At 65.3% G+C, this 55045-nt stretch carries 58 protein-coding genes, 1 tRNA gene, 1 other RNA gene and 1 pseudogene (2 of these 61 only partly in view); 32 read left to right on the top strand and 29 right to left on the bottom strand.

Going from position 1 to position 55045, the window contains the following annotated elements; translation table 11 throughout:
• From DES47_RS04800 to hslO, 3 genes are all read left to right on the top strand, one after another.
• A protein-coding gene (locus DES47_RS04800) for a ferritin-like domain-containing protein (RefSeq protein WP_133699486.1) crosses the window boundary here: on the top strand, positions 1-50 show its final stretch. 730 nt of this gene lie to the left of the window's left edge; the window shows 50 of its 780 coding nt (coding positions 731-780); the start codon falls outside the window, past its left edge; the stop codon is at positions 48-50.
• A gap of 82 nt (positions 51-132) precedes the next feature.
• Positions 133-657 (top strand): gamma carbonic anhydrase family protein, encoded by a 525-nt coding sequence (locus DES47_RS28935; protein WP_208114900.1) that lies wholly within the window; start codon positions 133-135, stop codon positions 655-657.
• Positions 658-660: 3 nt separating this feature from the next.
• Positions 661-1623 (top strand): Hsp33 family molecular chaperone HslO, encoded by a 963-nt coding sequence (gene hslO, locus DES47_RS28930; protein ID WP_208114899.1) that lies wholly within the window; start codon positions 661-663, stop codon positions 1621-1623.
• Between the two features lie 6 nt (positions 1624-1629).
• Here hslO and DES47_RS04790 read toward each other — a convergent pair whose 3' ends face one another.
• The 10 genes from DES47_RS04790 to DES47_RS04745 all read right to left on the bottom strand — a co-directional run bounded on the left by DES47_RS04790 (position 1630) and on the right by DES47_RS04745 (position 11962).
• Positions 1630-2307: an AAA family ATPase gene (locus DES47_RS04790; RefSeq protein WP_133699485.1), complete on the bottom strand. Its 678-nt coding sequence runs from the start codon at positions 2305-2307 to the stop codon at positions 1630-1632.
• On the bottom strand, positions 2297-2926 hold the full coding sequence (gene pnuC, locus DES47_RS04785) for a nicotinamide riboside transporter PnuC (RefSeq protein ID WP_208114898.1): 630 nt from the start codon (positions 2924-2926) through the stop codon (positions 2297-2299). The genes DES47_RS04790 and pnuC overlap by 11 nt, the downstream gene beginning before the upstream one ends.
• A gap of 10 nt (positions 2927-2936) precedes the next feature.
• Entirely contained in the window at positions 2937-3215 is a 279-nt protein-coding gene (gene ftsB, locus DES47_RS04780) for a cell division protein FtsB (RefSeq protein WP_133699483.1), read from the bottom strand.
• A 24-nt stretch (positions 3216-3239) separates the two neighbouring features.
• Positions 3240-4523: a phosphopyruvate hydratase gene (eno, locus tag DES47_RS04775; RefSeq protein ID WP_133699482.1), complete on the bottom strand. Its 1284-nt coding sequence runs from the start codon at positions 4521-4523 to the stop codon at positions 3240-3242.
• Between the two features lie 50 nt (positions 4524-4573).
• Complete coding sequence (locus DES47_RS04770) at positions 4574-4864, bottom strand: DUF1330 domain-containing protein (protein ID WP_133699481.1); 291 nt, start codon at positions 4862-4864, stop codon at positions 4574-4576.
• Between the two features lie 10 nt (positions 4865-4874).
• Complete coding sequence (kdsA, locus tag DES47_RS04765; RefSeq protein ID WP_133699480.1) at positions 4875-5732, bottom strand: 3-deoxy-8-phosphooctulonate synthase; 858 nt, start codon at positions 5730-5732, stop codon at positions 4875-4877.
• 11 nt (positions 5733-5743) lie between these two features.
• On the bottom strand, positions 5744-7408 hold the full coding sequence (locus DES47_RS04760) for a CTP synthase (protein ID WP_133699479.1): 1665 nt from the start codon (positions 7406-7408) through the stop codon (positions 5744-5746).
• A gap of 60 nt (positions 7409-7468) precedes the next feature.
• Entirely contained in the window at positions 7469-8308 is an 840-nt protein-coding gene (locus DES47_RS04755; protein WP_133699478.1) for an alpha/beta fold hydrolase, read from the bottom strand.
• A 7-nt stretch (positions 8309-8315) separates the two neighbouring features.
• Positions 8316-10922, bottom strand: a complete 2607-nt coding sequence (gene mutS, locus DES47_RS04750; protein WP_243748156.1) for a DNA mismatch repair protein MutS — start codon at positions 10920-10922, stop codon at positions 8316-8318.
• Between the two features lie 80 nt (positions 10923-11002).
• A complete protein-coding gene (locus DES47_RS04745; RefSeq protein WP_243748155.1) occupies positions 11003-11962 on the bottom strand; it encodes an AraC-like ligand-binding domain-containing protein in 960 nt (319 codons plus the stop codon).
• A 204-nt stretch (positions 11963-12166) separates the two neighbouring features.
• Here DES47_RS04745 and DES47_RS04740 point away from each other — a divergent pair, with 204 nt between their 5' ends.
• The 6 genes and pseudogenes from DES47_RS04740 (at position 12167) to DES47_RS04720 (ending at position 18130) form a co-directional block, all read left to right on the top strand.
• Positions 12167-13372, top strand: coding sequence for an amino acid ABC transporter substrate-binding protein (locus tag DES47_RS04740; protein WP_133699477.1), 1206 nt, complete (start codon positions 12167-12169; stop codon positions 13370-13372).
• Between the two features lie 6 nt (positions 13373-13378).
• Positions 13379-14266: a branched-chain amino acid ABC transporter permease gene (locus DES47_RS04735; protein WP_133699476.1), complete on the top strand. Its 888-nt coding sequence runs from the start codon at positions 13379-13381 to the stop codon at positions 14264-14266.
• A complete protein-coding gene (locus tag DES47_RS04730) occupies positions 14263-15177 on the top strand; it encodes a branched-chain amino acid ABC transporter permease (RefSeq protein ID WP_133699475.1) in 915 nt (304 codons plus the stop codon). Before DES47_RS04735 ends, DES47_RS04730 begins: the two co-directional genes overlap by 4 nt.
• The gene (locus tag DES47_RS04725) at positions 15174-15923 is read left to right on the top strand and encodes an ABC transporter ATP-binding protein (RefSeq protein WP_133699474.1); all 750 of its coding nucleotides are present in this window, start codon (positions 15174-15176) and stop codon (positions 15921-15923) included. The genes DES47_RS04730 and DES47_RS04725 overlap by 4 nt, the downstream gene beginning before the upstream one ends.
• Positions 15920-16405 (top strand): annotated as a pseudogene (locus DES47_RS29150) (ABC transporter ATP-binding protein); the annotation flags it as partial. The gene DES47_RS04725 and the pseudogene DES47_RS29150, both read left to right, overlap by 4 nt.
• 270 nt (positions 16406-16675) lie before the next feature.
• Positions 16676-18130: an aldehyde dehydrogenase gene (locus DES47_RS04720; protein WP_243748185.1), complete on the top strand. Its 1455-nt coding sequence runs from the start codon at positions 16676-16678 to the stop codon at positions 18128-18130.
• An 11-nt stretch (positions 18131-18141) separates the two neighbouring features.
• Here DES47_RS04720 and DES47_RS04715 read toward each other — a convergent pair whose 3' ends face one another.
• Positions 18142-19077: an inositol monophosphatase family protein gene (locus tag DES47_RS04715; RefSeq protein WP_133699472.1), complete on the bottom strand. Its 936-nt coding sequence runs from the start codon at positions 19075-19077 to the stop codon at positions 18142-18144.
• Positions 19078-19182: 105 nt separating this feature from the next.
• Between DES47_RS04715 and DES47_RS04710 the strand changes: the two genes are divergently transcribed.
• Both DES47_RS04710 and cysE read left to right on the top strand, forming a co-directional pair.
• Entirely contained in the window at positions 19183-19914 is a 732-nt protein-coding gene (locus DES47_RS04710; protein ID WP_133699471.1) for an RNA methyltransferase, read from the top strand.
• 85 nt (positions 19915-19999) lie between these two features.
• Positions 20000-20767: a serine O-acetyltransferase gene (gene cysE, locus DES47_RS04705; protein ID WP_133699470.1), complete on the top strand. Its 768-nt coding sequence runs from the start codon at positions 20000-20002 to the stop codon at positions 20765-20767.
• On the opposite strand, the gene mog is transcribed toward cysE, so the two are convergent.
• Together mog and yjgA are read right to left on the bottom strand one after the other, a co-directional pair.
• Positions 20760-21365 carry a molybdopterin adenylyltransferase gene (gene mog, locus DES47_RS04700; protein ID WP_133699469.1) on the bottom strand — a complete coding sequence of 202 codons (606 nt, stop codon included), beginning with the start codon at positions 21363-21365 and terminating at the stop codon, positions 20760-20762. The two genes, cysE and mog, sit on opposite strands and share 8 nt — an antisense overlap.
• On the bottom strand, positions 21358-21930 hold the full coding sequence (gene yjgA / locus DES47_RS04695) for a ribosome biogenesis factor YjgA (RefSeq protein ID WP_133699468.1): 573 nt from the start codon (positions 21928-21930) through the stop codon (positions 21358-21360). The genes mog and yjgA overlap by 8 nt, the downstream gene beginning before the upstream one ends.
• Positions 21931-22063: 133 nt before the next feature.
• On the opposite strand from yjgA, the gene pmbA reads away from it, so the two are divergent.
• Both pmbA and DES47_RS04685 read left to right on the top strand, forming a co-directional pair.
• Positions 22064-23464 carry a metalloprotease PmbA gene (pmbA, locus tag DES47_RS04690; RefSeq protein ID WP_243748154.1) on the top strand — a complete coding sequence of 467 codons (1401 nt, stop codon included), beginning with the start codon at positions 22064-22066 and terminating at the stop codon, positions 23462-23464.
• Between the two features lie 138 nt (positions 23465-23602).
• The gene (locus tag DES47_RS04685) at positions 23603-24685 is read left to right on the top strand and encodes a TRAP transporter substrate-binding protein (protein ID WP_133699724.1); all 1083 of its coding nucleotides are present in this window, start codon (positions 23603-23605) and stop codon (positions 24683-24685) included.
• Between the two features lie 153 nt (positions 24686-24838).
• Here the strand turns inward: DES47_RS04685 and DES47_RS04680 are convergent, their stop codons facing one another.
• From DES47_RS04680 to DES47_RS04655, 6 genes are all read right to left on the bottom strand, one after another.
• Positions 24839-26566, bottom strand: coding sequence for a TRAP transporter large permease (locus DES47_RS04680; RefSeq protein ID WP_133699466.1), 1728 nt, complete (start codon positions 26564-26566; stop codon positions 24839-24841).
• A 13-nt stretch (positions 26567-26579) separates the two neighbouring features.
• Positions 26580-27173 (bottom strand): TRAP transporter small permease subunit, encoded by a 594-nt coding sequence (locus DES47_RS04675; RefSeq protein ID WP_133699465.1) that lies wholly within the window; start codon positions 27171-27173, stop codon positions 26580-26582.
• Between the two features lie 161 nt (positions 27174-27334).
• Positions 27335-27676: a protein tyrosine phosphatase family protein gene (locus tag DES47_RS04670; protein ID WP_133699464.1), complete on the bottom strand. Its 342-nt coding sequence runs from the start codon at positions 27674-27676 to the stop codon at positions 27335-27337.
• Positions 27677-27692: 16 nt separating this feature from the next.
• A complete protein-coding gene (locus tag DES47_RS04665; RefSeq protein ID WP_133699463.1) occupies positions 27693-28139 on the bottom strand; it encodes a GatB/YqeY domain-containing protein in 447 nt (148 codons plus the stop codon).
• A gap of 97 nt (positions 28140-28236) precedes the next feature.
• On the bottom strand, positions 28237-28449 hold the full coding sequence (gene rpsU, locus DES47_RS04660; protein ID WP_104301834.1) for a 30S ribosomal protein S21: 213 nt from the start codon (positions 28447-28449) through the stop codon (positions 28237-28239).
• 176 nt (positions 28450-28625) lie between these two features.
• Complete coding sequence (locus DES47_RS04655) at positions 28626-29834, bottom strand: BaiN/RdsA family NAD(P)/FAD-dependent oxidoreductase (protein WP_133699462.1); 1209 nt, start codon at positions 29832-29834, stop codon at positions 28626-28628.
• Between the two features lie 395 nt (positions 29835-30229).
• On the opposite strand from DES47_RS04655, the gene DES47_RS04650 reads away from it, so the two are divergent.
• Positions 30230-31261, top strand: coding sequence for a GGDEF domain-containing protein (locus tag DES47_RS04650; protein ID WP_243748153.1), 1032 nt, complete (start codon positions 30230-30232; stop codon positions 31259-31261).
• Positions 31262-31276: 15 nt separating this feature from the next.
• Here DES47_RS04650 and DES47_RS04645 read toward each other — a convergent pair whose 3' ends face one another.
• From DES47_RS04645 to DES47_RS04610, 9 genes are all read right to left on the bottom strand, one after another.
• Positions 31277-32089: a sulfite exporter TauE/SafE family protein gene (locus tag DES47_RS04645; protein WP_133699461.1), complete on the bottom strand. Its 813-nt coding sequence runs from the start codon at positions 32087-32089 to the stop codon at positions 31277-31279.
• Positions 32086-32550, bottom strand: coding sequence for an EVE domain-containing protein (locus DES47_RS04640; RefSeq protein ID WP_133699460.1), 465 nt, complete (start codon positions 32548-32550; stop codon positions 32086-32088). Before DES47_RS04640 ends, DES47_RS04645 begins: the two co-directional genes overlap by 4 nt.
• 27 nt (positions 32551-32577) lie before the next feature.
• Positions 32578-32752: non-coding RNA, 6S RNA (gene ssrS / locus DES47_RS29705), on the bottom strand.
• 106 nt (positions 32753-32858) lie between these two features.
• On the bottom strand, positions 32859-33179 hold the full coding sequence (locus DES47_RS04635; RefSeq protein WP_133699459.1) for a cell division protein ZapA: 321 nt from the start codon (positions 33177-33179) through the stop codon (positions 32859-32861).
• Positions 33176-33394 (bottom strand): DUF904 domain-containing protein, encoded by a 219-nt coding sequence (locus DES47_RS04630; RefSeq protein ID WP_133699458.1) that lies wholly within the window; start codon positions 33392-33394, stop codon positions 33176-33178. The genes DES47_RS04635 and DES47_RS04630 overlap by 4 nt, the downstream gene beginning before the upstream one ends.
• A gap of 62 nt (positions 33395-33456) precedes the next feature.
• Entirely contained in the window at positions 33457-34092 is a 636-nt protein-coding gene (gene nth, locus DES47_RS04625; protein ID WP_133699457.1) for an endonuclease III, read from the bottom strand.
• Positions 34093-34103: 11 nt separating this feature from the next.
• Complete coding sequence (gene rsxB, locus DES47_RS04620) at positions 34104-34772, bottom strand: electron transport complex subunit RsxB (protein WP_133699456.1); 669 nt, start codon at positions 34770-34772, stop codon at positions 34104-34106.
• Complete coding sequence (locus DES47_RS04615) at positions 34772-36118, bottom strand: polyhydroxyalkanoate depolymerase (protein ID WP_133699455.1); 1347 nt, start codon at positions 36116-36118, stop codon at positions 34772-34774. The genes rsxB and DES47_RS04615 overlap by 1 nt, the downstream gene beginning before the upstream one ends.
• Positions 36119-36340: 222 nt before the next feature.
• Positions 36341-37543, bottom strand: a complete 1203-nt coding sequence (locus tag DES47_RS04610; RefSeq protein ID WP_133699454.1) for an amino acid aminotransferase — start codon at positions 37541-37543, stop codon at positions 36341-36343.
• 95 nt (positions 37544-37638) lie between these two features.
• Between DES47_RS04610 and uvrB the strand changes: the two genes are divergently transcribed.
• From uvrB to tsaD, 9 genes are all read left to right on the top strand, one after another.
• Complete coding sequence (gene uvrB, locus DES47_RS04605) at positions 37639-39747, top strand: excinuclease ABC subunit UvrB (RefSeq protein WP_133699453.1); 2109 nt, start codon at positions 37639-37641, stop codon at positions 39745-39747.
• A 196-nt stretch (positions 39748-39943) separates the two neighbouring features.
• The gene (iscR, locus tag DES47_RS04600; protein WP_133699452.1) at positions 39944-40477 is read left to right on the top strand and encodes a Fe-S cluster assembly transcriptional regulator IscR; all 534 of its coding nucleotides are present in this window, start codon (positions 39944-39946) and stop codon (positions 40475-40477) included.
• Positions 40478-40501: 24 nt separating this feature from the next.
• On the top strand, positions 40502-41722 hold the full coding sequence (locus DES47_RS04595; protein WP_133699451.1) for an IscS subfamily cysteine desulfurase: 1221 nt from the start codon (positions 40502-40504) through the stop codon (positions 41720-41722).
• A 24-nt stretch (positions 41723-41746) separates the two neighbouring features.
• On the top strand, positions 41747-42133 hold the full coding sequence (gene iscU / locus DES47_RS04590; protein WP_133699450.1) for a Fe-S cluster assembly scaffold IscU: 387 nt from the start codon (positions 41747-41749) through the stop codon (positions 42131-42133).
• Positions 42134-42147: 14 nt separating this feature from the next.
• A complete protein-coding gene (gene iscA, locus DES47_RS04585) occupies positions 42148-42471 on the top strand; it encodes an iron-sulfur cluster assembly protein IscA (protein WP_133699449.1) in 324 nt (107 codons plus the stop codon).
• A gap of 80 nt (positions 42472-42551) precedes the next feature.
• Entirely contained in the window at positions 42552-43070 is a 519-nt protein-coding gene (gene hscB / locus DES47_RS04580) for a Fe-S protein assembly co-chaperone HscB (protein ID WP_133699448.1), read from the top strand.
• Between the two features lie 7 nt (positions 43071-43077).
• Positions 43078-44934: a Fe-S protein assembly chaperone HscA gene (gene hscA, locus DES47_RS04575; protein ID WP_133699447.1), complete on the top strand. Its 1857-nt coding sequence runs from the start codon at positions 43078-43080 to the stop codon at positions 44932-44934.
• 21 nt (positions 44935-44955) lie between these two features.
• Positions 44956-45294 (top strand): ISC system 2Fe-2S type ferredoxin, encoded by a 339-nt coding sequence (fdx, locus tag DES47_RS04570; RefSeq protein WP_133699446.1) that lies wholly within the window; start codon positions 44956-44958, stop codon positions 45292-45294.
• Between the two features lie 7 nt (positions 45295-45301).
• On the top strand, positions 45302-46333 hold the full coding sequence (gene tsaD, locus DES47_RS04565) for a tRNA (adenosine(37)-N6)-threonylcarbamoyltransferase complex transferase subunit TsaD (protein WP_133699445.1): 1032 nt from the start codon (positions 45302-45304) through the stop codon (positions 46331-46333).
• On the opposite strand, the gene DES47_RS04560 is transcribed toward tsaD, so the two are convergent.
• Complete coding sequence (locus tag DES47_RS04560) at positions 46326-46772, bottom strand: Hsp20/alpha crystallin family protein (protein WP_133699444.1); 447 nt, start codon at positions 46770-46772, stop codon at positions 46326-46328. The two genes, tsaD and DES47_RS04560, sit on opposite strands and share 8 nt — an antisense overlap.
• 121 nt (positions 46773-46893) lie before the next feature.
• On the opposite strand from DES47_RS04560, the gene DES47_RS04555 reads away from it, so the two are divergent.
• The 9 genes from DES47_RS04555 to DES47_RS04515 form a co-directional block, all read left to right on the top strand.
• Positions 46894-48186 carry a branched-chain amino acid ABC transporter substrate-binding protein gene (locus DES47_RS04555; RefSeq protein ID WP_133699443.1) on the top strand — a complete coding sequence of 431 codons (1293 nt, stop codon included), beginning with the start codon at positions 46894-46896 and terminating at the stop codon, positions 48184-48186.
• An 11-nt stretch (positions 48187-48197) separates the two neighbouring features.
• Positions 48198-49349, top strand: a complete 1152-nt coding sequence (locus DES47_RS04550) for a pyridoxal phosphate-dependent aminotransferase (RefSeq protein ID WP_133699442.1) — start codon at positions 48198-48200, stop codon at positions 49347-49349.
• A 138-nt stretch (positions 49350-49487) separates the two neighbouring features.
• Complete coding sequence (rpsO, locus tag DES47_RS04545; protein ID WP_133699441.1) at positions 49488-49757, top strand: 30S ribosomal protein S15; 270 nt, start codon at positions 49488-49490, stop codon at positions 49755-49757.
• 214 nt (positions 49758-49971) lie between these two features.
• Positions 49972-52077, top strand: coding sequence for a polyribonucleotide nucleotidyltransferase (gene pnp, locus DES47_RS04540; RefSeq protein WP_133699440.1), 2106 nt, complete (start codon positions 49972-49974; stop codon positions 52075-52077).
• Between the two features lie 44 nt (positions 52078-52121).
• Positions 52122-53111 carry an NAD(P)H-quinone oxidoreductase gene (locus DES47_RS04535; RefSeq protein WP_133699439.1) on the top strand — a complete coding sequence of 330 codons (990 nt, stop codon included), beginning with the start codon at positions 52122-52124 and terminating at the stop codon, positions 53109-53111.
• Between the two features lie 19 nt (positions 53112-53130).
• A complete protein-coding gene (gene tpiA, locus DES47_RS04530; RefSeq protein ID WP_133699438.1) occupies positions 53131-53871 on the top strand; it encodes a triose-phosphate isomerase in 741 nt (246 codons plus the stop codon).
• A gap of 76 nt (positions 53872-53947) precedes the next feature.
• Positions 53948-54343 (top strand): preprotein translocase subunit SecG, encoded by a 396-nt coding sequence (secG, locus tag DES47_RS04525; RefSeq protein WP_133699437.1) that lies wholly within the window; start codon positions 53948-53950, stop codon positions 54341-54343.
• Positions 54344-54480: 137 nt separating this feature from the next.
• Positions 54481-54565 (top strand) — tRNA-Leu (locus DES47_RS04520).
• A gap of 250 nt (positions 54566-54815) precedes the next feature.
• Positions 54816-55045, top strand: partial view of an NADH-quinone oxidoreductase subunit A gene (locus DES47_RS04515; RefSeq protein WP_133699436.1) — the 5' portion only. The gene runs 130 nt beyond the window's last position; only the first 230 of its 360 coding nucleotides appear in the window; the start codon lies at positions 54816-54818; its stop codon lies off the right edge, out of view.

Genomic DNA, 55045 nt, shown 5'->3' with positions numbered 1-55045 from the left:
GCCGGGCGGCGGGCTTCGACGAGGCGGAGCTGCTGGCGCTGCAAAGCTAGCCATTCAGCTGGCAGGCAAGGCCTTCCGCGCCCGTGACCTGGCCGGCATCCGTAGAATTGCCGCTTTGCGCCGGGAACAAACATGACCATCTATGCCCTGGGTGACGTCGCCCCCCAGATCGACGATTCCGCCTGGGTGGCGGACAGTGCCGAGGTGATTGGCGATGTGCATCTGGGCGCCGAAGCCAGCATCTGGTTCAACTGCGTGGTGCGCGGCGACAACGAGACCATGCGGATCGGCCGCGGCACCAATATCCAGGACGGCTCGGTGCTGCACTCGGACCGCGGCTCGCCGCTGACTATTGGCGAGGACGTGACGGTGGGCCACCAGGTCATGCTGCATGGCTGCACTGTGGGCAATGGCAGCCTGATAGGCATCCAGTCGGTGGTCTTGAATGGCGCCAAGATAGGCCAATATTGTCTGGTCGGTGCCGGCTCGCTGGTCACCGAGGGCAAGGAGTTTCCGGATGGCTCGCTGATCATGGGCCGCCCCGCCAAGGTGGTGCGCGAGCTCACACCGGAGCAAATCGAAGGCCTGCGCCTCAGCGCGGCCGCTTATGTGGCCAATGCCCGCCGCTACAAGGCCGGGCTGAAGAAGAGTTCTTGACTGATGAGTGAATTGCACAAGTTTTTGTTTGAAGGTCTGCCGGTGCGCGGCATGCTGGTGCGGCTGACCGAAAGCTGGCGCGAGCTGCTGCAGCGACGGGTCGTCACCGGGCCCTATCCGGCCGAGGTGCGCGAGCTGCTGGGCGAGATGGTGGCCGCCGGCACGCTGATGCAATCGAACATCAAGTTCAATGGTTCGCTGACCCTGCAGGTGTTTGGCGACGGCCCGGTCAAGCTGGCCGTGGCCGAGGTGCAGCCCGACCTGACCTTCCGTGCCACCGCGAAGGTGGTGGGCGATGTGCCGGAGGGCGCGCGCCTGGAGGCGATGCTGAATCTGCATGGTCAGGGCCGCTGTGCCATCACCCTGACCCCGAATGATCCCCAGCCGGGCCAGCAGCCCTACCAGGGCGTGGTGCCTCTGCACGGTGACCAGCGCGAGCCGTTGCAGAAATTGTCCGAGGTGCTGGAGCACTATATGCTGCAGTCCGAGCAACTGGACACCAAGCTGATTCTTGCCGCCAACGACGATATGGCCGCCGGCCTGCTGATCCAGCGCCTGCCGATGCAGGGCGAGGGCAATCTGGGCGGGGCGCATGCCAGCAACGAGGACGAGATCGGCCTCAACGAGGGCTATAACCGCATCGCCCATCTGGCCGCCACGCTGACCCGCGAGGAGCTGCTGACCTTGGACGCCGACACCATACTGCGCCGCCTGTTCTGGGAGGAGTCGGTGGTGCAGTTCGAGCCGCTGCAGCCGCGCTTTGCCTGCAGCTGCTCGCGCGAACGGGTCACCAATATGCTGCGCGGCCTGGGTTCCGACGAGGTCAACGGCATCATCACCGAGCGCGGCGAGGTCGAGGTCGGCTGCGAGTTCTGCGGCCGCCAGTACCGCTTCGACGCGGTCGATGTGGGCGAGTTGTTCACCGCTGTGCACAAGCAGGCACCGGGCAGCAGCGCGGTGCAGTAGGCTGGCTCAGCGGGCAGGCGTCGGCATGAGCGAGGCATGCTCGCACTCGGGCACATCGCAGTCGCACAGCCAGCGCTGCTCAGGAAAGGAGGCCTGGCGCTCGTTGAGCCGTGTCAGCAGGCCGGCGCGGGGCGCCTGGCGCTTCAGCAGCAGGGGCGTGATCGCGTTCAGCGCCGCCTCGACGCGGGCCGGGCCGGTGCCAGCGACGACCGACCAGCCCAGGGCAGCATCGAGCAGGGCCTTGCGCACGGCGGCGTCCACCGGGCCGCGCACATGGGGACCATCGCGCTGCAGGCCGTCGGCCACCCAGGGGATGTCCAGTGCGGTCAAGAGGGTCAGGTCGCAACGCAGATGGAAGGCCTGGGCCAGCGCATGCAGCGAGCGGTCATGGAACAGCAGCTCGCTGTACACGGCCGTCATCAGCGGCGTGGTGTCGCACAGCACCACGTCGTGCGTTGCGGCGGCGCCATCGATCAGAGTGATCTGATGCTCGGCAATGGTGGCCTGCTCATGGTGCTCGGGAGTGCGCTGCTCGGTTTCGCACCAGGTGCGCAGGTACTCGGGCACGACAGCACAGCGCAGGCCGGTCGATTCGATCAGCGCCTGCTGCAGTGCCAGCGAGAGCTGCGTCTTGCCGGTGCTCTCGGCGCCGACGATGGCGATCAGCAGCGGCTTAGTGGCCATGGCCCATCCTTGCCCAGGCGCGCCAGCCGAATGCGGCCATCACGGTGAAGAGGGCGTAGAGCAGCACCGTCAGCCACAGGCCCTTGTAGGCAAACAGGGCCACGCCAACGGTGTTGACCGCTATCCAGGCAGGCCAGTTCTCTACGTATTTGCGGCCCAGCAACCATTGGCCGACCAGGCTGCCGGCGGTGGGGAAGGCGTCCCAGAAGGGTACGTCGGTGTCGGTGTAGCGACTCAGATAGAAGCCTATCGCCGGCCAGCTCAACGCGACCGCCACCAGGGCAATGAGCCGACCGCGCGGGGTCAAGTTGCGCACCTGCAAGGCCTGGCCGCTGGCGTCATGCCCGCGCAGCCATTGCCACCAGCCCCAGAAGGCGACGACGACAAAGACGATCTGCAGCGAGGCATCGCCATAGAGCCTGGCCGACCAGAACAGCAGGAAGTAAAGCAGCGAGCTGGCGATGGCCAAGGGCCAAGCCAGCGGATTGACCCGCATATTGCAGATCACCATCCAGATCGCCAGCGCAAAGGCGACGATCTCCAGCCAGGTGACCGGGCTGCCCCAGACGGTGAAGGCGGCAGTCATGATCGGCTGCAGGGCCTGCAGCAGCGCGTCCATCAGCGAGCGCTCATCGCTTGGCGTTCAGCACCTGGACGTAGATCTCGTCCGGCTTGACCATGCCCAGCTCCGAGCGGGCCTTTTCCTCGACCATCTCCTGGCCCTCGCGCAGATCGCGCAACTCGGCCTCGATCTGCTCGTTGCGGGCGCGGGCTTGCTTGTTGGCGGCCTGCTGCTTGGCCAGGTCGGACTCCAGCAGCACCACCCGGGTCACGCCCCCCTTGCCAAACCAGAGCTGACCCTGGATGGCGATGAGGAAGGCGGCGAGGATGACGCTGAGGATTTTCACGCGGGCGCGGGTCGCGAGTCGAAATTAACGCAGATTGTAGAAGGCGGCGCGGCCCGGGTAGCTGGCGACGTCGCCCAGGTCTTCTTCGATGCGCAAGAGCTGGTTGTACTTGGCCATGCGGTCCGAGCGGCTCAGCGAACCGGTCTTGATCTGGCCGGCATTGGTGCCCACCGCGATGTCGGCAATCGTCGAGTCCTCGGTCTCGCCCGAGCGGTGGCTGATGACGGCCGTGTAGCCGGCGCGCTTGGCCATCTCGATCGCGGCAAAGGTCTCGGTCAGGGTGCCGATCTGGTTGATCTTGATCAGGATCGAGTTGGCAATGCCCTTGTCGATGCCTTCCTTGAGGATCTTGGTGTTGGTGACGAACAGGTCGTCGCCGACGATCTGCACCGTCTTGCCCAGGCGGTCGGTGAGTATCTTCCAGCCTTCCCAGTCGCCCTCGGCCATGCCGTCCTCGATCGAGATGATGGGGTACTTGTCGACCCAGGTGGCCAGGATATTGGTCCACTCCTCGGACGTCAGGCTCAGGCCCTCGCCGGACAGCACGTACTTGCCGTCCTTGTAGAACTCGCTGGCGGCGCAGTCCAGGCCCAGGGCGATCTGCTCGCCGGCCACATAGCCGGCCTTGTCGATCGCATCGAGGATCAGCTGGATGGCGGCCTCATGGCTGGCCACGCTGGGGGCGAAGCCACCTTCGTCGCCTACCGCCGTGCTGATGCCCTTGTCATGCAGGATGGACTTCAGCGCATGGAAGACCTCGGCGCCGTAACGCACCGCTTCGCGGAAGGTCGGTGCGCCGACCGGGATGATCATGAACTCCTGCAGGTCCAGGCTGTTGTTGGCGTGGGCGCCGCCGTTGATCACGTTCATCATCGGCACTGGCAACTGCATGCCGCCCATGCCGCCGAAATAGCGGTACAGCGGCAGGCCGGACTCCTCGGCCGCGGCGCGGGCCACGGCCATGGACACGGCCAGCATCGCGTTGGCGCCCAGGCGCGACTTGTTGTCGGTGCCGTCCAGGTCGATCAGGGTCTTGTCCAGAAAGGCCTGCTCGGAAGCGTCCAGGCCCAGAATGGCTTCTGAGATCTCGGTGTTGATGTGCTCGACGGCCTTCAGCACGCCCTTGCCGAGGTAGCGCTTCTTGTCGCCATCGCGCAGCTCGATCGCCTCGCGCGAGCCGGTGGAGGCGCCCGAAGGCACGGCCGCGCGGCCCATGGTGCCGGACTCCAGCAGCACGTCGCATTCGACGGTGGGGTTGCCGCGGCTGTCCAGAATTTCGCGGGCGACGATGTCAACAATGGCGCTCATTCAAGTCTCTCCGGTTTCAAAGTTCAAATCTTGTGGTGGGGGAGGGCGCGTCAAACGCCTTCGATCAAAACCATTCGCATGATGGCCGCGCCCTGGCGTGCGGCGCGCGCCTTGCCGTACTCGGGGGAGTCGTTGAAGGTGCGGGCCGCTTCGAGGCTGGGAAACTTCAGCAGCACGACGCGCTCGGGCGTCCAGTCGCCCTCCAGCAGCTCGACCTTGCCGCCACGCACGCAGACTTCCGCGCCATAGGCCTGCATCGCGGCGCTGGAAAGCTTTTTGTACTCTTCGTACTGCTCTGGGTTGGTGACCTGGACGTTGGCAAGGATGTAGGCAGAGGGCATCGACGATCTCTCAGCAGCTGAAGTCATTTTCCAGCAGCGGCTGGGTCTTGATCACGCGGTCCAGCGCGACGAGCTGTTCCAGCAGCGCGCGCATATGCTTCAGCGGCACGGCGTTCGGTCCGTCGGACAGCGCATTGGCCGGGTCCGGATGGGTTTCCATGAACAGGCCGCTGATGCCCACGGCCACGGCCGCACGGGCCAGCACCGGCACGAACTCGCGCTGGCCGCCCGAGCTGGTGCCCTGACCACCCGGCAGCTGCACGCTGTGCGTGGCGTCGAACACCACCGGCGCACCGGTCTCGCGCATGATCGCCAGGCTGCGCATGTCCGATACAAGGTTGTTGTAGCCGAAGCTGACGCCGCGCTCGCAGGCCATGAACACATCATCGGGCAGGTTCGCTTCGCGCGCGGCGGCACGGGCCTTGTCGATGACGTTCTTCATGTCATGCGGGGCCAGGAATTGCCCCTTCTTGATGTTCACCGGCTTGCCGCTCTGGGCGACGGCGCGGATGAAGTCGGTCTGGCGGCTCAGGAAGGCGGGCGTCTGCAGCACATCGACCACCGAGGCCACGCGGGGCACCTCGGCCTCGGTGTGCACATCGGTGAGGATGGACACACCCAGCTGCTTCTTCACCTGGGCCAGGATCTCCAGGCCACGGTCCATGCCCGGGCCGCGAAACGAGGCGCCCGACGAGCGGTTGGCCTTGTCGTAGCTGGACTTGAAGATGAAGTTGATGCCCAAGGAGGCGCAGATTTCCTTCAAGTGGCCGGCCACGTCGATCTGCAGCTGCTCGGACTCGACCACGCAGGGGCCGGCGATCAGGAAGAAGGGCTGGTCCAGGCCGACATCGAAACCACAGAGCTTCATGGTCGTTCCTCTCAGGCCGCGGCGGGCACGGTGGCCGCCTGGTGGTGCTCCAGTGCCGCCTTGATGAAGCTGATGAACAGCGGATGGCCGCCCCAGGGCGTGGACTTGAATTCCGGGTGGAACTGCACGCCAACGAACCAGGGGTGGACGGCGCGCGGCAGCTCGACCATCTCGGTCAGCTTCTCGCGCTGCGTGATGGCCGAGATCACCAGACCCGCCTGCTGCAACTGGTCCAGATACTTCTCGTTGGCCTCGTAGCGGTGGCGGTGGCGCTCGGTCACGACCGGGCCGTAGATCTCATGGGCCAGGGTGCCGGGCTTGACGTCCGAGCTCTGCGCACCCAAACGCATCGTGCCACCCAGATCGGACTTCTCATCGCGCTTCTGAATCGTGCCGTCGGCCTCCTGCCATTCGTCGATCAGCGCGATCACCTTGTGCGGGGACTCGGGGTCGAACTCGGTCGAGTTGGCGCCTTCCAGACCGGCCATGTGACGCGCGTATTCGATCGTCGCGACCTGCATCCCGAGGCAGATGCCCAGGTAGGGGATCTTGTGCTCGCGCGCATATTGCGCGGCCAGGATCTTGCCTTCCACGCCGCGCTTGCCGAAGCCGCCCGGCACCAGGATGGCGTCGAACTTGGCCAACTGGTCGGCGCTGTCGGGTGTCAGGGTTTCGGAGTCGACGTACTCGATGTTGACGCGGGCATGGTTGTGGATGCCGGCGTGGCGCAGCGCCTCGTTCAGCGACTTGTACGAGTCCGACAGATCGGTGTACTTGCCGCACATCGCGATCGTGATCTCGCTGCCGGGGTGCTCGGTCTCGTGCACCAGCTTGTCCCAGCGGCTCAAATCGGCCGGCTTGGTGTTGAGCTGCAGCTTGGTGCAGATCAGCTGGTCCAGGCCCTGCTCATGCAGCATGCGCGGCACCATATAGATGCTCTTGGCGTCCCAGACCGAGATCACGCCGTACTCCGGCACATTGGTGAACAGCGAGATCTTCTCGCGCTCATCGTCGGGGATGCGACGGTCGGCACGGCACAGCAGCGCATCGGCCTGGATGCCGATCTCGCGCAGCTTCTGGGCCGTGTGTTGCGTCGGCTTGGTCTTCAGTTCGCCGGCGGCGGCAATCCAGGGCACATAGGTCAGGTGCACGAAGGCGGTGTTGTGCGGGCCCATCTTCAGGCTCATCTGACGCACCGCCTCGAGGAAGGGCAGCGATTCGATGTCGCCCACCGTGCCGCCGATCTCGACGATCGCCACGTCCACCGCTTCCGGTGTGCCCACGCCCGCGCCACGGCGGATGTAGTCCTGGATCTCGTTGGTCACATGGGGGATGACCTGGACGGTCTTGCCCAGATAGTCGCCGCGGCGCTCCTTCTCCAGCACCGACTTGTAGATCTGGCCGGTGGTGAAGTTGTTGCTGCGCTTCATGCGCGTGGTGATGAAGCGCTCGTAGTGGCCGAGGTCGAGGTCGGTTTCGGCCCCGTCGTCGGTGACGAACACCTCGCCATGCTGAAACGGCGACATCGTGCCCGGATCGACGTTGATGTACGGATCGAGTTTGATGAGGGTGACTTTGAGGCCACGCGATTCAAGAATCGCAGCCAAAGATGCCGACGAGATGCCCTTACCCAGCGAGGACACCACACCGCCGGTGACGAAGACGAACTTGGTCATGTCGTGCAGCGTTGGAGAACGCTGTGGTGGTAAAGCGTGATTATATCGATGCGCCCGCACTCAACCGGGCACACGCTGCAAATGTTCCATCAAGTCGAGCACCAGGGCCGCCGTGTCGTCGGGTCGCTCGAACGGGTAGAGGTGCGTGCCCTCGAACCAGACGAAGCGTTCCTTGGCCAGCGCCTTGGCCGCTTCCAGCCCGCCCTGGCGCGATTCGATCGACTGCGTGCCGGCGACAAACGCCACCGGGCACTGCGGCGGATGACGGCGCAGCATCGCGTCCAGGTTGTGGGGCAGGGTGTTGTAGATGCGGGTCTCGACCTCGCGGGTGAAACGCAGCACGGTCTTGCCGTCCTGCTCCTCGAAGCCGGCGTCTACATAGTCGGCCAGCACCCGCGGATCCCAGCGCTTGAAGACATGCTTGGCGGCGAAATGCTTGAGCACGGCCGCGCGGTCGGGCCATTCATGACGGCGCTGCTGGCTGATCTTGCCCGGCGACACGCGGGGCATCAGCCGGGTGGCCTTCATCACCTGCACACTGTGCGCCCGCCAGCCGCTGATGATGGGAGAGTCCAGCATCACCAGGCCCTGCACCAGGTCGGGCCGCTTGCAGGCGGTTTTCAGGCTGACCAGGCCGCCCAGCGAGTGGCCGACGAGCATGATCTTGGCCTTGGCTTTCTGGGCCTGTTGCTCGACCTCCTCGATCAGTTGGTCGCGCAGATGCGGCCAGTTGCTGCTGACCGGGAAGCGGGGGTCATGGCCGAAGCGGTCGATGGCATGAACGGTCCAGCCGGCACGTTGCCAGGAGTCGAACAATTGCCGATAGCAGCCGCCGGGGAAGCCGTTGCCGTGGGCGAACACGAGGTGTTTGGCGCCGTTGGGGAGAACCTTGGTCTTCATGCCGGATTTATGCACATGCCGCCGCTTTCAGTCTGTACAGGGCGTCCAGCGCTTCCTTCGGGCTCAGCGCGTCGGGATCGATATCGGCCAGGGCCAGTTCAAGCGAAGAAGGCCCCGCCTCCTCAGCCACCACCTCGGCCGGCGGCGCTGCGAACAGATCGATTTGCGCCTGCGACTCGCTGGCTCTCGCCTCCAAGGCCTCAAGGGTTGCCCGCGCCTGCCGCACCAGCCCTGCCGGCATGCCCGCCAGCCGCGCGACCTGCACGCCATAGCTGCGGCTGGCCGGCCCGGGCTGGATCTCGTGCAGGAAGACGATGCTGTCGCCACTCTCGGCGGCAGACACATGCATGTTCAGCGCCCGGTCGTGCTTGACCGGAAACTCGGTCAGCTCGAAATAATGGGTGGCGAATAGCGTGAACGCGCGGTTCTTGTCGTGCAGATGGCTGGCGATCGCGCCGGCCAGGGCCAGGCCGTCGAAGGTCGAGGTGCCGCGGCCGATCTCGTCCATCAGCACAAGTGACTGGTCGGTGGCGCTGTGCAGGATCGCGGCCGCCTCGGTCATCTCCAGCATGAAGGTCGATTGCGCGTTGGCCAGGTCGTCGGCAGCGCCGATGCGGGTGTGGATCGCGTCCATAGGTCCCAAGCGGCAGCTGCTGGCGGGAACGTAGGAGCCCATCGCGGCGAGCAGCGCCACCAGCGCCACCTGGCGCATGAAGGTGCTCTTGCCGCCCATATTCGGGCCGGTGATCATCAGCAGCTTGGTGCGGGCATCGAGCCGGCAGTCATTGGCCATGAACTCGCCGGCGCCGGTTTCCTGCAGCCGCATTTCGACCACCGGGTGGCGGCCGGCTTCCATCTCGATGCAGGGCTGGCTGACGAACTCCGGCCGGCACCATTGCAGGGTGGTGGCGCGCTCGGCAAGAGCTGCCAGCACATCGAGGCTGGACAGCGAGCGGCCCAGCAGGCTCAGCGGCGCCAGCTGCAGCTGCAAGGCGTCCAGCACCTGCTCGAACAGCAGCTTCTCGCGGGCCAAGGCGCGCTCCTGTGCCGACAGGGCCTTGTCCTCGAAGGCCTTCAGCTCGGGCGTGATGTAGCGCTCGGCGTTCTTCAGTGTCTGGCGGCGCTGGTAGTCGGCCGGCACCTTGTCCGCATGGCTTTGCGTGACCTCGATATAGAAGCCGTGCACGCGGTTGAACTGCACGCGCAGATTGGGAATGTTGGTGCGGGCGCGCTCGCGTGTTTCCAGCGCGATCAGGAAGTCGTCGCAGTTCTGGCTGATCGCCCTCAGCTCGTCGAGCTCGGCATCGAAACCGGTGGCGATCACGCCACCGTCGCGTAGCAGCACGGCCGGCTCCTCGGCAATCGCCTGGCGCAGCAGCTCCTCGATCTCGGCGGGTGGCGTCAGCCCGGCGGACATCAGCTGCAGCAGCGCACCGTTGCTCGCGTAGCTGGCGCGCAGCTCGGGCAGCACCTGCAGCGTGGCGCGCAGCCCAGTCAGCTCGCGCGGACGCACCTGGCGCAGCGCGATGCGAGCGGTTATGCGTTCGACATCGGAGACCGAGCGCAGGCATTGGCGCAGCGGCTCGAAGCCATTGACGATCAGCGACTCGATCGCCTCGTGCCGGGCCAGCGCCTCGGTGCGCTCTCGGCGCGGATGCAGCAGCCAATGGCGCAGGGTGCGGCTGCCCATGCCGGTGCGGCAGCTGTCCAGCAGCGACAGCAGGGTCGGCGAGCTCTCGCCGCGCAGCGTCTGCGTCAGTTCCAGATTGCGCTGCGTGGCCGGCGGCAGGTCCAGCAGATCGCTGCTGCGCTGCACCTCCAGGCTTTGCACATGGGCCAGGGCCCGGCCCTGGGTGTGCTCGGCATAGCTCAGCAGTGCGGCGCCGGCGGCCTGGGCGGCGGTCAGGCTCTGAGCGTTGTAGCCGGCGAGGCTGGCCACGCCCAACTGCTCGCACAGCTTGCGGTTACCGAGGCCGGCGTCGAACTGCCAGGACGGGCGATAGGTGGTCGGCACACGGGCGGCGACCAGCGAGGCGGGCACCTTGTCGCGATCGACCAGCACCTCGGCCGGTGCCAGCCGGGTCAGCCAGCCGGCCAGTTCCCGCTCGGAACATTCGCCCATGCCCAGCTGGCCCTGGGTCATGCTCAGCCAGGCCAGGCCGATGTTGCGGCCCTGTGTCGAAAGCGCCAGCAGCACCGAATCCTGCTTGTCGGCCAGCAGTTCGGTATCGGTCACCGTGCCGGGCGTGACGACGCGCACCACCTTGCGCTCGACCGGCCCCTTGGCCGTGGCCACATCGCCCACCTGCTCGGCAATTGCGACCGGCACGCCCAGCTTGATCAGCTTGGCTAAGTACGCTTCCAGCGCGTGCACCGGAACGCCGGCCATCACGACAGGCTGGCCGCCGCTCTGGCCCCGCGTCGTCAGTGTGATGTCCAGCAGCGCATTGGCCTGGCGCGCGTCGTCGAAGAAGACCTCGTAGAAATCGCCCATGCGGTAGAACAGCAGACTGTCCGGATGGTCCGCCTTCAGGCCGAAGTACTGCTGCATCATCGGCGTGTGCTTTTCAAACGCCTCCTGAGCTGCGGCCGGCTTGGAATTTTCTTTTGACATCAATGACTTGGCTAGATTTCGCGGCAGGGGCCCGAGGCATCCCTCAAGGGCTCAAAGGGCGACATCTTAGGTGACCGGCCTCAAGGCGCAGCCGCCCCGCGCCGGTAGTCGCTGGGCGCCATGCCCAGATGGCTGCGGAACACCCGGCTGAAATGGGCCATGTTTGAGAAGCCGAAGCTGAAGGCGATGTCGGTCAGCGAGCGGGCGTCGCTGGCGCGGTCGGCCAGGGTCTTGCGGCAGGCTTCGAGGCGGCGGCGCAGGATGTAGCCGGCCACCCCGTCACTCTCTTCGGCGAAGGCGTTGTAGAGCTGGCGGCGGCTGCAGCCCAGGGCCAGGGCGATGCCATCGACGCTCAGGGCCGGGTCGCCCAGATGGGCGCCGACGTGTTGCTTGATGCGCTCGCGCAGCGCCTCGCGCTGGCTTTGCGCGGTCTGGATACCGGCCAGATCCAACAGGGCCAGGTGGACCAACTGGGTGATGGCCTCGCCGACACCCTGCGCGGCGCTGTCGCTCATCGTCGGCAGCTCGCGGTACGCGCTGCGCATCGTCTCCAGCGCCAGGCGCGCCACCCCACCGCTGCCACCGAGGCGCCGCGCCATCATCGCATCGAGGGCCAGGCCGCGCTCGGCCAGGGCCGACTTGGGCAGCATCACGATCAGATGCTCGACACGCACCGGGTTGGCCACCGCATAGCTGTCGGTGGTGTCGTAGATGCTCCACTGATCCGGCGTGACCCAGGCCTCGCGGCCCTGTTGCTCGACACCGGCGCAGCCCACATAGGGCGCGACGATCTTCAGATAACCGATCTCGGAGGCGCGCGCCAGCTGAGCCGAGCGCACGACGCGGTGGCGATTGGCCTCCAGCCGGGTCAGCACCACGTCGCCGGCACGCAGGCTGTTCATGCGGCCGTCGAAGCCGGCATCGCCATAGGTGTCCGATTTCAGGCCCATGAACAGCCGTGCGATCCAGTCCGACCAGAAGCCGGCGCGCTCGGCCGGGGCGACCTGGTCGGTGTTCATCTGCAGGCTGCTGACGGGCATCGCTGAGCTCCCCGGGCCGGTTGTGGCTTGCAGGGTATCGGCTGACGCGCTGCGGCTCAAGAGCGCTTGCCCGCACCTGGGGTAAGTCAGTAGCCGCCCTGCACGGATAGACAAGTGCGGCGCTACGGCCGGTCAAGCAGGCGGGCCAAGCACTGCCCAGAATCCGCTCACGACCGGTCATCAAGCCGGCGACAGGAGACGAACATGACACAACAGCGCCACGGCGGCCTACAGCGCCGCACCCTGATCCAGGCCGCGGCCCTCGGCTCGGCCTTTCCGGCCCTCGTGCGTGCGCAAGGCGCGCCGGTGCGCATCGGCTACGCAATCGCCCGCACGGGGCCCTGGACAACAGGCGCCCAGGTCAGCCAGGAGCCCAACTACCTGCTGTGGGCCGAACAGCAGAACGCCGCCGGCGGCCTGATGGTCAAGGGCCAGCGCCGCATGATCGAGCTGATCGGCTCGGACGACCGCAGCGATATCGAAACATGTGTGCGCAGCTACGAGAAGCTGATGAGCAGCGACAAGGTGGACCTGATACTGGCGCCCTGGGGCAGCAATGCCAATTTCGCCGTGGCCCCGCTGGCCAATCGCCTGGGCTATCCGATGCTGGGGCCGACCGCGCTGAGCCGCCGGCTGATCGAGATGAAGCTGCCGTACTTCTTCTCGCTGCTGCAGCAGCCGGCGCCGATGATGAATGCGCTGGTCGAGATGCTCAAGAGCCAGGGCGTGAAGAGCGTGGCCACCATCTATGTCGACGATCTGTTCGGCCTGGAGAACTACGCGGCGCTGAAGGTGGCGCTGCAGGGTACGGGCATACAACTGCTGGAGGACAAAAGCTATCCACTGGGCGTCAAGGACCTGTCGCCGGTGCTGCGCAGCATCAAGGACAAGGCGCCCGACGCCTTCATCGGCCTGACCTATCCGCCCGATACGATTCTGGCCAGCCGCCAGGCCAAGGAGATCGGCTTCAACCCGCGCTTCTTCTATGGCTCGGTGGGCACGGCCTTTCAGCTCTACCGCAATGTGATGCAGGCCAGCGCCGAGGGCGTGCTGGGCATGGGCAGCTGGAACAGCAAGAGCAGCGCCGCCGCAAAAACCTACTTCGACGCCCATGTGAAGAAGTTCGGCGCCGCCAAGGAGCCCGACCGCTGGGCCAGCGGCGCCACCTGGGCGGGGCTTGAGATACTGACGGCCGCCGTGGCCAAGGTGGGGCTGGACCGCAAAGCGATACGCGAGTTCGTTGCCGGCACGGCGCACAGCACGATGCTGGGCACGATACGTTTCCAGGGCAGCGAGAACATCGGCACGCCCGGCACGGTGGGCCAGTGGCAGAAGGGCGAATTCGAGGTGGTCTGGCCCAAGGCCAATGCGACAGCCACGCTGATGGCGCCCAAGCCGGCCTGGAGCTGAGCCTGCATGAATCTCGGCAGCTGGCTGGAACTGATCGCCTCGGGGCTGATCACCGGCGGCATCTACGCGCTGGTCGCCCTGGGGCTGAATCTGCAGTATGGCCTGATGCGCATACTGAACATCGCCCATGGCGAGTTCCTGATGCTGGGCGCCTTCCTGACCTGGGCGGCGCATGAGTCGCTGGGCCTGTCGCCGCTGCTGATGATTCCGTTGAGCTTTGTGCTGCTGGCGCTGCTGGGCCTGGTCGTGCACCGGCTGGTGTTCCGGCCGCTGACGCGCAGCTCGCCCACGGTCGAGGTGTTCGAGGCGCGGGCGCTGATGGTCAGCTTCGGTCTGATGTTTCTGGTACAGAACTTCGCCCAGTACCTGTGGGGCGGCGATCTGCGCGGCTACGACTACATGACCGAGCCGGTGGCCTTCGGCGGCGCTGGCGGCGCGCAGTTCGCGGCCAACAAGCTGCTGCTGCTGGCCCTGGCCCTGCTCTTCAGCGGGGCGCTGATCCTGTTGCTGCGCTACACGCTGCTGGGCAAGGGCGTGCGCGCCTTGATGCAGTCTCCCACCGGCGCGCAGCTGGTGGGCATAGACACCGAGCGCCTGCACCCGGCCATGTTCGCGCTGGGCCTGGGCCTGTCCGGGGTGGCCGGCTGCCTGCTGTCGATGACCTACACGATCTCGCCGTCCATGGGTGAGCCCTACACCGTCACGGCGCTGATCGTCATCACCCTGGGCGGCTTCGGCAGCATGGCCGGCGCTCTGGTAGGTGGCCTGGGGCTGGGCGTGATCGAGGCCATCGGCATGCACTACACGAGCCCTTCGCTCAAGGCCTTGGTGTCCTATGCCATCTTCATCGCCGTGCTGCTGTGGCGGCCCAACGGACTGTTCACCCGCAAATGAAGCCGCTGCAACGCGATCTGCTGATACTTGTCGCGCTGGCCGGCTGGGCGGCGGCGCTGCCGCACTACGGCAGCGAGTTCGCCGTATCGATGGCGCTGAGCTGCCTGATGTACGCGGCCCTGGCCAGCAGCTGGAGCAGCTTCTGTGGCCAGACCCGCTATATGTCGCTGGCCACGGCGGCGTTCTTCGGTCTCGGCGCCTATTCGGGCGCGCTGGGCCTGGAGCATCTGCCCTGGCTGCTGGTGGTCGCCCTGGGCGCGGTCGTGGCGGCCGGGGTGGCCCTGGTGATGGGCGCGGCCGTGCTGCATCTGCGCGGTACCTATTTCGCGGTGCTGACCTTCGGCATGACCGAGCTGATACGCCACGCAGTGACCTTCTGGGAGAAGCAGGTCAGCGGCACCGTCGGCCGGGTGCTGACCGTGGTGCCCGAGCGCGACACGGTCTATCTGACGATGCTGGGCCTGGCCGTGCTGGCCCTGCTGTCGGCCATGCTGATACGGCGCAGCCGCTTCGGCCTGGCCCTGACCGGCATAGGCGCCGATGAGCAACGCGCGCAGACCCTGGGGGTCAACACCCGCCTGGTCAAGGTTGCCGGCTTCGCGCTGACCGCCGCCTTTGCCGGCGCCGTCGGCGCGGCGATGAGCGTGCGCTGGACGTACATCGACCCGCACACGGTGTTCAACCCCTTCATCGGCTTCCAGACCGTGCTGATCGCGCTGATCGGCGGCGCTGCCACGCTGTGGGGGCCGCTGATCGCCGCCGTGGTGTTCAGTCTGCTGGCCGAGACCCTGCGGCTGCAGATGCCCCAGCTCTACATGATGTCGCTGGGCCTGCTCTTGATAGCGTGCGTGCTCTACCTGCCCGGCGGTCTGGCTTCGTTGCGCCTGTCGCGGCCCTGGAGGGCCAGATGAAGGGCCACCCGCTGCTCGAAGCTAGAGAGCTGACCGTGCGTTTCGGCGGGCTGACCGCGGTGGATGCCGTCAGCGCGGCCTTTGGCGCGGCCGAGCTGGTGGGCATCATCGGCCCCAATGGCGCCGGCAAGACGACCTTCTTCAACGCGCTGTCGGGCATCAATGCACCGACCCAAGGCGAGCTCTATGCCGGCGGCCAGCGCCTCACCGGCGCGGCGCCGCACCGCTTCGCCGAGCATGGCGTGGCGCGCAGCTTCCAGACGCCGCGGGTCTTCCATGGGCTCAGCGTGGCGGCCAATGTCGGTTTCGGCCTGCAGTTCGCCGGCCGCCGGCGCAGGGAGGTGCCGACGTGGCTGCGCGACGAGGCGGCCATCCTGGCGCTGATCGGCCTGGGTGGGCAGCAGGACCGGCCGGCCGGGGATCTGACACCATCGCAGCAGCGCCTGCTGGAGATCGGCATGGCCCTGGCCACCCGGCCGCGCGTGCTGCTGCTCGACGAGGTGGCCGCCGGCCTCAGCGAGCTGGAGCTGCGGCAGATGGGGCAGTTGATCAGTCGGCTACGCGCCGAGCTGGACCTGACGGTGATCTGGATCGAGCATGCGGTGAGCACGCTGTTGCACCATGTCGAGCGGGTGCTGGTGCTGCACCAAGGCCGCAAGATCGCCGATGGCACGCCGGCCGAGGTGGCGCGCAATGCCGAGGTGGTCGAGGCCTATCTGGGCGACGAGATGGTGGAAACGGCATGAGCGGAGCCGCCGCCCACCTGCAGATCCAAGGCTTGAGCGCCGGCTATGGCGGCTTCCAGGTGCTGCGCGGGCTGAGCCTTGAGGCCAGGCCGGGGCTGACCGTCATTCTTGGCCCGAATGGCGCCGGCAAGACCACGCTGCTGAAGGCCATCGCCGGGCTGATACGGCGCGAGGGCCACGTAATGCTCGACGGCCAGGCGATTGCGCCCGAGGCCCGGCCGTCCGAGATCGTCCGGCGCGGCCTCGTGCTGGTGCCGGAGGGCCGCCAGCTGTTCCCGCAGCTGAGCGTGCTCGACAACCTGGAGCTGGGCGGCTGGCTGCAGAGCGCGGCCGAGCGCGCCCACCGTGTGCAACAGGCGCTCGCCGACTTTCCGAAGCTGGCTCAGCGGGCGCGGCAACTGGCCGGCTCGATGAGTGGCGGCGAGCAGCAGATGGTGGCCGTGGCCCGCGCGATGGTCAGCGCACCGCGACTGCTGATGCTGGACGAACCGTCGCTGGGGCTGGCGCCGCGCATGGTCGACGAGCTGCTGGCCATCGCCCGCCGCATCGCCGACCAGGGCACCACCGTGCTGATGGTCGAGCAGAACGTGCGCAAGGCCTTGGCCGTGGCCGACCGCGGCTATGTGCTGGAGCGCGGCACCCTTGTGGCCAGCGGGCCGGCGCGGCTGCTGGCCCGCTCCAGCGTGATCCGCCATGCCTATCTGGGCCAGGGGGCCGCGGCCCCATCAACATCGAACGAGGAGAAGCCGACCATGAACGAATGCAGCATGCTGATCCAGGGCCTGGCCGTCAGCGCCGAGGGCGGGCGCACCTTCGAGCGCCGCAACCCGCTGGACGGCAGCGTGGCCAGCCGCGCGCCCGCCGCCAGCACCGCCGATGCCTGCGCCGCGGCCGATGCGGCGCAAGCGGCCTTCGCCGGCTGGAGCCAGACCGGTCCCGGCGAGCGCCGCGCACTGCTGCTGAAGGCCGCCGACGCGCTGGAGGCCCGCACGCCGCAGTTCATCGCCGCGATGGCGGCCGAAACCGGTGCCTCGGCGATGTGGGCCGGCTTCAATGTGCATCTGGCGGCCGGCATGGTGCGCGAGGCCGCAGCCTTGACGACGCAGATCAGCGGCGAGGTGATTCCGTCCGACGTGCCCGGCCTGCTGGCCATGGGCATGCGCCAGCCGGCCGGCGTGGTGCTGGGCATCGCGCCCTGGAACGCGCCGGTGATTCTGGGCGTGCGCGCCATCGCCACGCCGCTGGCCTGCGGCAACACGGTGATACTGAAGGGCAGCGAGCTGTGCCCGCGCACGCATCAGCTGATCATCGAGTCGTTCCAGGATGCCGGCTTCGCCGCCGGGGTGCTGAACTACCTGACCAACGATCCCGCCGACGCGGGCGCCGTGGTCGAGGCCATGATCGCCCACCCGGCCGTGCGACGCGTCAATTTCACCGGCTCGACGCGGGTGGGCAAGCTGATTGCCGCCACCTGCGCCGCCCATCTGAAACCGGCGCTGCTGGAGCTGGGCGGCAAGGCACCGCTGCTGGTGCTGGACGATGCCGACCTCGATGCGGCCGTGGCCGCGGCGGTCTTTGGTGCCTTTGCCAACTCGGGCCAGATCTGCATGTCCACCGAGCGGCTGATCGTTGACTCCAAGATCGCCGACGACTTCGCCGCGCGCTTCGTCAGGCGCGCACGCTCACTGCCGCGGGGCGATCCGCGCCAGCCGGCGCCGGTGGTGCTGGGCTCTGTGGCCAGCATGGGCACGGTCGAGCATTGCAACGCGCTGATAGACGATGCGCTGGCCAAAGGCGCCAGGCTGCTGTGCGGCGGCAAGGCCGACAGCACCCTGATGGCCGCCACCGTGATGGACCACGTGACCCCGGCCATGCGCATCTACCGCGAGGAGACCTTCGGCCCGGTCAAGGGCATCGTGCGGGTCGATGGCGTCGAGGCCGCGGTGGCCTGCGCCAATGACAACGAGTTCGGCCTGTCAGCGGCCGTGTTCGGCCGCGACATCGGCCGCGCGCTGCAGGTGGCCAGGCGCATCGAGTCGGGCATCTGCCATGTCAACGGCCCGACCGTGCATGACGAGGCGCAGATGCCGTTCGGCGGCGTCAAGGGCAGCGGCTATGGCCGCTTCGGCGGCAAGGCCGGCATCGAGGCCTTCACCGAACTGCGCTGGGTGACGGTGCAGACCGGTGAGAGGCACTACCCGTTCTGATCCCGCTCTGATCAGGCCAGGTCGGCCTTGCGCAGGCGAACCGGGGCTTTCTTTTTCGGGTCGGCTGCGGCGGCAACTGCAGCGGCGGCCGTCTGTTCCTCGGCCTTGGCCTCGGCGGCAGCTTCTTCTTCCTTGATCACGCGGGTGTAGGGCGCCAGCGTCTGCACCAGCTGGCCGTAGATGCGCGGGTTGGCGGCCACCACTTCGCGCTGGTACAGATAGTCTGATTCGCCGGTGAAGTTGCCGACCAGGCCACCGGCCTCGGTGATGATCAGCGAGCCTGCGGCCACGTCCCAGGGCTGCAGGCCGGTTTCGAAGAAGCCGTCGTAGTAGCCGGCGGCCACATAGCAGAGGTCAAGGGCTGCCGCGCCCGGGCGGCGCAGGCCGGCGCACTGCTGCATCACCTCCTCGAACATCTTCACGTAGCGCTTGAAGTTGTCGCCCTTGCGGAAGGGGAAGCCGGTGCCGATCAGCGCCTCGGCCATGCGCACGCGCTTGGACACGCGCAGGCGCTTGTCGTTCAGGTAGGCGCCACGGCCCTTGGAGGCATAGAACAGGTCGTTGCGGGTCGGGTCATAGACGACCGCCTGCTGCACCTGGCCGCGGAAGGCCAGGGCGATCGACACGGCATACACAGGGAAGCCGTGAATGAAATTGGTGGTGCCGTCCAGCGGATCAATGATCCAGACGTATTCGCTGTCGGCCGAGCCGTGCTCGCGGCCCGATTCTTCGGCCAGGATGCCATGGCCCGGGTAGGCGGTCAGCAGCGTTTCGATGATGACGCGCTCGGCGGCCTGGTCCACCTCGGTCACGAAGTCGTTGGGCGACTTGGTGTTGACCTTCAGCAAGTCCAGATCCATAGACGCACGGTTGATGATGGAACCTGCCGCGCGCGCTGCCTTGATGGCAACGTTGAGCATGGGATGGAGTGCGGCTTGAGTGGACATGCGTATAACCTGCAGGCGTTGGGAGTCGGGACTTGGCGGAGGAAAAGAGCGGGTCGCTAGCCTCAAGCTAGGGATAATGCTGATTTTACCTTGCCGGCAAAGCCCTTGAGCGTCGATTCCACACGATTCATCCTGGTTCAGACCAGCCACCCCGGCAATGTGGGCTCGGCCGCCCGGGCCATGAAGGTGATGGGCTTCGGCGATCTGGTGCTCGTCAGGCCCCGTTTTGCCGATGTGCTGAGCCAGGAGGAGACCATCGCGATGGCCAGCGGCGCGGCCGACATCCTGGCCCGGGCGCGCATCGTCGATAGCTTTGAAGAGGCGCTGGACGGCGTCAGCTACCTCTGTGCCACGGCGATGACGCCGCGTGACTTCGGCCCGCCGACCCATGCACCGCGCGCGCTGTTCCCCGAGCTGGCGGCCAGCGGCCAGCGTGTTGCCTTCGTGTTCGGCTCCGAGCGCTATGGCATGAGCAATGAGGACGTCTACCGCTGCCACGCGGTGCTGAGCATCCCGACGAACCCGAGCTATGGCTCCTTGAACCTGGCCCAGGCGATACAGCTGATCTCGTACGAGTGGCGCCAGGCCTTGGGCAGTTTCGAGGTCGAAGGGCGCACCGCCGAAACCAAATTCGCGTCGGCGGCTGCCGTGCAGGGGCTGCTGGAGCACTGGCAGCAGGCCCTGGTCGAGATCGACTTTCTGGACCCGGCCGCGCCGAAGAAGCTGATGCCGCGGCTGAACCAGTTGCTCAATCGCGCCCAGTTGGCCGACGAAGAGATCCACATCCTGCGCGGCATTGCCAAGGCGATGGTTAAAGATCGCGGCAAGCCCGGTTGAGCTCAAGGGCATTGGGCTGGCCCGGACGGCGCACAAAACCGGTTGCTACACTGCCCAGCCCGCATCAGACCAGAGGAAGCCCGCCGTGTTTGCGCGCCTCAGAGAAGACATTGCCTGCATCCTCGAACGTGACCCGGCCGCGCGCTCGTCATGGGAGGTGCTGACCTGTTATCCGGGTCTGCATGCGCTGCTGATGCACCGCTGGGCCAATGCCTGCTGGCGCCATGGCTTCCACTGGTGGGGCCGCTTCATCTCGAACTTGGCGCGCTTTCTGACCGGCATCGAGATCCACCCCGGCGCGACCATAGGCCGGCAGGTGTTCATCGACCACGGCATGGGCATCGTCATCGGCGAGATGGCCGAGATCGGCGATGGTTGCACGATCTACCAGGGCGTGACCCTGGGCGGCACCTCGCTGGTCAAGGGCGCCAAGCGCCACCCGACCCTGGAGGCCGGCGTGATCATCGGCGCCAATGCCTGTGTGCTGGGCGGCTTCACCGTCGGTGCCGGGGCGCGCGTGGGCTCTGGTGCGGTGGTGACACGGCCGGTGCCCGCGGGTGCCACGGCCGTGGGCAACCCGGCGCGCATCATCGAGGCGCAGGCCGACGCGAAGCGTGAGGAGGTGGCCGCCAAGCTGGGTTTCTCGGCCTATGGCGTGACCCAGGGCGATGACCCGGTGGCCCAGGCGATGAAGGGGCTGATCGACAACGCCTCGGGCCATGAGCACCAGATCGCGCTGCTGTGGCAGGCGATCGCGCAGCTGTCGGAGGCCGGTAAACCAGATTGCGTGCCCAAGGATGCGCAGAAGGACGAGTCCTTCGACGCGGCGCGCCTGACCCAGCTGGTCAAGTAGCGCCAGGCACTGCCTTGGGCCGGATCGCCGACTTCGGCCTGAAGGCCTTGACCACCGCCTCGTCGGTTTCGAGGTAGGGCGCGCCAATCAGGTCGAGGCAGTAGGGCACGGCGGCGAAGATGCCGGGCACCGGCGGCGTGGCCTGGGGCAGGCCTTCCAGGGTCTCGGCAATCGACTTGGGCTGGCCGGGCAGGTTGATGATCAGGGCCTGCTTGCGAATCACCGCCACCTGACGCGACAGAATGGCCGTCGGCACGAAGTTCAGGCTGATCTGGCGCATCTGTTCGCCGAAACCGGGCATCACCTTGTCCGCCACGGCCAGGGTGGCCTCGGGCGTGACGTCGCGCAGCGCGGGGCCGGTGCCGCCGGTGGTCAGGACCAGCTGGCATTGCGCCTGATCGACCAGCTCGATCAAGGCGGCGCTGATGCCGGCCTGCTCGTCCGGAATCAGCCGGGTTTCGAAGGTGATCGGATTGCGCAGTGCGCGCGTCAGCCAGTCGCGCAGCGCGGGCAGGCCCTTGTCTTCATAGACGCCGCTCGAGGCGCGGTCGCTGACCGAGACCAGGCCGATGCGCACCGGCTCGTACGCGTCACTCATCGCCGGGCTCGTCCTGTTCTTGTTCGCCGCCGGCCGCCTCGATCTGCGCCTGCTTGATCAGCTGGAACAGCTCGCGGTAGGCGCGGCCGCTGCGCTTCTCGGGTACCAGCGACGCGTCCTTGCGGGCCGAGCGCACGACGCTGCGCAGCTGCTGCGCATCGGTGGCCGGGAACTCGGCCATCCAGCGGGTCAGCGCGTCGTCGCTGGCGATCAGCTCGGCGCGCCAGCGTTCGGCCTCGTGCAGCTCCAGCGCGTTGCGGGCCACACCCAGCTTCATCGCCGCCACCGCCTCGCGTATCGGTTCGGCATCGGTGTGGCGCATCAGCTTGCCGATGAACTGCATCTGGCGGCGCTTGCCCTCGTGCGAGCGGGTCCGGCGGTATTCCTGGATCGCGGCCAGCAGGGTCTCGCTGAGGTTCAGCGGCGCGATGCGGCTGTCGGGCAGGCTGACCAGGTCCTCGCCCAGGGCCTGCAGCTCGTGCGAGGCCTGTTTCATCTTGGTCTTGCTGGGGCGTTCGTCGTCGAACGGGTTCTCGGACGCTTGATAGGTAGGTTGGCTTTTCATGGATTCGGTCAAGCGCCGGCTTCGCGTGAAGTCGGACAGGGGGCCAGCGGGGAGGGATGGATGATACCAAGCGAGCTTTTCCACGTTCTCCCTGGGTATGATGCCGCTTGATCCCATCGCTGCCCAGGCAACCATGTCACGACCCTCCAAGAAGACCCCTCCCGTTTCCTCGCGTGCCGACAGCGGCTTTGCCTGGTCTCCCGCGCAGTTCCAGCAGCTGGTGGACGATGCGCTGGCCTATGCCAAGACCTTGGGCGCCAGTGACGCAGCGGCCGAGGCCTCCGAAGGCGTGGGCCTGTCGGTGTCGACCCGCAAGGGCGAGCTGGAGAACGTCGAGCGCAACCGCGACAAATCGCTGGGCGTGACCGTCTATCTGGGCCAGCGCCGCGGCAATGCCGGCACCTCGGACTTCTCGCGTAAAGCCTTGGAAGACACGGTGCGCGCGGCCTACGACATCGCCCGCTTCACCGCCGAGGACGAGATGGCCGGCCTGCCCGACGATCAAGACCTGGCCCTTGACCCCAAGTTGCGCCCTGACCTGGACCTGTTCCACCCCTGGGCGATTACCGCCGAAGAGGCGGCCCGGATCGCCATGCGCTGCGAGGCCGCGGCCTTTGGCGTCGACAAGCGCATCACCAATTCCGAAGGCGCCGGCGTGTCGGCGCAGCAGTCTCACTTCATCACCGGCAATTCGCGTGGCTTTCGCGGTGGCTATGCCAGCTCGCGGCATTCGCTGTCGGTGGCACCTATCGCCGGGCGTGGCAACGGCATGCAGCGCGACGCCTGGTACAGCTCGATGCGCGACGCGCAGGAGCTGGCCTCGCCCGAGGCCGTGGGCCGCTACGCTGCCGAGCGCGCGCTCTCCAGGTTGAAGGCCCGCCGCGTGCCCACCGGCGAGGTGCCGGTGTTGTTCGAGTCCACCGTGGCCGCCGGGCTGCTGGGTGCCTATGTGCAGGCCACCAGCGGTGGCGCGCTGTACCGCAAGGCGACCTTTCTGGTGGACTGCGTGGGCAAGCAGGTGCTGGCCCCGCACATCGATGTGGCGGAGGATCCGCATCTGCTCAAGGGCAAGGGCAGCTCGCCGTTCGATGACGAGGGCGTGATCACCCGAGCACGAAGCGTTGTCCAGGCCGGCGTGGTGCAGGGCTACTTCCTCTCCACCTATTCGGCCCGCAAGCTGGGCCTGCGCACCACGGGTCATGCCGGCGGCTCGCACAATCTGAGCCTGACCAGCCGCCTGACCGCGCCGGGCGATGACCTGGAGGCGATGCTGCGCAAGCTGCACCGTGGCCTGTTCGTCACCGAGCTGATGGGGCAGGGCGTCAATTACGTGACCGGCGACTACTCGCGTGGCGCCAGCGGCTACTGGGTCGAGAACGGTCGCATCCAGTACCCCGTGGAGGAAATCACCATCGCCGGCAATCTGCCCGATATGTTCAAGCAGATCGTTGCCGTTGGCGCCGATCGCTACACGCTCGGCACCAAAACCATAGGCTCCGTTTTGATCGAAAAAATGAAGCTGGCCGGAAGCTGACGGAAGGCTTACAACGCAGGCCCAGCTGAGGCCTTCGCAACGGCTATTCGCCCTGGGTTTTCCCCGCTAGGTCCGGGTCGGGGCAACCCTAGAATCTGGTTCGCTCAATGTTTTCATCCCCCAAGGAGTGCCCTCATGATGGAACGCCGTTCCTTTGTTAAACAAGCTGGTCTGGCCGGTGTTTTGGCCGCCGGTGTCGCGCCTGCCGTCGTGCACGCTCAGGCCAATATCCGCTGGCGTCTGGCCTCGAGCTTTCCCAAGTCCCTCGACACGATTTTTGGCGCATCCGATGTGTTCGCCAAGAAGGTTTCGGAAATGACTGGCGGCAAGTTCCAGATTTCCGTGCATGCCGGCGGCGAACTGATGCCCGCCTTCGGTGTGGTGGACGGCGTGCAGAACGGCACCGTCGAGATGGCCCATACGGCACCGTACTACTTCTTCGGCAAGGACGAAACCTTCGCCCTGGGCTGCGCCATCCCCTTCGGCCTGAACAGCCGCCAGATGACGGCCTGGATGGTGGAGGGCAATGGCCTGAAGCTGATGCGCGAGTTCTACAAGCAGTACAACATCGTCAACTTCCTGGGCGGCAATACCGGCGCCCAGATGGGTGGCTGGTACCGCAAGGAAATCAAGTCCCTGGCCGATATCAAGGGCATGAAGATGCGCATCGGCGGCTTCGCCGGCCGCGTGCTGGAGCGCATGGGTGGCGTGCCGCAGAACATCCCCGGTGGCGAGATCTACCAGGCGCTGGAGAAGGGCACCATCGACGCCGCCGAGTGGGTGGGACCTTACGATGATCAGAAGCTGGGCTTCAACAAGGTTGCGCCGAACTACTACTATCCTGGCTGGTGGGAAGGTGGTCCGCAGTTGGACTTCTTCATCAACAACAAGGCGTTCGAGGCGCTGACGCCGGAGTACAAGGCAATCGTCGAAGCGGCCACCGCGGTCGCTCACACCGATATGCAGGCCAAGTACGACGCGAAGAACCCGGCCGCACTGCGTCAGCTGGTCGCCGGTGGCTCCAAGCTGTTCCGCTTCCCCAAGGACGTGCTGGACGCGGCCTTCAAGGAGTCGATGGCTGTCTATGCCGAACTGTCGGCCAAGAACCCGAACTGGAAGAAGGTCTACGAGGACTACTCGGCCTTCCGTCGCGAGCAGAACCTGTGGTTCCGCTTTGCCGAAGCCGGCTTCGACGACTTCATGCAGTCGCAAAAGCTCTGAGCTGAGCCACGGGGCCTGGTGCCCCGCTCTGCTTACTGGTTCCGGGCCCCGTTCGCCGAAGCGTTCGGGGCCCTCTTCTTTTGGCGCCGCAAAAAAGAAACCGCGACCTTCACAGGTCGCGGTTCATATTGAGGCTCGCGTCGCCTCGGCCGCTCAGGGCTTGACCTCCGATGCCGGCGCCGAGGCGCCGCCGGCCGGACCGAACAGGGCGTTGGCGTCCATCTCGGTCTGGTCGGTGTTCTGCGGCTGGGCCTCGATCACCACATTGCTGGTGTCCAGGTCGGCCGCCTTGCCCAGGCCGCCCGAAACCAGGTTCGGGAAGGCGATGATCAGCGCCACCATGACGATCTGGATCAGCACGAAGGGCACCGCACCCCAGTAGATGTGGCCGGTGCTGACCTTGCCTATGGTGCGGCCGGTGAGCTTGTCGATGTAGTCGCTGGCCGGTGCCACGCTGCGCAGATAGAACAGCGCGAAGCCGAATGGCGGATGCATGAACGAGGTCTGCATGTTCACGCCGAGCAGCACGCCGAACCAGATCAGGTCGATGCCCAGCTTCTCTGCCACCGGAGCCAGCAGCGGCACGACGATGAACGACAGTTCAAAGAAGTCCAGGAAGAAGGCCAGCACGAAGATCAGGATATTGACGAAGATCAGGAAGCCGATCTGGCCACCCGGCAGGCCGGTCAGCAGGTGCTCGACCCAGACCGGGCCGTCAACTCCCTGGAAGGACAGGCTGAAGATCGTCGAGCCGATCAGGATGAAGACCACGAAGCAGGCCAGCTTGGTGGTCGAGGTCAGTGCCTGCACCATCAGCTTGTACGAGATACGGCCGCGCGCCAGGGCCATCAGGAAGGCACCCAGCGCCCCCATGGCGCCACCCTCGGTGGGCGTGGCAATGCCCAGGAAGATCGTGCCCAGCACCAGGAAGATCAGTGCCAGCGGAGGGATCAGCACAAAGGTCACCCGCTCGGCCATCTTCGACAGCAGGCCCAGGCGCAGCAGCTTGTTGAGCACCGAGGCGATGAAGGCCAGGCCGACGCCCACCGACATGGCCACGACAATGGTTTCATCGGTCGGCACGCTGGCCACGACTTCGCCTTTGAAATAGCTCACCACCTCAGCATAGTGCTGGCCGAAGTAGACCGCTGCGGACGTTGAGGCCAGTGCCAGCAGGCCCAGCGACAGCAGACCGCTCTTGCCGTTGTCCTCGCGGATCGAGCGGGCCTCCAGCGGCAGTGCCGGTACCCACTGGGGCTTGAAGATGGCCACACCGATGATGTAGGCCACATACAGGCCGGTCAGGATGAAGCCGGGCAGGAAGGCGCCCTTGTACATATCGCCGACGCTCTTGCCCAGCTGGTCGGCCAGGATGATCAGCACCAGAGAGGGCGGGATGATCTGCGCCAGGGTGCCCGAAGCGGCAATCACGCCGCTGGCCACCCGTCGGTCATAGCCATAGCGCAGCATGATGGGCAGCGAGATCAGGCCCATCGAGATCACCGAGGCGGCGACCACGCCGGTGGTGGCCGCCAGCAGCGCGCCGACAAAGATGACCGCGAAGGCCAGGCCGCCGCGGATCGGACCGAACAGCTGGCCGATCGTGTCGAGCAGATCCTCGGCCATGCCGGAGCGTTCCAATATCAGCCCCATCAGGGTGAAGAAGGGAATGGCCAGCAGGGTGTCGTTGCGCATGATGCCGAAGATCCGCAAAGGCAGCGCCTGCATCAGCGAGGCCGGCAGCACCCCCAGTTCAATGCCGATGAAACCGAAGAACAGGCCACAGGCACCGAGGCTGAAGGCCACCGGAAAACCCATCAGCAAGAACACGACCAGCCCCGCAAACATGATGGGGGCCAGATTGGCAGCAATGAATTCCATGTGTGGCGCTCCCTCAGGCTTTCGACTTTTCTGCCTGCTGGCGGATCGCCTCGGCAAGTTCTTCTTCGGCCGTCATGGCCACCGCTTTTTTCGTCGGATCCTCGATCAGACCCTGCAGAAACGCCAGACGCTTGATCAACTCGCTGATGCCCTGCAGCATCAGCAGGCCAAAGCCCAGCGGTATCAGCGCATAGACCGGCCACAGGATCAGGCCGCCGGCATTCGACGACATCTCATTCGAGTGGTAGCCCTGCAGGAAGAACGGAATGCCCAGGTACAGGATGGTCAGGCACACGGGCATCAGGAAGACGACGAAGCCGAACACATCCACCCACATCTGCACCCGCTTGGAGAAGCGGCCAACAATCACGTCGATGCGCACATGCTCGTTGTTCAGCAGCGTGTAGCCGGCCGCGAGCAGGAAGGAGGCCGCGAACAGGTACCACTGCACCTCGAGAAAGGCATTCGAGCTGTAGTTGAAGACCTTGCGCACGATGGCGTTGACGGCGCTGATGACGGTGGAGGCCAGCACCAGCCAGATCACCCAGCGGCCTATGAATCGATTCAGCCCGTCAATGAGGGCAGACAGTTTGAGTAGTGGCGACACCAATATCTCCTGGGTACTTGCTTGTTGTCATGGTCGAAGGCCGCGCTGTCGTGCGCACAGCGGCCTGCCATGTCGGAATGTAAGAGCCAGGGACTGAATGCAGCCTTAACGATGACCCGACCTAGGGGAAGTCCTAGGTCGGGCGCTGGCGAACGATCGGCTCAGCGCTGAGTCGCCGCCGCGTACAGCTTGGTCGAGCGGGCACCCGAGCGGCAGAACGCCAGAATGGGGCGGGGCAGGCTGTCCAGCAGTGCCCCGAACTGTGCAATCTCCTCGGGGGACTGATAGGCGCCGTTGACGGGTAGGTAGCGATACTGCAGGCCCGCGGCATGGGCCGCCGCTTCCATCTGCGCGCTGGTCGGTTGATCCGGTCCGCCCTCGAAGTCAGGGCGGTTGTTGATCACGCTCTTGAAGCCCTGATCGGCCAGCGCCTGCATGGCCGCAGCGTCCAACTGTGGGGCGACGCAGACGTCGGCGGCGATTCGATTGATAGTGACTTGCATGCTCAAACCGGGCCTGTCAGTTGCTGAGTGCCTTCTTGACGGCCGCCGAGACCAGGCCCATATCGGCCTTGCCGGCCAACTTGGCCTTGACCTCGCCCATCACCTTGCCCATGGCGCCAGGCCCACTGAGGCCCAAGCCAGCCACGATGGCGGCCACTTCCGCGTCGATCTCGGCGGCGCTCAGGCGCTGCGGCAGATAGGCTTCCAGTACCAGCAGCTCGGCGCTTTCCTTGTCGGCCAGGTCCTGGCGACCGGCGGCGCTGAATTGGCTGATCGAGTCCTTGCGCTGCTTGATCAGCTTGTCGACGATGGCGATCAGCGCCGCGTCATCGACGACCACTCGCTCATCGACCTCTTTTTGTTTGACCGCGGCCAGCAGCAAACGGATGGTGGAGAGGCGGGCGCTGTCCTTGGCGCGCATCGCGTTCTTCATGTCTTCGGTGACTTGGTCTTTCAGGCTCATGGTGTGCTTTCAGGTGCTATGTCGAGGACGCGCAGGCAAAGAAAAAGCCCGCCACGGCGTCCCGTGCGGGCTTTATTCTGCGTGAAGCGCTGACGAATCAGTACAGCTTCTTGGGCAGCTGCATGCTGCGCACGCGCTTGAAGTGGCGCTTGACGGCGGCTGCCTTCTTGCGCTTGCGTTCAGCGGTGGGCTTTTCATAGAACTCGCGTGCGCGCAGTTCGGTCAGCAGACCCAGTTTTTCAATGGTGCGCTTGAAGCGGCGCAGTGCGACGTCGAACGGCTCGTTCTCTTTGACGCGAATCGTGGTCATGAAAAGGGAAATCCTTCAGTTGTGCGCTCGGTGTTCGCTCGGTAGGTTTTCTACCATAAAGCGGAATTTCCGGAATCCGCTTCCGAATCGACGCGCGGGGTTTGCCAGCAAAGAGCGGGATTATAGCCCTGTTTTTGCACTATTGCCAAGATGAGCCACTGGGCGCAGCCAGGAACTCACTGCGCAGGCAGGGGCAGGGCGCGAGCGCAGGCCGCCGCGCTGGCCCAGGCCCACTGGAAGTTGTAGCCGCCCAGCCAGCCGGTGACATCCACCACCTCGCCGATGAAATGCAGTCCAGGCACCTTCTGACTCTCCATGCTTTGCGAGCTCAGCTCGCGGGTGTCCACGCCGCCCAAGGTGACCTCGGCCTTGCGGTAGCCCTCGGTGCCATCGGGCTGCAGCTCCCAGGCGCGCAGGCGCTGGGCCAGGGCCTGCAGATCCCTGTCCTTGGCCTGTGGCATGGCCAGACTGGCGTCGAGCCGCTGCAACTCCAGCCAGGCCTGGGCCAGACGCTGGGGCAGGTGGGCCGCCAGCTCGTTGCCGAGCTGCCGGCGCGAGGTGGACTTGGCGGCCAACAGCATTGCTGCAAGATCCTGGTTGGGCGCCAAATCTATCGTCAGCGGCTGGCCCTCGGCCCAGAAACTCGAAATCTGCAGAATCGCCGGGCCACTGAGGCCGCGGTGGGTGAACAGCAAATCCTCGACAAAATGGCCCCGCGCCTTGCCCTTGCCGGTGCTGACCTCCACATCCAGGGACAGGCCCGCCAGATTGGAAAAAGGCCCCCAGGCCGCCGGAGCGAAGGTCAGCGGCACCAGGCCCGGGCGCAGCGGCACGATGCGATGGCCGAACTGCTGGGCCAGTCGGTGGCCCCAGTCGCTGGCGCCGATCTTGGGGATCGACAGGCCGCCAGTTGCCACCACCACGCGGGTGGACTGCACGGCGCCGCGGTCAGTGTCGAGCTCGAAGCCGGCCTCGGTCTTGCGCACCGCGGCCACACGACAGGGTTGCCAGCGTTGCACGCCGCCCTGTTCGCATTCGCTCAGCAGCATGGCGATCAGTTGCTCGGCCGAGTGGTCGCAGAACAGCTGACCCTTGTGTTTTTCATGGAAGGCAATGCCATGACGCTGCACCAGGGCCACGAAGTCGGCCGGCGTGTAGCGGGCCAGGGCCGAGCGGCAGAAGTTTGGGTTTTCGGACAGGAAGTTGGCCGGCGCGGCTTCGCGATTGGTGAAGTTCGCCCGTCCGCCTCCGGAGATGCGTATCTTTTCGGCCAGCTTGTCGGCGTGATCGATCAGCAGCACGCGCAGGCCGCGCTGGCCGGCGATGCCTGCGCAAAACAGGCCGGCAGCGCCGGCACCGACCACGACCAGATCAAACCGGGTCATGGTTCAGTCGGACCTGCAAACAGGAGAACGGGAACTTTGGCCGGGATTGATGGATCATTCGCATCGCCTGATTATCAGGCCCCCTTCAACCGCCCGAGCAAAGGCCTCGATCGCGCCGCTCAGCGTGCCTGTCAAGCAATTGCAGAATGCCAAAATCCGGCAAAAGCATTGCATTTCGCACGCTCGAGGCCGGGTTTTCAAACTTTTCCCAAATGCACCCCTTTTGCGGGCTGAAACCTTGCAGGGCTTGGATACCATCGCTCTGTTGCCTTCAATTTAGGGGGGAACCGTTACAGAAAGCCCTTTGGCACTTGAACTGCTGGGACGGGCGCAGGAACATAGAGCATCCCCCTGCGAGACCCATTCCAACGGCTTTGCCAAGTTGAAAACACTCAATGGACCACCTCGCAAGCCTGCGCACTGACCACCCGACGACCACGGACGATCTGGCATCCCTGCTGGACGCCATGGGTTCGCAGAATGCCGAGGCCGTCTCGCTGATGCAGGCCCTGCTCCAGGCAGCCGGGGGCGTGCTGCTGGTCAAGGCAGTGCAGACCGGTCGCTATGTCTTCGGCAGCGAAGGGGCAGCTCAGCTGTTTGACCGTCCGCTGGAGCAGTTGCTCGGCGCCAGCGATTCCGAGTTGATGAGCCCCGACGAGGCGAGTGCCATGCGCAAGGCCGAGCAGGCTGTGCTGGCCCAACGTTCGCAGGTGCTGAGCGAACACAAGTTGGAGCGCGATGGCCGCAAGCGCGAGTTCACCGTCACCCGGCTGCCACTGGGCGCAGGCCATCTGGGCGCCGTGTGGGTGAATCGCACCCAGGAGCGGCTACAGGACGCTCTGCTCAAGCGCGCGCTGGAGCAGTTGGAGCAGCAGCAGGCCGCCAACGAGCAGATGCGGCGGGAGTTGCAGCTGGGCAGCGGCAGGGATGCGACCACAGGCCTCTATCTGCGTGCGCAGTTTGAAGACCAACTGCGCCGGGAGGTCGATCTGTCCACCCGCGAACATCGCGAGTTTGCCTTGGTGTTGATCGCCCTTGACCCGCCCAGTGCGGCAGCGGCGGCCTTGGGTGAGATGGCGCACCTGAGCCTGCTCGAAGGATTGGGGCGGCTGCTGCGCAACAACACCCGGGCGATGGATGCCTCCTGCCGTGTTGGCGACGAACAGTTCGCCGTGCTGCTGTCGGGCGTGGGTTTGGCCACGGCCCATGCCCGTATGGAGCAACTGCGCCGGCAATGCGCCAGCCAGATCGTTGTGCTGCAGGGGCAGGATCTGGGCATGTCGGTGTCGATGGGCGTGGCAAGCTTCCCGCACACGGCCTCCAGCCAGGAAGAGTTGATGCAGGCCAGCGAGTTGGCGCTGCAGGATGCCCAGCGCCGGGGCGGCAATCATGTGGCCCTGGCGACGATACGCTTCGAGCCGGTCTGATTCGGCCCGCAACCCCTAGGCCAGGCCCTTGTAGAGCATGTAGGCGGCCAGCAGATAGAGCAGGCCGGCAAACACGCGCTTCAGCTGCGCCACGTTCAGCGCATGGGCGGCCTTCACCCCCAGCGGTGCCATGCTGACGCTGGCCAAGGCGATCACCACCAGGGCCGGCAGGTAGAGATAGCCGAAGCTGCCGGGCAGCGGATTGGCCATATTGCGAGCGCCCACCACATAGCCAAAGGTGTTGGCCAGCGCGATCGGAAAGCCTAAAGCGGCGCTGGTGGCCACGGCGTTGTGCATGGATACATTGCACCAGGTCATGAAGGGCACCGAGATGAAACCGCCGCCGGCGCCGACCAGGCCCGAAATGAAGCCGATGCCGCTGCCGGCGCCCAGCTGGCCCGCCATGCCAGGCATCTGCCGGCTCGGGGCCGGCTTCTTGTTGAGCAGCATCTGCGTGGCGGAGAAGGCCACGAACACGGCAAACACCAGGGCCAGCCAGCTGCCCTTGAGTGCCGCGAACACGCCGGCGCCGGCAATCAATCCGCCCAGCACAATGCCCGGGGCCAGCCCCTTGACCAGATCCCAGCGCACGGCGCCGCGCTTGTGGTGGGCGCGCACGCTGGAGATCGAGGTGAACAGAATCGTCGCCATCGAAGTGGCGATGGCCATCTTGACGGCCAGATCGGCGCTGACGCCACGTTGCGTCAGGATGAAGGTCAGGAAGGGCACCATCAGCATGCCGCCGCCTATGCCCAGCAGGCCGGCCAGAAAGCCGGTGCACAAACCCAGGGCCAGCAGTTCGATCAGCAGCGTCAAATCAATATTCACAAGGTCTCCAGAAGGGCGAGCACGGCCTGCCACTCTTGCGCCGTGACGGGCGTGATAGACAGGCGGTTGCCGGCATGCAGCACGCGCAGGCTCGCCAGTGTGGGGCTGGCGCGCATCTGTTTGAGCGACAGCAGGGCCGTCTTGCGCACGTACCGCACATCGACGTTCAGCCAGCGCGGCGCTTCTGGCGTGGACTTGGGGTCGAAGTAGGGGCTTTGAGCGTCGAACTGGCTCGCGTCCGGATAGGCAAGACCTGACACCTCGGCCAGGCCGGCGATGCCAGGCTCGGGGCATGACGAGTGATAGAACAGCACGCCGTCGCCGAGGCGCATCCCGTCGCGCATGAAGTTGCGGGCCTGGTAGTTGCGCACGCCTATCCATGGAACGGTTTGCGCGGGCGCCTGGGCCAGCGTGTCTATCGAGCACTCGTCGGGCTCGCTTTTCATCAACCAGTAGTTCATGGTCCGACGAGGGCAGGGATGTGAAAGGTGTCCACCACGAGCCAAGAGCCGCATTCCTGAACCTGGGGTTCAGGTGGGCGAGGTCAGTCTGACTTCGGGTTCATCTGACGCGAGACGATCACACCAGCCAAACGATGTTCCAAGCCCCTGCTCAAAGAGCATCGGTCAAGGAAATATAAAGCTCTCACGAACGCAGTGGACGGTTGAATTCTACGGCGGGGAAGGGGTCAGGCCCGATGACCCCGTAGGAAAAAGCCTTGAAATAGTGCTTGCAAAGCCTGGCCTGCGCGCATACCCGGGTGCATGAATCAGAGCAACTGTCCGTCGTGGCCCAGTGCCTCGTCGACGCGGCGTATCAGTTCTTCCAATTCCGGTAGCTCGGATGCAGCGTTGCCAACGGCCGCAACCGTTGGGCTCTGGCTGGCCTCGGGCCGCTCCACCAGCTGATAGGCCAGGTTCAGCGCTGCCAGCACGGCAATGCGCTCGCGCGCCTTAACCCGGCCGGCGTCGCGTATCGCGCTCATCTCCTGATCGACGCTGGCCACGGCCTTCTGCAGCGCAACTTCGCCGCCCTCGGGGCAGCCCAGGACATAGCCCTGGCCCATGATGGTGACTTCCATCTGTTTCATTGGCCGACCTTTCCGTCATCAACCGGTTCCACCGGCAAGCGCTCCAGCAGCGCGTCGATGCGCGCACGGGCCGCCGCCAGCCGCGACTTCAGGTTGTCTCGCTCATGGTTGACGCTGGCCAGTTCATTGCGCAGCAACTCATTGGTGCGCTTCAACTCGTCGTGGCGCAACAGCAAGCGTTCCACCCGTTCGGTGAGGTCGTTAAGAGTTGGCATGGCGTGGTCTGATTGGAGGGGGCGCAATGGCATTCTATGTGCCCACCGCGGGGAGGGGCGTATCAGTCGCGGGTCTTGTCGGGGAAGTCGCAGCAACTGGCGACCGCGCAGCGTGGGCATTGTGGCTTGCGCGCCTGGCAGACGTAGCGGCCATGCAGTATCAGCCAGTGGTGGGCATCGACCAGATAATAGGCTGGCACGCGCTTCATCAGGCCCTGCTCGACGGCCACCACGTTCTTGCCCGGCGCCAGGCCGGTGCGGTTGGAGACGCGGAAGATATGCGTGTCCACGGCCATCGTCGGCTGGCCGAAGGCAACGTTGAGCACGACATTGGCCGTCTTGCGCCCGACCCCGGGCAAGGCCTCCAGCGCCTCGCGTGTGCCCGGCACCTTGCCGCCATGCTGCTCGACCAGGATGCGGCAGGTGGCGATCAGGTTCTTGGCCTTGGTCGGGTACAGGCCTATGGTCTTGATGTAGCCGCTCAGGCCCTCGACGCCCAGCGCCAGCATCTTGGCCGGCGTGTTGGCGACCGGAAACAGCCGCCGCGTGGCCTTGTTGACACCGACATCGGTGGCCTGGGCCGACAGCAGCACCGCGGCCAGCAGCTCGAACACATTGGTGTACTCCAGCTCGGTCTGCGGGCTGGGGTTGACCCGTTTCAAGGTCTCGAAAAAGGTCTGGATCTGGCTGGAGTTCATGGCTGCCAAGCTTAACGGCGCTGCGCCTTGGCGCGGGCGATCGCGGCCTGGATCACGGCGCGCTTCTTCTCCAGGGCATCGGCGTCGGTCAGCCGGGAGGCCGCCGCCACATCGGCCAGCTTTGCCTCGGCCTTGGCCAGCAGCCGTTCGGTGTTGTCGCTCTTGGCGCGTTCCAGTCGCAGCTGGCGGAACTCGTAGCGGTCTTGCGCCTGCGTGGCCTGGTCGGCGCTCCAGGCCCGCCAGCCACTCAGCCCCGGCGTGACCGGCTGCATCGAGATGCAGTCCACCGGGCAGGCTGGGATGCACAGCTCGCAGCCCGTGCATTGATCGTTGACGATGACATGCATCTGCTTGGCGGCGCCGACGATGCAATCCACCGGACAGGCCTTGATGCACAGCGTGCAGCCTATGCACCAGGCCTCGTCGATGATGGCGAGCTGACGCGGGCCCTCAACCCCGTTGACGGGGTTCAGCGGCAGCGCACGGCGGCCGGTCAGGGCTGCCAGGCGTTGCACCCCTTCCTGTCCGCCGGGCGGGCATTGATTGATCTGCGCCTCACCGGCGGCCACCGCCTGGGCATAGGCCCGGCAATCGATATAGCCGCAGCGCGTGCACTGGGTCTGCGGCAAGGCCTTGTCTATGGCCTCGACCAGAGACTCCCGGGTCAGCGCTGCGGTCATCAGGCCTTCGGTTGGGCGCTGCGGCGCGCCTTCTTCGGCTCGGACACCGCGGGCTTCGCTGCGGCCTTGTTGACCACGGCCGCGGCTTCCTCTCCGGCACGGGCGGACTCCTCATAACGCTGGATGAAGTCGCGCACATGGGGATAGACCTTCTCGCGCCAGCGGCGGCCCGAGAAGATGCCGTAGTGGCCGGCGCCCTCGGCGTCGTAGTGGAACTGGTGCTCCGTGGCGATGCCCGAACAAAGGCCATGGGCGGCGCGGGTCTGGCCGGCGCCGGAGATGTCATCCAGCTCGCCTTCGACCGTCAGCAGCGCGGTGCCGGTGATGTCCTGCGGACGCACCAATTGGCCCTTGACTTCCCAGGTGCCGTTGACCAGGGCGAAGTCCTGGAACACCGTCTTGATGGTGTCCAGGTAGTACTCGGCCGGCATGTCCAGTACCGCGTTGTATTCGTCGTAGAACTCGCGGTGCGAGTCGACGCTGTCATCGTCACCGCGCACCAGGTCGAGGAAGTAGTCGTAATGCGAGCTCAGATGGCGGTCCGGGTTCATTGCCACAAATCCGGTGTGCTGCAGGAAGCCGGGATAGACGCGGCGGCCATTGCCCGGGAAGTTGGTCGGCACGCGGTAGATGACGTTGTTCTCGAACCAGCTGAAGCTGCGGTTCATGGCCAGGTTGTTGACGGCCGTGGGGCTCTTGCGGGCGTCGATGGGGCCGCCCATCATCGTCATCGTGCGTGGCGTCGCCTCGCCATTGGAAGCCATCAGCGAGATCGCGGCCAGCACCGGCACGGTGGGCTGACAGACCGAGATCACGTGGGCGTCGGCTCCGACCAGGCGGATGAACTCCTGCACGTATTCGATGTAGTCGTCCAGATGGAAGGCGCCAGCCTCGGCGGGCACCATGCGGGCGTCCGTCCAGTCGGTGATGAAGACCTTGTGGTCGCGCAGCAGGGCGCGCACGGTGTCTCGCAGCAGGGTCGAGTGGTGGCCGGACAGCGGCGCCACGACCAGCACGGTGGGCTGATCCTTCATGCGGGCCAGCACGTTCAGGTCGTCGGTGAAGCGCTTGAAGCGCAGCAGGCGGCAAAAGGGCTTGGTCAGCGCGATGCGTTCCTGGACGGCGACCTCCACCTCGTCCACATTGATGGACTTGATGTTGAACTCGGGCTTCTCGTAGTCTTTGGCTAGTCGATGGGCCAAGTCACAGCCGGCCGATATGCGCTGGGCCAGCGGCGTATGCGCGAAAGGCGACAGCGGATGGTCGTAGAGCTTGGCGGTGGCGGCGGCAAACTCCGAGAACGGGCTCATCAATGCGCGTTGGGTTTCATAGAGCTGGTACAGCATGGTGAGTCCCTTATGGCAATGTGCTGCCAGAGGTCTGGCAAACGACGATCCTGATGCTCGACACAATGGCCATGAGCCGATATTGTGCGTTGCACCATTCTAGGAACTTGAGGGCGCGGCCAAACTTACACAAGCCTAGCGATTACCCCCAAATTGCCTATTCCGCCACTGATTCCGGTCGCTGTTCGCCCAAATTCAGGCCTTCTGCCGCGTTTCGGGCTGTCAGCCAGCCATCACGGCCGCCATTGCGCGGGCAACGCCGCCGATATTGTGCTGGTTCAGCGCGGCCACGCAGATGCGGCCTGAATCCACTCCATAGACGCCGAATTCGCTACGCAGGCGCTGCATCTGCGCCTGGTTCAGGCCCGAGTAGCTGAACATGCCTTGCTGGCGCGTCACGAAGCTCATGTCCTGAGTGACGCCCGCGGCCTTCAACTGCTCGACCAGCGCAACGCGCATCTCGCGGATGCGCACGCGCATGCCGGCCAGCTCCTGCTCCCACTGCGCGCGCAGCTCGGGCGTGGTCAGCACGGTGGCCACGACCTGGGCGCCATGGGTGGGCGGGTTCGAATAGTTGGTGCGGATGGCAATCTTCAGCTGGCTCAGCACGCGGGCGGTCTCGTCCTTGTTCTCGCAGACCACGCTCAGGGCGCCAACGCGCTCGCCGTACAGTGAGAAGCTCTTCGAGAACGAGGTCGCGACGAAGAAGGACAGGCCGGCGTCAAGGAATTGATGGACGACGGCGCCGTCCTCCTTGATGCCCTGACCGAAGCCCTGGTAAGCCATGTCCAGGAAGGGCACCAGGCCGCGCGCCTTGACGGTGGCGACCACGGCATCCCACTGCGCAGGCGTCAGGTCGTAGCCGGTCGGGTTGTGGCAGCAGGCGTGCAGCACCACGATGGTGCCTGCCGCGGCGGCGCTCAGCGCGTCCAGCATCGCCTGGACCTTGATGCCACGGGCCTCGGCGTCGTAGTAGGGGTAGTTCTCGACGGCGAAGCCGGCATTGGTGAACAGCGCGCGGTGGTTCTCCCAGCTCGGATCGGAGATCAGCACCTTGGCCTTGGGGTTCAGCGTCTGCAGGAAGTCGGCACCGACCTTGAGGCCTCCGGTGCCGCCCACGGCCTGCACGGTGGCCACGCGGCCAGCGGCCAGCACGGGATGGTCGGCACCGAACACCAGGCCCTGCACGGCCTTGTCATAGGCGGCGATGCCGTCGATCGGCAGATAGCCGCGTGGCTTGGCGGCTTCCTGCATCTGACGCTCCGCCTCGGCCACGCATTTCAGCAAGGGCAGCTTGCCGTTCTCGTCGAAATAGACGCCGACGCCCAGATTGACCTTGTTGGGGTTCGGATCGGCATTGAATTGTTCGTTCAGGCCCAGGATGGGGTCACGGGGAGCGAGTTCGACGGCGGCAAACAAGGACATGGGGGTTACTCGGCGGGTGGGTGATTTGAAGGCAGCGCCGCCTTCGGTTACGCTGGCGGGCTGCCCAGAATTCTACGGGTTCCCCCGGAGTCGCCATGCTTGATGATGTTGTTGCCCCCGCGCCTGCCGTCGAGGGCGAGTTCGTTTCCTTCCCCGATTCGCCATTCGAGCTGTTCCAGCCCTACCCGCCGGCGGGTGACCAGCCGACGGCCATCCAGCAGCTCGTCGAAGGTGTCAACGACGGCCTGAGCTTCCAGACCCTGCTGGGCGTGACCGGCTCTGGCAAGACCTTCACGATGGCCAATGTGATCGCCCGTCTGGGCCGGCCGGCGATCGTGTTCGCGCCGAACAAGACCCTGGCGGCCCAGCTGTACAGCGAGTTCCGCGAGTTCTTCCCGAAGAACGCGGTCGAATACTTCGTCAGCTACTACGACTACTACCAGCCCGAGGCCTATGTGCCGCAACGCGACCTGTTCATCGAGAAGGACAGCGCGATCAACGAGCACATCGAGCAGATGCGCCTGAGCTGCACCAAGAGCCTGCTGGAGCGGCGCGATGTGGTGATCGTGGCCTCGGTCAGCGCGATCTACGGTATCGGCAACCCTGCGGACTATCACCAGATGGTGATGACACTGCGCGTTGGCGACAAGATGGGCCAGCGCGACGTGATCGCCCAGTTGATACGGATGCAATACACCCGCAACGAGACCGAGTTTTCGCGTGGTGCCTTCCGCGTGCGTGGCGACACCATCGATGTGTTCCCGGCTGAGCACTCCGAGCTGGCCATCCGCATCGAGCTGTTCGACGACGAGATCGAGGCGCTGCAGCTGTTCGACCCGCTGACCGGCAAGATCCGCCAGAAGATCCCGCGCTTCACCGTCTACCCCAGCAGCCATTACGTGACGCCGCGCGAGCGCGTGCTGGCGGCGATGGACGGCATCAAGCAGGAATTGCGCGACCGCTCGGCGCAGTTCGTTGCGGAGGGCAAGCTGGTCGAGGCCCAGCGCATCGAGCAGCGCACCCGCTTCGACCTGGAAATGCTGCAGGAGGTGGGTCACTGCAAGGGCATCGAGAACTACACGCGGCATCTATCGGGTGCCAACCCGGGCGATCCGCCGCCCACGCTGGTGGACTATCTGCCGCCTGACGCCATCATGCTGCTCGATGAAAGCCATGTGCTGATCGGCCAGTTCAGCGGCATGTACAACGGCGACAAGGCGCGCAAGACCACGCTGGTCGAGTATGGCTTTCGCCTGCCCAGCGCGTTGGACAACCGGCCGCTGAAGTTCGAGGAGTTCGAGCGCAAGATGCGCCAGGCTATTTTCGTCTCGGCCACGCCCGGCAACTACGAGAACGACAACACCGGCCAGGTGGTGGAGCAGGTGGTGCGTCCCACTGGTCTGGTCGATCCTGTGGTCGAGGTGCGACCGGCCACCCGCCAGGTGGACGACGTGCTGCAGGAGATACGGCTGCGTGTCGAGATCAACGAACGGGTGCTGATCACCACCTTGACCAAGCGCATGGCAGAGCAGCTGACCGACTACCTCAGCGACAACGGCGTCAAGGTGCGCTATCTGCATTCGGACGTGGACACGGTCGAGCGGGTCGAGATCCTGCGCGATCTGCGCCTGGGCCTGTTCGATGTGCTGGTGGGCATCAACCTGCTGCGCGAGGGCCTGGACATCCCCGAGGTCTCGCTGGTCGCCATCTTGGACGCCGACAAGGAGGGTTTCCTGCGCGCCGAGCGCTCGCTGGTGCAGACCATAGGCCGCGCGGCCCGCAATCTGAACGGCAGGGCCATTCTCTATGCCGACCGCATGACCGAGTCGATGAAGAAGGCCATCGGCGAGACCGAGCGCCGTCGCAACAAGCAGATCGCCTTCAATGAGGCCAATGGCATCACGCCGCGCAGCGTGCAGAAGAAGGTGCGCGACATGATCGACGGCGTCTACTCCGAGAAGTCGGGGCGAGACGATCAGAAACTGCTCGGTGCCAGCGGTCTGGAGCTTGAGGAGCTGTCCGAGAAAGACCTCAGCAAGCGCATCACCCTGCTAGAAAAGCAGATGCTGGAGCACGCCCACAATCTGGAGTTCGAGAAGGCCGCCCGGGTGCGAGATCAATTGGCCCAGCTGCGTGAGCGCGCATTTGGCGGCAGTGCGCACGACAACATCGTGCCGATTTCAACCGCACGCCCGGGCCGCTGACGCCCCGTGGGCAGGGTCCAGAGGCGCCACAGAGCTAATGCCGACTAAATTAGTCGGACTCTGTTATAATTGACTTAATCGCTCGGACATTGCCACGGGTTAACCCGTGTACTCCAAGAGCCCTGGCGAGGGAGTTTAGATCCGGGTCAACCCGCAGGGGTTTACCCAGAGGCCCACAAGGCCAAAGGAGTTTTGTATGCGTCTCACCACCAAAGGTCGTTTTGCGGTCACCGCGATGATCGATTTGGCACTGCGCGAGAACAATGGCCCGGTCGCCCTGGCGGCCATCAGCCAACGCCAGCAGATTTCCCTGTCCTATCTGGAGCAGCTGTTCGGCAAGCTGCGCCGCCACGAACTGGTGGAAAGCACGCGCGGCCCTGGCGGCGGCTATTCGCTGGGCCGCAAGTCCAGCGAGATCACCGTGGCCGACATCATCGTCGCCGTCGATGAGCCTATCGACGCCACCGGCTGTGGCGGCAAAGAGAACTGCATGGGCGAAGACACCGGGCGCTGCATCACGCACGAGCTGTGGACCAGCCTGAACGCCAAGATGATCGAGTACCTCGACTCCGTCTCGCTGAAGAAGCTGGTCGATGACCAGCTGTCCAAGGGCGTGACGATAGAGGAGTCGCCGATCAAGCGGGCCATCTCCTCGCAACCCGTGCTCAAGCCGATCCGCATCACCGCGCCGAACTCGGTGTTCGCGTTGGGCAATGCCTTCACGAAGTAATCCTCTCCAAAAAGTATTCACCGCATGGACATGACTCCTCATTTCCCGATCTATATGGACTACGGTGCGACCACGCCGGTGGATCCGCGCGTCGTCAGCGTCATGGTGCCCTGGCTGAATGAGCATTTCGGCAACCCCGCCTCGCGCAGCCACGCCTGGGGCTGGGAAGCGGAAGCGGCCGTCGAGAAGGCCCGCGAGGAAGTTGCCAGCCTGATCCACGCCGACCCGCGCGAGATCGTCTGGACCTCGGGCGCCACCGAGTCGATCAATCTGGCCATCAAGGGCGCGGCGCATTTCTACAAGACCCGTGGCAAGCACATCATCACCCTGAAGACCGAGCACAAGGCGGTGCTGGACACCTGCCGCGAGTTGGAGCGCCAGGGCTTTGATGTCACCTACCTAGATGTCGAAGCCAACGGCCTGCTGGACCTGGACAAGTTCAAGGCCGCGCTACGGCCCGACACCATCCTGGTCTCGGTGCTGTTCGTCAACAACGAGATCGGTGTGATCCAGGACATCACGGCGATCGGCAATATTTGCCGAGAGAAGGGCATCATCTTCCACGTCGATGCGGCCCAGGCCACCGGCAAGGTCGTGATCGACGTGACCCAGCTGCCCGTCGATCTGATGAGCCTGGCCTCGCACAAGACCTATGGCCCCAAGGGCATCGGCGCGCTATTCGTGCGCCGCAAGCCCCGCGTGCGCCTAGAGGCGCAGATGCACGGTGGCGGCCACGAGCGCGGCATGCGTTCTGGCACCTTGGCCACGCACCAGATCGTCGGCATGGGCGAGGCCTTTCGCCTGGCCAAGCTGGAAATGGGTACCGAGATCGAGCGCATCCGCATGCTGCACAAGCGCCTGCTGGACGGCCTGAGCGGCATCGAACAGGTGTTCGTCAATGGCGACCTTGAGCGTCGCGTGCCACACAACCTGAACATCTCGTTCAACTATGTCGAGGGCGAGTCGCTGATCATGGGCGTGAAGGGTATTGCCGTGTCGTCCGGCTCGGCCTGCACCTCTGCCAGTCTGGAGCCCAGCTATGTGCTGCGAGCACTGGGCCGCAGCGACGAGCTGGCGCATTCATCCCTGCGCATGACGATCGGCCGCTTCACCACGGTCGAAGAGATCGACTACGCCGTCAGCACCTTGAAAGACCGCGTCGCCAAGCTGCGCGAGCTCTCGCCCTTGTGGGATATGTACAAGGACGGCATCGACATCAGCACGATTCAATGGGCTGCTCATTGAGCGGCGCAGACCAGGAGAAAAATCATGGCATACAGCGAAAAAGTCGTTGATCACTACGAAAACCCCCGCAACGTCGGCAACTTCGAAAAGGGTGACGACACGGTAGGCACCGGCATGGTCGGCGCGCCGGCCTGCGGCGACGTGATGAAGCTGCAGATCAAGGTCAATCCGGCCACCGGCCTGATCGAAGACGCGAAGTTCAAGACCTATGGCTGCGGGTCGGCGATTGCGTCGAGCTCGCTGGTCACCGAATGGGTCAAGGGCAAGACCTTGGACCAGGCCTTGGAGATCAAGAACACCTTGATCGCCGAAGAACTGGCCCTGCCGCCGGTGAAGATCCACTGCTCGATCCTGGCCGAAGACGCCATCAAGGCGGCGGTGGACGATTACCGCGCCAAGCATTCGCACTGAGCGGGCGGCAAGCAATGGCAGTCACTCTGACCGAAGCGGCGGCCCGCCATGTGTCGCGCTACATCACCAAGCGCGGCAAGGGCGTGGGCGTGCGCCTGGGCGTCAAGACGACCGGCTGCTCCGGCCTGGCCTACAAGCTGGAGTATGCCGATGACGTGGCGCCCGAGGATGTGATCTTCGAGGGCCATGGCGTCAAGGTCCTGATCGACCCGAAGAGCCTGCCCTATCTGGACGGCACCGAGCTGGACTTCGTGCGCGAGGGCTTGAACGAAGGCTTCAAGTTCTACAACCCGCGTGAGAAAGACCGCTGCGGCTGCGGCGAATCGTTCCGCGTGTAAAGTCTCGCCTCGCTGATCAAAGGCGCGGCTGTTGGCCGCGCCTTTTTCTTGGGTACTTTGGCTTCGATACAAAGCTGGACATGAAACTCGACGACGACGACTTTGCCCTGTTCGACCTGCCGCGCACCTTCGCGCAGGACAGGGAGAACATCGACCAGCGCTGGAAGGCATTGCAGTCCGAGGTCCATCCCGACCGCTTTGCCGCCGTGGGGGGCGCGTCGCAGCGTCTTGCGATGCAGTGGGCCGTGCGCGTCAACGAGGCGCACCGCCGCCTGCGCGATCCCTTGTCCCGAGCCGCTTACCTGTGCGAGTTGCTGGGTGCGCCTATCAATGCAGAGAACAACACCGCGATGCCCGCGAGCTTTCTGATGGAGCAGATGGAATGGCGCGAGGCGCTGGATGAAGCCTCGGACGCGGCCGAGGTCGAGGCACTGGACGACGAGGTACTGAAACGCGAGCGCGCCTTGCAAGAGCACATTGGCAAGCTGCTGGATGAGCAGGGCGATGCCGAGGCGGCCTCGGCCGAGGTGCGCGCTCTGATGTTTATCACCCGCTTCCGCGAAGACATCAATCGGCGCTTGGAACAGTTGGAATCCTGAGAGTTTTATGGCCCTGCTACAGATATCCGAACCCGGGCAGTCGCCCGACCCGCACCAGCGCCGCTATGCCGTTGGCATCGACCTGGGCACGACCCATTCGCTGGTGGCGGCGATGCGCAACGGCGTGGCCGAGTGCCTGCCCGACGCCGCCGGTCGCCTGATCCTGCCTTCGGCCGTGCGCTACCTCGGCGAGGGCCGCCGCCAGATTGGCCAGGAGGCTCTGGAGCAGCAGGCGCAGGATCCCGAGAACACCATTGTTTCGGTCAAGCGTTTCATGGGCCGTGCGCTGCGCGATATCACCGAGCGCAAGCAGCTGCCCTACCACTTCGAGGACAGCGAAGGCATGCTGGGCCTGCACACGCGGGATGGCCTGAAGTCGCCGGTCGAGGTTTCGGCCGAGATCCTGGCCACGCTGCGCTTCCGCGCCGAAGACACGTTCAACGACGATCTGTTCGGCGCCGTGATCACCGTGCCGGCCTATTTCGACGACGCCCAGCGCCAGGCGACCAAAGACGCGGCCAAGCTGGCCGGTTTGAACGTGCTGCGCCTGATCAACGAGCCCACGGCCGCGGCGATCGCCTATGGCCTGGACAACGCCAGCGAAGGCCTTTATGCGGTCTATGACCTCGGCGGCGGCACCTTCGACATCTCGCTGCTGCGTCTGAGCCGCGGCGTGTTCGAGGTCGTGGCCACTGGTGGTGACTCGGCGTTGGGCGGCGATGACTTCGACCGCGCGCTGGCCGATTGGGCCTTGGCCCAGGCCGGCCGCAGCATCAGCAGCGCGCACGACAAGCGAGCGGTGCTGGTCGCGGCTCGGGCGGCCAAGGAAGCCTTGTCGAATCAGGCAAGCGTCTGGCTGCGCAGTCCGCTGGACGAGGGCGAGCTTGCCGTCGAGCTGACCCGTGAACAGTTCGAAGTGCTGGCCAAGCCGCTGGTCGATCGCACCCTGTCGGCCGTGAAGCGCGTGCTGCGCGACGCCAAACTGAAGGTCGGCGATGTGCAGGGCACGGTGATGGTCGGCGGCTCGACCCGCATGCCCTGCGTTCAGACGGCAGTGGGCGACCTGTTCGGCAAGACGCCGCTGACCAATCTGAATCCTGACGAGGTGGTGGCACTGGGCGCCGCGATCCAGGCCAATCAGCTGGCCGGCAATGCCGCCAATGGCGACATCCTGTTGCTGGACGTGATCCCGCTGTCGCTGGGGCTGGAGACGATGGGCGGCCTGGTCGAGCGCATCATCGAACGCAATGCGACGATTCCGGTGGCCAAGGCGCAGGACTTCACCACCTTCAAGGACGGCCAGACAGCGATGGCCCTGCATGTGGTGCAGGGTGAGCGCGAGCTGGTGTCCGATTGCCGGTCGCTGGCCCGCTTCGAACTGCGCGGAATTCCGCCCATGGTGGCCGGTGCTGCGCGTATCCGGGTCACCTTCCAGGTCGATGCCGATGGTCTCCTGAGCGTGTTCGCCAAGGAAACGGTGTCGGGCGTCGAAGCTAAGATCGTGGTCAAGCCCAGCTATGGCCTGTCCGACGACAGAATAGCGACCATGCTGCGCGACAGCTTCGCCACCGCCGAGACCGATATGAAGATCCGCGCGCTGCGCGAGTCCCAGGTCGAGGCCGAGCGCATGCGTCTGGCCACACGCTCGGCGCTGGAGGTCGATGGCGATCTGCTCGCACCCGATGAGCTCGAAGCGATCGAGTCTCTGCTGACGGCGCTGAGCCAGGTCGAGGCCGGTGAGGACAACGCCGCCATCGATACGGCCGTCGAGGCGCTGGCCAAAGGCACCGAGGCCTTTGCCGCCGAGCGGATGAACCGTGGCATACGCCAGGCCCTGACCGGCCGCAACGTCGAACAAATCTGATGTACTCCGGAAGGTAGCGCCATGCCCATCATCAAAATTCTGCCGCACAGCGAGTACTGCCCGGACGGCGCCAGCATCAAGGCCGACGGCGGCACCAGCATCTGCGAGGCGCTGCTCGAGAACGGCATCGCGATCGAGCATGCCTGCGACATGGTCTGCGCCTGCACCACCTGCCATGTGATCGTGCGCGAGGGCTTCAACTCACTGGGCGAGATGGATGACAGCGAGGAGGACCTGCTGGACCGCGCCTGGGGCCTGGAGCCCAATTCGCGGCTGAGCTGCCAGGCCATCCTGTCGCAGACCGATGTGACGATAGAGATACCGAAGTACTCGATCAACCACGCCAAGGAAGGTCACTGAGTCGGCCATGAGGGTTCTGGGCTTCGAATCGTCCTGCGACGAAACCGGTGTGGCGCTCGTTGATGTGCAGCCGCAGGGCACGCCGACGCTGATTGCACAGGCGCTGCACAGCCAGATCGACATGCACCAGGCCTACGGCGGCGTGGTGCCCGAGCTGGCCTCGCGCGACCATATCCGCCGCGTGCTGCCGCTGACGCGCCAGGTGCTGGCCGAGGCCGGCATGGCGCTGAGCGAGATCGATGTCATCGCCTACACGCGGGGGCCGGGTCTTGCCGGAGCCCTGCTGGTCGGTGCCGGCGTGGCGGTGTCCATGGCCGCAGCCTTGGGCAAGCCGACCCTGGGCGTGCATCACCTGGAAGGGCATCTGCTGTCACCGTTCCTGTCGGCCGATCCGCCCGAGTTTCCGTTCATCGCGCTGCTGGTCTCCGGTGGCCACACGCAGCTGATGCGCGTGGACCAGGTCGGCAGCTACGAGATGCTGGGCGAAACGATTGACGATGCCGCTGGCGAAGCCTTCGACAAGAGCGCCAAGCTGATGGGCCTGCCGTATCCGGGCGGTCCGCATCTGTCACGTCTGGCTCAAGACGGCGACGAGAGGGCCTTCGACCTGCCGCGGCCGATGCTGCGAAGCGGCAAGCCGGACTTCAGCTTTGCGGGCCTGAAGACCGCCGTGCTGACCCAGATCAAGAAACTGGGCGATTCACCTGAACCACAGCAACTCGCCGATCTGGCGGCCTCGACTCAGGCCTCCATCGTCGAGGTGCTGGTGCACAAGTCGTTACTGGCGCTGAAGGAATCAGGGCTCAAGCGTCTGGTCGTGGCCGGTGGCGTGGGTGCCAATGCCAAGCTGCGCGAGCAGCTCAACAAGGCCTGCGCCAAGCGCGGCATTCGCGTGCACTACCCCGAGCTGCACTTGTGCACCGACAACGGCGCGATGATCGCCATGGCCGCCGCGATGCGCTTGCAAAGCGGCCAGGCGCAACTGGAGCAGGGCGGGGCGTTCGATGTGAAGCCCCGCTGGGACTTGAGTCTCAGCTGACGCTCAAGGTCGATGCGCTGGCCGGCTGGCGCTTGGTTAGGGTCAAGGTCAGCACGCCGCCTTCCATCGTGGCCACCGATTCGGCCTGGTTGACCTCGGTCGGCAAGACCAGGCTGCGGGCGTACTTGGCGCTTGAGCGCTCGCGGTACAGCACCTTGGCTTCGTCCTTCTTCTCGGTGGCTTGCAGTACCTCAGTTTCGACATTGACGCGGCGGCCGTCGATGGAGATCTTCACCTGCTCCTTGGCGATGCCGGGCATGTCCAGCTGCACCAGATAGGCGGTGTCAGTCTCGGTCACGTCGAGTGCCGGCGTGCGCACAGGAGCGACGGGCTCGGCCTTGGCCGCAGCGTTCAGAAAGCGGTCGAAGCTGTCGTCAAACAGACGGTCCAGCGAACGAGAGAAGGCGGGCGTATGACGGCGAGCGGGAAGCAAAAACATGGATGACTCCTACAATGACAACAAGACAACGCTGCGTCGAAACCAAAGCCGCTGCAGCCCATGCCGCATACCTGGGAGCGGCTTTTTTGTATTCAAGCCCCCCAAGGGTTTTGCGCTTCAGATGACTCCAACTTCTCGCTTCACCCGCCGCGCGCTGGCGTCCCTTGCATTGGCCCTGCTGGGCCTCGGCGGCAATGCGCAAGCGCAGCCCGAGCCAATACGGCTGGCCATGATCGAGGGCCTGTCCGGCCCCTTTGCCAATGCGGGTGAGGCGGTGTTCCGCAATCTGCTGTGGGCCACCGAGCGTGTCAATCAGCGCGGCGGCGTCAAGCTGCCCGGCGGTGCGCGGCCCTTGGAATTGCTGCGCTTCGACAGCAAGGGCAATGCCGAGGAGGCGCTGTCGGTGCTGCGCGCCGCCATCGACCAGAAGGCCGGCTATGTGCTGCAGGGCAATAGCTCGGCCACGGCGGCGGCCTTGATCGACGCGCTGAACAAGCACAACGAGCGCATGCCTGCGCAGCGCGCGCTCTTCCTCAACTACTCGGCCGTCGATCCCGCGTTGACCAACGAGAAATGCTCGTTCTGGCACTTCCGCTTCGATGCCCATGCGGACATGCGGCTGGCCGCGCTGACCGATGTGCTGAGGACCGACAGCCAGATCAAGAAGATCTACCTGATCGGCCAGGACTACAGCTTCGGTCAGCATGTGCTGAGAAAAGGCCGCGAGATGATCGCCGCCAAGCGGCCCGACATCGCCATCGTCGGCGATGAACTTCATCCGATCGGCCGCATCAAGGACTTCATCCCGTACGCGAACAAGATCAAGGCCAGCGGCGCGCAGGCGGTGCTGACCGGCAACTGGGGCAATGACCTGACCTTGTTGATCAAGGCGGCCAAGGAGGTCGGACTGGACGCGCGCTTCTTCACTTTCTACGGCAATGGCCTGGGTGCGCCTGCGGCCATTGGCGAGGCAGGCGTTGATCGCGTGCTAGCCGTGGCCGAATGGCATCCGAACGTCGGCACGGCCGCCTCGGACACCTTCTACGCGAGCTTCCGTCAGCGCTTTCCGCGCCCTGAGGACGACTATGTCCACGCCCGCATGCAGGCGATGGTCGAGGTGCTGGTGGCCGGCATGGAGCGCGCCAAGAGCGTCGAACCTGCGGCCGTGGCCCGGGCGATGGAGGGCCTGACCTATGACGGCCGTACCTTGGGCGGTGTGCATCAAGGGGTGATGCGTGCTGCCGACCACCAGTTCATCCAGCCGCTCTACGTCAGCGTGATGCGCAAGGCGGGCACGCCCGGCGTGCGCTTCGACAACGAGGCCTCAGGCTATGGCTTCAGGACCGTGCGCTATGTGGATGCGACCCAGGCCGAGCAGCCACACCAGTGCGCGATGATTCGCCCCAACAACTGAGTGGAAGACCCATGCGCAGCGTGATCCAGCAACTCCCAGGCTCCAAGATTCGCGAGGTCGCCAATTCGGCGATGGGCCGCAACGATGTGCTGGCCTTCTGGTTCGGCGAGAGCGATGAGCCGACACCGGACTTCGTCGTCGAGGCCGCCACCGCCTCGCTGCAGCGCGGTGAAACGTTCTACGCCCACAACCTGGGCCTGCCCGAGTTGCGCCAGGCGCTGGCAGACTACACCAGTGCCTTGCACCGCCCCGTCGGCATCGACCGCATCGCCGTCACGTCCTCGGGCGTCAGCGCGCTGATGCTGGCGATGCAGGCCCTGCTGGACGCCGGTGACGAGGTCGTGGCAGTGGTGCCTATCTGGCCCAATCTGACCGCCCAGCCGGCCATCCTGGGCGCCAACGTCAAGCGTGTTTCGCTGCATCCGAAGCAGGGCGCCTGGACGCTGGATCTGGACGAGCTGCTGGCCGCGATCACGCCGCAGACCCGCGCCCTGATCGTCAATGCCCCGAACAACCCGACCGGCTGGACCCTGACCCGCGACGAGCAGCAGGCCCTGCTGGAGCACTGCCGCCGCACCGGCACCTGGATCATCGCCGACGAGGTTTACGAGCGCCTGTACTACCCGGAAGGCGCCCGCACTGCGCCGAGCTTTCTGGACATCGCCGACCCGCAGGACCGGCTGATCGTCGTGCACAGCTTCTCGAAGAGCTTTCTGATGACCGGCTGGCGCCTGGGCTGGATGGTGCTGCCGGCCGAGCTGCTGGACGCAATGGGCAAGCTGATCGAATACAACACCTCCTGCGCGCCGGTGTTCGTGCAGCGCGGCGCGCTGGCGGGTCTGGCCCAGGCGGATCGCTTTGTGCCGGAACTGCGCGCGCGGATGCAGGCTTGCCGGGATCGGCTTCTGCCGGCGTTGGCGGCGATGCCCGGTGTCGAGGTGGCCACGCCGCTGGGTGGCATGTATGCCTTCTTCCGCATCGCGGGCGAGTCCGACTCGCTGGCCATGGCCAAGCGCCTGGTCAGCGAGGCAGGATTGGGGCTGGCGCCGGGCGCGGCCTTTGGTGCCGAGAGCGAAGGCTGGCTGCGCTGGTGCTTTGCCTCGCGCGACCCGGCGCGGCTCGATCAGGGTGTGACCCGCCTGCGCAGCGTACTTGATATATAATTCGCAGCTTCGCCTGGAGATGGGCGTCGATGTAGTAGCACGGTATGGGTCGGTTTCACCCGTAACCGCAAGTTCAACTGGAAACCGTTCGAGTGGCAGCGCCACCGTGCGGCTTTTCCGCCAATAAAGGAAATCCTCATGGCAGTAGCTGACCTGAACAAGGCACAAATCGTCAAAGACAATGCGCGCAGCGCTGGCGACACCGGTTCGCCCGAAGTGCAAGTCGCCATTCTGACGGCCCGCATCAACGACCTGACCCCTCACTTCAAGACCCACCTGAAGGACCACCACGGTCGCCGCGGTCTGCTGAAGATGGTCAATCAGCGCAAGAGCCTGCTGGCTTACCTGAAGTCGAAGGACGCATCGCGCTACACCGCGCTGATCCAGAAACTCGGCCTGCGCAAGTAAGTTCAAGATGAACAAGAAGAGCCTGTCTGGATGCTCCAGCACAGGCTCTTTGTTTTTGGAAAACTCGACGGATATCGGCGCTGATGTGTCATTCCACCGACGTTTCGTGCCCCGCCGCGCACGCTAATTTCGCTGGAATGGCATCTCGCCTTCTGTCGCTGTTCCGGGCTTGAGTTGCCGCCCCAAGGCACTTGATACAAACGGAGAAACGACAATGAGCATGTTCAACAAAGTCACCAAGACCTTCCAATGGGGCGAGCACAGCGTCACCCTTGAGACCGGCGAAGTCGCCCGTCAAGCTTCCGGCGCCGTGGTCGCCAATGTCGATGGCACGATGGTGCTGGCCACCGTGGTTGCCAAGACCGAAGCCAAGGCCGGCCAGGACTTCTTCCCGCTGACCGTCGACTACCTCGAGAAGACCTATGCCGCCGGCAAGATCCCCGGCAGCTTCTTCAAGCGTGAAGGCCGCCCGAGCGAACTGGAAACCCTGACCTCGCGCCTGATCGACCGCCCGATCCGCCCGCTGTTCCCGGAAGGTTTCTACAACGAAGTGCAAGTGGTGATCCACGTGCTGTCGTTGAACCCTGAGGTGCAGGCCGACATCGTGTCTTTGATTGCATCGAGTGCCGCGCTGGCGATCTCGGGCATTCCGTTCAATGGCCCCATCGGTGCTGCCCGCGTGGGCTACATCAACGGCGCCTATGTGCTGAATCCCAGCCAGACTCAGCTGAAGGAATCGAAGCTGGACCTGATCGTCGCCGGCACCGAAGCTGCCGTGCTGATGGTCGAGTCCGAAGCCGACCAACTGAGCGAAGAAATCATGCTCGGCGGTGTGGTGTTCGGTCACGAGCAGGGCAATATCGCCATTGCCGCGATCAATGACCTGGTGCGTGATGCCGGCAAGCCGGCCTGGGACTGGAAGGCGCCTGCCAAGGACGAAGCCTTCATCGCCAAGGTCAACGGCCTGGCCGAGGAAGCGCTGCGCGCCGCCTACCAGATCCGCTCCAAGCAAGCCCGCACGCAGGCCTGCCGCGCCGCCAACGCTTCGGTGTTCGCCGCGCTGAGCGCCGAGGGTGTTGCCTTCGACAAGGTCGAAGTCGAAAGCCTGCTGTTCGAGATCGAGGCGCGCATCGTGCGCAGCCAGATCCTGGCCGGCGAGCCCCGCATCGACGGTCGCGACACGCGCACCGTGCGTGCCATCGAGATCCGCAACAGCGTGCTGCCGCGCGCCCACGGCTCGTCGCTGTTCACCCGTGGTGAAACCCAGGCCCTGGTCGCTGCGACCCTGGGTACCGAGCGCGATGCACAGCGCATCGACGCGCTGGCCGGCGAGTTCACCGAGCACTTCATGCTGCACTACAACATGCCTCCGTTCGCCACCGGCGAAACGGGTCGTGTCGGTAGCCCGAAGCGCCGCGAAATCGGCCACGGCCGCCTGGCCAAGCGCGCGCTGGTCGCCGTGCTGCCGGACCGTGCCGAGTTCCCCTACGCAATGCGCGTGGTCTCGGAAATCACCGAGTCCAATGGCTCCTCGTCGATGGCTTCGGTCTGCGGCGGCTGCCTGGCCTTGATGGACGCCGGCGTGCCTTTGAAGGCACACGTGGCCGGCATCGCCATGGGCCTGATCAAGGACGCGAACCGCTTCGCCGTGCTGACCGACATCCTGGGCGATGAAGATCATCTGGGTGACATGGACTTCAAGGTGGCCGGCACGACCACCGGCGTGACCGCCCTGCAGATGGACATCAAGATCCAGGGCATCACCAAGGAAATCATGCAGGTCGCACTGGCACAAGCCAAGGAAGCGCGCCTGCACATCCTGTCGAAGATGGTGGAGGCGATGAGTGTCGCCAAGACCGAGGTGTCGGAGTTCGCACCCCGCCTGTACACGATGAAGATCAATCCGGAAAAGATCCGTGATGTGATCGGCAAGGGTGGAGCGGTGATTCGCGCGCTGACCGAAGAGACCGGCACGCAGATCGACATCGCCGAAGACGGCACGATCACGATCGCCTCGACCGACAGCGCCATGGCCGACCTGGCCAAGCTGAAGATCGAGCAGATCACGGCCGAAGTCGAAGTGGGCAAGATCTACGAAGGCCCGGTCGTCAAGATTCTGGACTTCGGCGCACTGATCAACCTGCTGCCCGGCAAGGACGGCCTGCTGCACATCAGCCAGATCGCGCACCAGCGCGTCGAGAAGGTCACCGACTTCCTGACCGAAGGGCAAGTGGTCAAAGTCAAGGTGCTGGAGACCGACGAGAAGGGCCGCGTCAAGCTGTCGATGAAGGCGCTGCTGGACCGCCCGGAACAGCAGTAAGCCGACTGGGTGAGGGCTGCGGTCCTCACCCCTGGAAGCCTTCCATGCAAGCGATAGAAATCACCCGCTTTGGCGCCCCCGAGGTGCTGCAACTCGCCACCCGACCCGACCCCGTTGCCGGGGCAGGGGAGGTGCTGGTGCGCGTGCGCGCGTCGGGCGTGAACCGCCCGGACGTGCTGCAGCGCAAGGGCATGTATGCCAGCCCCCCCGGGGCTAGCGACCTGCCCGGGCTGGAGATTGCCGGCGAGATCATCGACGGTGATGAGGCGGCGTTGGCGGCGGCCGGCTTCAAGCTCGGTGACCGCGTCTGTGCGCTGGTCGCCGGCGGCGGTTATGCCGAGCTGTGCACGGCACCGATTGCGCAGTGCCTGCCGGTGCCCACGGGCTTCAGCGACGTCGAGGCGGCCAGCCTGCCCGAGACCTTCTTCACCGTCTGGTCGAATGTGTTCGAGCGGGTGCGGTTGCTGCCCGGCGAAACGCTGCTGATCCACGGTGGCACCAGCGGCATCGGCGTCACCGCCATCCAGCTGGGCAAGGCCTTTGGCGCGACGGTCATCGTCACGGCCGGCAGCGATGCCAAGTGCCAGGCCTGCCTGGAGCTGGGCGCCGACGCGGCGATCAACTACAAGACGCAGGACTTTCGCGAGGAGGCCTTGCGTCTGACCGAGGGTCGTGGCGTCAATGTGATCCTGGACATGGTGGCGGGCTCCTATATCGAGCGCGGCGTGCAATGCCTGGCCGAGGATGGCCGCATCGTCGTCATCGCGGTGCAGGGCGGGGTGCAGGCCAATTTGGATGCCGGCCTGCTGTTGCGCCGACGTCTGACCATCACCGGCTCGACCCTGCGTCCGCGCAGCCTGGCCTTCAAGGCTGCGTTGGCGCAATCGCTGCGCACGCGGGTCTGGCCCTTGCTGGACCAGCGCGTCATCAAGCCCGTGGTTTACAAGACGATGCCGGCTGCGCAAGCGGCCCAGGCGCATGAATTGATGGAGTCGGGCGAGCATGTCGGCAAGATCGTGCTCACCTGGCCATGAAATCCCGGAGAGTATGAACATGCGCAAGAAATTGGTGGTTGGCAACTGGAAGATGCATGGCTCGCGGGCCAGCAATGCAGCCCTGCTGTCGGGTCTGCGCGAGGCCGGTCCGTGGAATGCCGATGTGGCCGTCTGCGTGCCGTTTCCGTACATCACCGAAACCGCGCTGGCCCTGACCGGCCAGGCCATGAGCTTCGGCGCCCAGGATTGCTCGGCGCATGAGCAGGGCGCTTACACCGGCGAGGTGTCGGCGGCGATGCTGGCCGATGTCGGCTGCCGCTATGTGATCGTCGGCCACTCGGAGCGCCGCGCCTTCCATCATGAAAGCGACCAGTTGGTGGCCGACAAGGCCAAGGCCGCGCTGGCCCATGGTGTGACGCCCATCGTCTGTGTCGGCGAGACCCGCGCCGAGCGCGAGGCCGGCCAGACCGAGGCGGTGGTCAAGCGCCAGCTGGCTGCCGTGATCCACACGCTGACGCATTGCATCGGCGAGATCGTGCTGGCCTATGAGCCGGTCTGGGCCATTGGCACAGGCCTGACGGCCTCGCCGGAAGAGGCTCAGGCGGTGCATGCCGTGCTGCGCATGCAACTGCATGCCGCGACGCAAAAGTCGGATGCGATGCGCATCCTGTATGGCGGCAGCGTCAAGCCCGACAACGCCGTCAGCCTGTTTGGCCAGCCCGACATCGACGGCGGCCTGATCGGCGGTGCAGCCTTGAAGGCAGCCGACTTCAGCGCCATCTGCCGGGCTGCCGGCTGATCGGCCAACACAACAAATGACTGGCGTGACCCCCTGGGCGCGCCAACACTGAATATTGAACTTGGAGTGAGTTGAAATGCAGATCTTGATGAACCTGGTGCTGATCGTGCAAATGCTGAGCGCGCTGACCATGATTGGCCTGGTGTTGATCCAGCACGGCAAGGGCGCCGACATGGGTGCGTCCTTCGGCAGCGGCGCTTCGGGCAGCCTGTTCGGCGCCACCGGCAGCGCGAATTTTCTGTCGCGCAGCACGGCCGTGGCTGCCACGCTCTTCTTTGCCTGCACCTTGGCCATGGCCTATTTCGGCAGTCACCTGATGACCACGACAGGTGAGTCCAGTTCTATCCTCGACAAGGCCGCGCCAGCAGCCAGTGCACCGGCTGCCGCCAGTGCGGTGGGCAGCACGGTGCCGGGTGCCATTCCGGGTGCCCTGCCGAGCGTACCCGCGCCTGCTCCCGCCGCCTCCAAGTAACTGCCTGCTGCACTACAGAGACAGCCCGGAGATTCAGCGCATATTTCAGAGGAAAGTGCCCGGACCTAGGGTAATTTCGGTCTAGAATACGAGGCTGTTTGAAACGCCAGCCTCATGCGCTTCAAGCACTCAAAAATGCCGTCGTGGTGAAATTGGTAGACACGCTATCTTGAGGGGGTAGTGGCGAAAGCTGTGCGAGTTCGAGTCTCGCCGACGGCACCAGTTTCGAAATTCTGAGCAAGCGCACGCAAGGGCCTGATCCGGCGCCTTGCTGTTGCGGTTCAAGTGCAGCGCCCGGTCATGACGTCCATCAAAAAGGCGTAGCGGGAGACAAGCGGGCGTAAGCCGCAAGCGACCATAATGGGCGTTGGCGGCGCGCCCGTTGCGCTTGATGGGTTCAAGTCCTGGGCACTGTGCGCGGGCCGCGCCGGATGATTGAAGTTCTAGCCAACGCCAAAAAAGAGCATTCCCCATGAATCTGGACCAGTACCTGCCTGTCATCCTCTTCATCCTGGTCGGCACGGCGGTCGGTATTGCGCCCCAGGTGCTGGGCTTCATCTTCGGCCCCAACCGTCCCGACGCTGCCAAAAACTCGCCTTACGAGTGCGGCTTCGAAGCCTTCGAAGACGCGCGCATGAAGTTCGACGTGCGCTACTACCTCGTCGCCATCCTATTCATCTTGTTTGACCTGGAAATTGCCTT

Origin of the sequence: Roseateles toxinivorans (assembly GCF_004362525.1) — a bacterium.
In the GTDB taxonomy this organism is placed as follows: Bacteria; Pseudomonadota; Gammaproteobacteria; order Burkholderiales; family Burkholderiaceae_C; genus Paucibacter; species Paucibacter toxinivorans.
The sequence above is the reverse complement of the archived record's forward strand: the minus strand, read 5'-3'. Positions and strand labels throughout refer to the sequence as shown.

Bases quoted from the DNA above. Each gene is read 5' to 3' on its own strand.
- DES47_RS04655 (WP_133699462.1), bottom strand. From the start codon at position 29,834: ATGACCCGGTTTGATCTGGTCGTGGTCGGTGCCGGCGCTGCCGGCCTG.
- DES47_RS04770 (WP_133699481.1), bottom strand. From the start codon at position 4,864: ATGCCCTCTGCCTACATCCTTGCCAACGTCCAGGTCACCAACCCAGAG.
- DES47_RS04685 (WP_133699724.1), top strand. From the start codon at position 23,603: ATGGAACGCCGTTCCTTTGTTAAACAAGCTGGTCTGGCCGGTGTTTTG.
- DES47_RS04725 (WP_133699474.1), top strand. From the start codon at position 15,174: ATGAAGGGCCACCCGCTGCTCGAAGCTAGAGAGCTGACCGTGCGTTTC.
- eno (WP_133699482.1), bottom strand. From the start codon at position 4,523: ATGAGCGCCATTGTTGACATCGTCGCCCGCGAAATTCTGGACAGCCGC.
- DES47_RS04680 (WP_133699466.1), bottom strand. From the start codon at position 26,566: ATGGAATTCATTGCTGCCAATCTGGCCCCCATCATGTTTGCGGGGCTG.
- DES47_RS04730 (WP_133699475.1), top strand. From the start codon at position 14,263: ATGAAGCCGCTGCAACGCGATCTGCTGATACTTGTCGCGCTGGCCGGC.
- uvrB (WP_133699453.1), top strand. From the start codon at position 37,639: ATGCTTGATGATGTTGTTGCCCCCGCGCCTGCCGTCGAGGGCGAGTTC.
- pmbA (WP_243748154.1), top strand. From the start codon at position 22,064: ATGTCACGACCCTCCAAGAAGACCCCTCCCGTTTCCTCGCGTGCCGAC.
- iscR (WP_133699452.1), top strand. From the start codon at position 39,944: ATGCGTCTCACCACCAAAGGTCGTTTTGCGGTCACCGCGATGATCGAT.
- DES47_RS04640 (WP_133699460.1), bottom strand. From the start codon at position 32,550: ATGAACTACTGGTTGATGAAAAGCGAGCCCGACGAGTGCTCGATAGAC.
- DES47_RS04665 (WP_133699463.1), bottom strand. From the start codon at position 28,139: ATGAGCCTGAAAGACCAAGTCACCGAAGACATGAAGAACGCGATGCGC.
- DES47_RS28935 (WP_208114900.1), top strand. From the start codon at position 133: ATGACCATCTATGCCCTGGGTGACGTCGCCCCCCAGATCGACGATTCC.
- DES47_RS04650 (WP_243748153.1), top strand. From the start codon at position 30,230: ATGGACCACCTCGCAAGCCTGCGCACTGACCACCCGACGACCACGGAC.
- mutS (WP_243748156.1), bottom strand. From the start codon at position 10,922: ATGTCAAAAGAAAATTCCAAGCCGGCCGCAGCTCAGGAGGCGTTTGAA.
- rsxB (WP_133699456.1), bottom strand. From the start codon at position 34,772: ATGACCGCAGCGCTGACCCGGGAGTCTCTGGTCGAGGCCATAGACAAG.
- pnuC (WP_208114898.1), bottom strand. From the start codon at position 2,926: ATGGACGCGCTGCTGCAGGCCCTGCAGCCGATCATGACTGCCGCCTTC.
- tpiA (WP_133699438.1), top strand. From the start codon at position 53,131: ATGCGCAAGAAATTGGTGGTTGGCAACTGGAAGATGCATGGCTCGCGG.
- DES47_RS04635 (WP_133699459.1), bottom strand. From the start codon at position 33,179: ATGAAACAGATGGAAGTCACCATCATGGGCCAGGGCTATGTCCTGGGC.
- DES47_RS04595 (WP_133699451.1), top strand. From the start codon at position 40,502: ATGGACATGACTCCTCATTTCCCGATCTATATGGACTACGGTGCGACC.
- secG (WP_133699437.1), top strand. From the start codon at position 53,948: ATGCAGATCTTGATGAACCTGGTGCTGATCGTGCAAATGCTGAGCGCG.
- rpsU (WP_104301834.1), bottom strand. From the start codon at position 28,449: ATGACCACGATTCGCGTCAAAGAGAACGAGCCGTTCGACGTCGCACTG.
- hscA (WP_133699447.1), top strand. From the start codon at position 43,078: ATGGCCCTGCTACAGATATCCGAACCCGGGCAGTCGCCCGACCCGCAC.
- DES47_RS04760 (WP_133699479.1), bottom strand. From the start codon at position 7,408: ATGACCAAGTTCGTCTTCGTCACCGGCGGTGTGGTGTCCTCGCTGGGT.
- mog (WP_133699469.1), bottom strand. From the start codon at position 21,365: ATGAGTGACGCGTACGAGCCGGTGCGCATCGGCCTGGTCTCGGTCAGC.
- kdsA (WP_133699480.1), bottom strand. From the start codon at position 5,732: ATGAAGCTCTGTGGTTTCGATGTCGGCCTGGACCAGCCCTTCTTCCTG.
- DES47_RS04560 (WP_133699444.1), bottom strand. From the start codon at position 46,772: ATGTTTTTGCTTCCCGCTCGCCGTCATACGCCCGCCTTCTCTCGTTCG.
- DES47_RS04610 (WP_133699454.1), bottom strand. From the start codon at position 37,543: ATGTCCTTGTTTGCCGCCGTCGAACTCGCTCCCCGTGACCCCATCCTG.
- DES47_RS04735 (WP_133699476.1), top strand. From the start codon at position 13,379: ATGAATCTCGGCAGCTGGCTGGAACTGATCGCCTCGGGGCTGATCACC.
- DES47_RS04745 (WP_243748155.1), bottom strand. From the start codon at position 11,962: ATGCCCGTCAGCAGCCTGCAGATGAACACCGACCAGGTCGCCCCGGCC.
- DES47_RS04790 (WP_133699485.1), bottom strand. From the start codon at position 2,307: ATGGCCACTAAGCCGCTGCTGATCGCCATCGTCGGCGCCGAGAGCACC.
- DES47_RS04615 (WP_133699455.1), bottom strand. From the start codon at position 36,118: ATGCTGTACCAGCTCTATGAAACCCAACGCGCATTGATGAGCCCGTTC.
- iscU (WP_133699450.1), top strand. From the start codon at position 41,747: ATGGCATACAGCGAAAAAGTCGTTGATCACTACGAAAACCCCCGCAAC.
- DES47_RS04715 (WP_133699472.1), bottom strand. From the start codon at position 19,077: ATGTCCACTCAAGCCGCACTCCATCCCATGCTCAACGTTGCCATCAAG.
- hslO (WP_208114899.1), top strand. From the start codon at position 661: ATGAGTGAATTGCACAAGTTTTTGTTTGAAGGTCTGCCGGTGCGCGGC.
- iscA (WP_133699449.1), top strand. From the start codon at position 42,148: ATGGCAGTCACTCTGACCGAAGCGGCGGCCCGCCATGTGTCGCGCTAC.
- DES47_RS04535 (WP_133699439.1), top strand. From the start codon at position 52,122: ATGCAAGCGATAGAAATCACCCGCTTTGGCGCCCCCGAGGTGCTGCAA.
- DES47_RS04740 (WP_133699477.1), top strand. From the start codon at position 12,167: ATGACACAACAGCGCCACGGCGGCCTACAGCGCCGCACCCTGATCCAG.
- DES47_RS04755 (WP_133699478.1), bottom strand. From the start codon at position 8,308: ATGAAGACCAAGGTTCTCCCCAACGGCGCCAAACACCTCGTGTTCGCC.
- DES47_RS04555 (WP_133699443.1), top strand. From the start codon at position 46,894: ATGACTCCAACTTCTCGCTTCACCCGCCGCGCGCTGGCGTCCCTTGCA.
- tsaD (WP_133699445.1), top strand. From the start codon at position 45,302: ATGAGGGTTCTGGGCTTCGAATCGTCCTGCGACGAAACCGGTGTGGCG.
- hscB (WP_133699448.1), top strand. From the start codon at position 42,552: ATGAAACTCGACGACGACGACTTTGCCCTGTTCGACCTGCCGCGCACC.
- nth (WP_133699457.1), bottom strand. From the start codon at position 34,092: ATGAACTCCAGCCAGATCCAGACCTTTTTCGAGACCTTGAAACGGGTC.
- rpsO (WP_133699441.1), top strand. From the start codon at position 49,488: ATGGCAGTAGCTGACCTGAACAAGGCACAAATCGTCAAAGACAATGCG.
- DES47_RS04670 (WP_133699464.1), bottom strand. From the start codon at position 27,676: ATGCAAGTCACTATCAATCGAATCGCCGCCGACGTCTGCGTCGCCCCA.
- pnp (WP_133699440.1), top strand. From the start codon at position 49,972: ATGAGCATGTTCAACAAAGTCACCAAGACCTTCCAATGGGGCGAGCAC.
- fdx (WP_133699446.1), top strand. From the start codon at position 44,956: ATGCCCATCATCAAAATTCTGCCGCACAGCGAGTACTGCCCGGACGGC.
- DES47_RS04630 (WP_133699458.1), bottom strand. From the start codon at position 33,394: ATGCCAACTCTTAACGACCTCACCGAACGGGTGGAACGCTTGCTGTTG.
- DES47_RS04550 (WP_133699442.1), top strand. From the start codon at position 48,198: ATGCGCAGCGTGATCCAGCAACTCCCAGGCTCCAAGATTCGCGAGGTC.
- DES47_RS04720 (WP_243748185.1), top strand. From the start codon at position 16,676: ATGAACGAATGCAGCATGCTGATCCAGGGCCTGGCCGTCAGCGCCGAG.
- yjgA (WP_133699468.1), bottom strand. From the start codon at position 21,930: ATGAAAAGCCAACCTACCTATCAAGCGTCCGAGAACCCGTTCGACGAC.